Genomic DNA, 50,954 nt, shown 5'->3' on the forward strand with positions numbered 1-50,954 from the left:
ACAATATCCTCAAAGGTGTTCGGCCTGATCTTCTTCAAGGCGCTGGTCATGCCCGGTGACTCCAGCTGAAAGACGCGCTGGGTTCGACCCTCATTGAGGTGCTTAAAGACGAGTTCGTCTTCGTAGGGAATAGAGTAGGGGTCGATCTCGATACCCTGAGACGCCAGGATGTTCTTGGTCCGGGTGATGACGGTCAGGGTTTTCAGACCGAGGAAGTCGAACTTCACCAGCCCGGTTTTCTCAATCGGGCCCATGTCGAACTGGGTCACAGGGACGATGCGTCCCTCGTCGAGCACGCCCATGACAGGCGTGGTCTCGGGCAAGGGCTCATCGGAAATCACGATGCCAGCGGCGTGCTTGGTGGCGTTGTCGAGAACGCCTTCAAGCTGCTCGGCGATGGACATAGCATCATCGAGCTCGATATTGTCGGCAAGAGCGTCCTTGACGGCTTGCTCCTCCCGGAAGCTCCTCAGGCCGTCACCCTTTTCCGGGAACTTCTTGGTGAATGAATCCGCCATGCCAGCCGGGATGCCGATGGCTCGGGCCGTGGCCTTGAAGGCGCCCCGGCCCTTTAGCGTGTTGTAGGCGGCGATATGGGCGACGTGATCGGCCCCATACTTGGCACGGACATAATCGAGAACTTCGTCGCGACGCCGTTCGCAGAAGTCCACATCGAAGTCCGGCAGTGAGATACGCTCAGGGTTGATGAACCGCTCGAAAAGAAGGCCCCAGCGGAGCGGGTCGAGCTCGGTAATCCCGAGCGACCAGGCGACGAGCGATCCCGCACCGGAGCCACGACCGGGTCCGACTGGGATATCATTGTGTCTGGACCAATTGATGAAGTCGGCGACGATCAGAAAATAGCCGGAGAAACCCAGTTTGGTGATGTGACCAAGCTCGATCCGCAGTCGCTCTTCATAGTCTGCGCGGCGCTCCTCCATATAGGGATTCTGCTGAAACAGGCGTTCGAGCCCTTGTTGGGCTGCCGTGACAACAGCTGCGTTCTCATCCGCGACGCCTGGAGCGTGGGGCAGGCGGGGCTTGGATTCGATGACAGCGAAGTTGCCCAACATGAGAACGGACAGCGTGTTCTCAATTAGCGAGGCAGACTCCGCGAACAGAGCTTCGAATTCGTCAACGGACTTGAGATGCGAGCCCACGGGAGGAGCGGGAAAACCTGGGTCCTTGATCGTTGACTTGGCGGTTCCGTCGGCCGCGAACGTGAGGACGTTAAGGGCGACCCGATCTGCTTCGCTGGAGTGGCGTGCGGGGCTGATGGCGATTCCGGGAATGCGGTAATGCAGACACCATTGGGCGAGGAGTGCCTCGCGATCGGTGTCGCTGGCGCCCATCTCCAAATGCCGGTCGAATGCGACTGCCAATTGATCGCCAAAGACGGAGACCAGGCCCTTGAGAAACTTCTCGCCGGTTTCGACCCGATTCTGAAGAATGGCTTGGTCGATAGGGCCTTCGATCCCTCCAGTGGTGGCAAAGAGGCCGTCGGCATACGCAGCCAGATCCTCGAGCTCGATAAGGCTGCCCTTGCGCTTGTTGAAGAAACAGCTGTTGAGGCGAAGCAGGTTTTGCCAGCCAACAGCGTTCATCACATGGAGGGTGATGTAGCCGGAGGTGATCGGATCTCCGAACCGGAACCGCTCACCGATGACAGGCTTGAGGCCGGCGGCGATCGCGGCCTTGCTGAATTCAAGAGATCCGGCAAGGGACTGGCGATCCGCGATCCCGATCATGAAATGTCCGCGCTCCTTGGCGAGAGACACGAGCTTTTTCGGTGAAAGGGTGGAGCGGTGATGATGGCTGAAATGGGATTCGCAGGCGAGGAGCATCGGGAGGGTCACGCTTTATCAGGATGCTTGCTTGGCAAGCCAAGCGAGCATTTCGTCGTGCTTGTCGTAGTCGTCATGGCTGAGGTTCATCAGCGGAAGGCCGTGGTTGACCGGGACAAACACCTTTGAAGCTGGGGCGGACGACTTCGTGCTCGTGAAGTCGAGCTGTCGTTCGGTCATCATGGTGGCATAGACTTGGGCGAGCAGGATGCAATCGACGAGGGCGTCATGCTTCTTCGACCGGTCGGCGGAGATGAACTTCGGGTCGATCCCGGCCTCGCGGCAGGTGCGTTCGAGCGATGCCGTATCGCCCTGGATCATCAGGCGCCGGCAGAGGGCGTCGAGACTAACGGGCTGACCGGGCCACCGCTCGCGGGCGATGTCGATGGTATCAACGGCGTCATAGGGGAAGAGCTGACCAATCCGCTTGCACTCGGCGCCAAGGAAACTGAGGTCGAAGCGCTTGTTCTGAATGACCAGAACACTGTCACCGATGAAGTCGAGCAGCTGGTCGTGAATCTCCTCATACCGGGGCGCGCGAGCTGCATCCTCGTTGGTGATCCGATGGATCTGATAGCTGTCGTAGGTGATCGGGCGGCCTTCTGGGTTAACGAGAGTGTTGAAAGTTCTCCCCGTCAGTCGGAAGTCGGCCATCTCGACACAGGCGATCTGGACGATGCGGTCCCCGTCTTCGGCCGACAGGCCGGTCGTCTCGGTATCAAGGGTCACATGGTAGAGAGGCATGGAGATTCCGTCGGCTTGCAGAAAAAAACGAGGAGTTTGGCGACTCCTCGTTTTGGTAGGTTTCAGGAGGCCCGGATGGGCTATGCTGCCTCTTGCTGGCGATCTTCCCAGTCGCGAATGTTGAGCGAGAGGTAGGGATTGCCGTTTCTGCCCGTGTACTCCCAGATCGAGACCCGCTTTTTGACCACGAGATCGTCGTTCACGCGCCCTGCAACCAGGCCGGTGTAACGAGGGCGGTTCTTGGCCACATCCTCTTCCTGCTCGGTTGCAGAGTTCTTCTTTTGGTCGAAGACTGTGCCGGAGAAGGTAAATCCTGTCTGCTTGCCGACGAACTTGATGCGCCGGCCTTGGGCCGGGCCGTTCTTGGTATTGATCTCAGTCTGGGGCTCGATAACGACGCGGTATTCCTCGCCGTCGATGTCCATCTGACTGCCGCTGTATTCCCCTTCGTCGCCCTGGCGCGTGTTCTTCCACGCGTTTCCCGTATTTGGCTTCGGAGTGTAATTGGACACTGAAAGATTCTCCTTAATGGATTTTGGCCTATCAGGCCTGTCATTCTAACCCGTCTCGTGAAACCCCATTAGAAGTTTCACAAAATGGGTCTAAGTGCAGTTAATAGTTTTGTGGGCAACTCCTGAATGGTTGGGACCGTTACCCAGAACGGCATTTCGAACTGCGGTTCCTGACTTCCGACGCTGACCCCAATCACGAACCCGCCCTCTTGCTTGATCATGGCAGCAGCCCGCTCGGCGAGGCCCCCATCGTTCGGCTCGCCGTCCGTGATGACGATGAGGATCTTCTTGTCCTCTTTTCTTGCGCGCATTCCCGACCACGCTTCGAGCATGGCTTCCCCGGTCGGGGTGCCTCCCATCTGGAACTGGGATTTAGCCATTTGGGACATGAGCCGGTCGATGCCTGCCCGGGCTGTCACGATGTTGTCCGTGAAGTCCTTGAGCAGGTACAGCGGGATTGAATTGTAGTGATTGGTATAGGCGAGGTAGCGCGTTACCACCCGCCGAGCGGGTCCCAAGGCCTCAGTCAGAGCAATCTTGGCGTCAAAATAGAGATCGATACGGCGGGGATTGCTCTGGCGATGGTTGATTGGGGTGTCGTCGTCGTCATTCGCGAACTCGGTCATCGACACTGATACGTCGCCCAGGAAGGTGATTGCAGTGTTGTTTGATCGGGTGATGGTGGTCCGGGCGTAGATATCCGGAGACATCGTTGCAATAGCGGTGATGTTGCGCATGTCGAGCTGCCCTTCCTCCCGGTTTGGGCTGCGCCGTCGAACATCGCGGGCGATCACGAGCGAACGGAGGGAGCCGGCAAGCGTGGATGTTACGCCTGCTAGACGGTCGCGCGCCGAGTTGTAGTGTCCGAGGTCGGATGGACCTTGCAGGGTCCGGTCGAGCCGGACGGTAGAGCCGATCGGAGTCGGGGAGGGAATGCAGCCCTCCTTTTCGAGCTTCTCGGCAATCTCCCCGATCTGATCGAGAATGTCGCCGATATCGAGCCGGTCTTGATCCTCGGGTTCGTGACCCTGTGCGGCCTGACGGATCCGCTCTTCGCGGGCGTCCGTGTCGTCCTCGTCGCTTCCATCCGTGCTCTCACCGTGCCCGTCGTCGTCTCCTGCCTCGTCCAAGGAGGGAACAGCGTCGAGATCCTGCCCCGATGCATCAGCAGTACCGGGTGAGGTTGTCTGGTCAGCGGAATCCCTCTGGTCGGAGCCGCAATCATTGGTGTCTCTGTCGGTCGCTGGGTCTTTCTCGGCGCCGGTGCCCGGGTTGGGGCTGTCCGGGGACTGAACTCCATCTTCGCGTTCTCCGTCATCGCCCTGATGAGAAGCGGCGTCGGACGGATCTTTGCCATCGGCTCCGTCGGAGCCATCGGAACGCGACGTGATGTCATTGTTCCCGGACTGGTCGGCCGTATCAGAGCTGGATGCGTCGTCGGTCAGGTCGGGATCTTCTCCGCCCTGACCACCCTGAGGGCCGTCCTCCGTGCGCTCGGGCTCCGACTCGCCGTTGCCAGGTTCGTCCGAGCCATCGGACCGATCTTCAGTGGCGCCAGATCGGTCTGTGTCAGCGCCCGGGCCATTGCTGGAATCGTCAGATGAGCCGTCCTGTGCGTGATCAGTATCGTCGGAGACATCTTGTGAGAGGTCATCCTCGGTCTGGTTCTCGTCCTCAGGTTGCTGATTGGGATCGGCCTCATCCGGGATTGCGGCGTTCTGGTCGTTCTGCGCTGACTGTTGATCCGGTTCGCTGTCCTGGTCCTCGTCTTGATCTTGGACTTGTCCCTGATCCTGATCCTGATCTGGGTCCTGGTCTTGCTGCTGATCCTGGTCCTGCTGCGGGTTAGGCTTGGGATCGTAAAAGCGAGTCAGGATGGTGTCAGTGAGGAGCTCTGCTTCATCCATGATCTTCTGGTTCGCGGTGACGTCGTCCTCTGAGACCGTCGAAAGGATCCGTGGCCACATCTCGTCGATCATCGCCGCGACTTCCGGATTGATCTTCCGAGCAATCTTCAGGCAGGCCTGGGCGGTGCTGGCACAGGTATAGCCGTTGGCAACAGCGTTGTGCCAGGTGAGCATGGCGCCGGCAGCTGTGAACGGGTTCTCAAGGCCCTTTGGGTTCTTGCGAAGACCGGCGATATCTCTGGAGACAACGTGTTCGCGTGTCGCATTGAGGTTATCACGGGTCCCTCGCCAATCCCTCATCAGATGGTGCTCGATCCGCCAGTCCTCTGCACAGTTCCAGAGATCGTGGATCGTCTTGATGCGGATGAGAGTTCGCTTGTCCGGCTTAGGGTTGAAGATGCCGGTGCGGATCTGATCGACCGAGAGGCCGGTCTTGTCCGCCAACATTTGCTGCCGCTTCCGCGTCGGTGTGTAGATGATGTGAGCTGACTCATGGTCCGCATAGCCGCGCATCACGCGGGCGTCAGGGACTCTATAAAGAGAGGCATCATCGATCGCTGGGAGCTTGATCAGGCCCGCGCCGTCAGTATAGGCACCTCTGCCCCTGAACTCGACTTTGACCTTGGCGCGGGAAACCGCCGTGCAATTGATGTCGATCTCGCGCTTGAGATCGTATCCAGGTACCGTGGCAGCGATCATGGGTTGACGTTCTCCTCTGCCGGCCAATCATCGCCCATGACCTTGCGGGCGAGCTCGGCGATGGCACCGGACTCGGCTTCGTCCGATCCACGGTTGACAATGATTTTCTTGACGGACTCGACGCATGCCTTTGTCTCGTCATGAAGGATGGCTGTCTGGAAGGCAGCATAGCGGGCGCAGGCCTTCACCTGGCGGTAACTAAAGGCGCTCCTCAGCTTGCCTTCCCGAAGTGCGATCCTCATGGCGCCGGCGATGCGAACGATGTTGGTGGCAGTGTTGAGCGGAAGGTTCTGAACTTCCTTCCGGATCTGCTTCACCTCGTTCTCTTCGGTCTGGTAGTCAAAATCGATCCAGAACGCGAAACGGTCACGGGTTGCCTCGCTCATTTCCTGAACCAACGCATAGAGGTTCATGCCGTCGGCGCGACCCTTGGTGTTGGCTGTCGCCATGATCGCCACCTTGGGGTGGGGGTAGACGACGCGGCCCTCATCCTCGAGGATGGTGATGCCGTTGCCCTCGTAGAGCTGGTGGGCGAGGTACTGCAGGTCCGGGTCGCCGCGGTCGATTTCGTCCACGTCGATGATCGCCGGCAACTTCATGGCCTGAAGGGCGATGCCGTCGAACCATTTTGTGGTAGAGGCGCCGTTCTCGACGACCTGCTTGAAGCCTCCGACGATCTCGCGGCGGCGCATCTCGCCGTCGATCGGAATTCGGAACCACGGACGGCCCAGACGGGCAGCGATTTGTTCCGTAATGGTGGTCTTGCCGCAGCCAGGAGGTCCGACCAGAGCAGAGTTGTAGCCGTTCTCGATGGACCACAGGATCGGGGTCAGCTTTTCGGCATCGAAGGTGAACTCAGGCCTGATCACAGGAACCTTCGGGTGCGGCTCGTTCCAGACAACCACCTCGACGGGGAAGTTCAGATCACTGGGCTGCAACTTGGTCGGGATGGCATCTTTGAAGACGTCCCGGGCGAGTTTTCGTACGATGGTGTAGGTCGGCTCGTTTTCCGGCAGGGCTGACTTAGTGAGGCCCTCTTTCTTGAGACGAACGACCTCATCCTCGGCTGCGCGCAGCTTCTTGATGAGCTCCTCGACCGACCCAATTCTCTTGCTGGTGCCCTGCTGAATGACCGTGTCAGCGATCGCGAGTTTTTTCGGGTCATAGTCGAATGGCCCGACCGGGCAGAATGCGGTGACCGTGGAGGTTTCAACCGGTGGAGGCGGGGGGCGTCCGGGTCTGTGCTTGTCGAGTAGTACTGAGCCGCCATTTGGCGGATCTTCTCGATGTCCCTGTTCATGAGTTCTTCGTTGAACGGCGCGAACCCGTCGAAGTCCTCCTTGCGCTTCTTGCCGCGACCGAGAATGGTCATGGCAATCTCGCGCACCATGGGATCGTGCTCGAGGAAGGGGTTGATTTCGAAGACGGCCGCCAGCTTATTGACGTAGGAGTCATAGGCGGCCGCGATCTGGTCGTCGGTGAAGATCCCTTCGACAGCCAGCCTGATCTTCTGATCCTCTTCGAATTCCGCCGGCAGTGCCCCCGTGTGCTTGGGCTGCAGGACCATGCGAATGCGTGGCCCCAGCTTGAAGGCCGCGATGTGTCGGAAGACAGGTACGTCGTAATTCATGGATCTTTCCGCTGGAATTGGGTTGCAGAAATGCATCGGGGCGGACACTTGGTCCGCCCCGGCACGCGGCTCTCGGCCGCTCTCATTCATTCTTTGGGTTTGGGGTCAGCCCTACATTTCCCATCCGACACTTGGTCTAACTGGACGGCTAGTTCTGGGAGGCTTCGGAGTCGGTACTGAAACGCCCTTCGGCTGGGAGGTGCCCTCTAGGCCTGTTCCCATTCTCTTCTGGGTCAGGGTTTTGAATTCTTCCTGAGACAACCTATTGAGGTTGGTCATCATAGAAATTCCCTTTTGGCTCTGCTGAAAAACCTCCGAGGCAATTTGGAAGGCTTTCGAGACCTTGATCGTCTGATCTTCAATCTTGACCTGTACCTTGCGGCTGCGCAGGGACAGGTAGTCCGACTCATGCCTGGCTATAGTGTCACGGGCGAAGGTGACGAGTTCCTTTGCACTGAAGGGGCGGGACTGGACGCTTTTGATGCTGCGGCTGCCGGTAGTCCTCTCCTCCGAGCAGCAAACAACGTGGAACGACGGCTGGCCCTTGGCATCGCGAACGGCCTGGGCAAAGTACACTTCGCTGCCAGTGCAGATCGCCCGAACCCAGGGGTTGTCGGAGACCTTTGTCCAAGCCTTGTAGGTTGTGTCTCCCTTTTCCACGAACCGCTGGGCGTCAATGTATTCGTTCATGGTGCCATGAACATAGGTGCTCGCCCCCATATCGATGAGGATCCCGTGCGTCTTCCCTATTGCGCTCCGGGCGGCGCGGCCGACCATTTGCATGTATTCAGCCCGGCTCAAGATCTCCTTGGTATTAAGAATGGCGACCGTTTCCGGAGCGTCAAAGCCTTCGCCGATCATACCGACTGAACAAAGCGCCTGGACCTTGCCGCTTGCATAGTCGGTGACGGCAGCCTCGATCTCGTCATGCCGCATCTCGGAATGAATTACTCCGGCACCGATGCCTTGATCCTCGAACGCGGTCTTTAGTTTCTCCGCATCATCGATTGTCGTGGCAAACCCAAGGATCGGCCTTCCCTCAAGCCCTCGTCTTCTCATCTCTTGACAGGCTTCACGTGCCGCTCTGTCGAAAAAATCATCTGGCCTGTTGCGTTGGATCAGTGAGCGGATTCCCGCGCGGGTCTTCTGGATATCCCGGTCGTCGATCTTCGCTTCGATGGCGTCCCTGACCCAAGTGCCATTCTTCAATGGGTAATCGGGTGTGACCGTTGGGACCTCCGTGATTTGTCCGATCTTGATGGCCTCGGCATAGGTCATGACAATCCGTCTCGCAGAGGCAAGACGGGGATGGAGGCTGGCACCGTCCCCACGGAACGGCGTTGCAGTGGTACCGACAATGACGGCACCGGGGTTGGCTTTGGTCACCTCGTCGATGACACGGCTGTATTCGGAAGCTGGATCTTCGTCAGTGGTGTGGTGGCATTCGTCGATTTGGATGAGGGCGAAATGCCCGAGTTCATCCATCCTTGAGGCGATAGTCTGGGGAAGGGCATAGACGACATCGGCTTGCTTGGCGCCGAGGATATTACCGTCCATTGCAACGGCTGTTCTATCGGGGTCGATCCCGGAGTGAGAGGATTTCTGAGAATTCTGGGAGGCGATCCTGCGAAGACCCTGGAGCACGAGGACCCGGCTGTCGCTGATGCCGTCCTGAAGGCGATCACCGTCACTGATAGCAGCTGCCACCCGATTGTTGATCCAGGTTTTCCCGCCACCCGTGGGGGCGATCAGAAGCACGTCTTCGCCGTTCCGGACCGCATCTATGATCTCAGAAGCGATCCGCTCCTGAAGCTCGCGAGCTTTAGGATTGACGTAAAACGCCGGCGTCTGGGATGCATTGGGCGACATGGCAGATCCGGGTCCTTGCCTATTTCCGCATTGTACCCGAACGAAAACCCAACAGAAAAGGGGCTAAGTGCCTTGAATCGGGTTTTGTATGTTCCTTAATGCCTCCGAACCTCCTATGATCGTCGCCGACGTTATTCCCTCAAGTGGAGATTGATCATGCGAAAGCGGTTCTTCGGTGGTCGCAGCCAGCCGGAACCCCACCAACCTCATCCCCAGCCCCACCTTGGCAATTCGCCCCAGGCTGGCGTGAATGGGTCCGGTCCAGCCGGCGGGCGTAAGTCTGGTGCTGGCGACGCCAGTGCGGACATAGCCGGTGAACTGGCCTCAGCAGCGCTGGGTGCGAACGGACAGTCGCGCGGAGGCATTGGCTTCCTTAGAGGCGCAGCTGGGATGGCCCTGAGAGCTGGGACGTCCGATATCGCGATGTCGGCAGGGAAGGCATTTCTATATTACCAGCTGGCACAGATTGTTTACGGCGAGATCAAAGAATACCTCAACGCCTTCCTAGGCACCGATAAGCACCGATCCGATAGCTGGGCTCAAGGCATCCGGGACCCTTCGCTCGAGCAGGCACTCAACAACTCGGGTGCGGGACGTGATGCAGTTGCCGCTGGGCAGAAGATCGAGGCCCTGACCCAAGGTCAGTCGCTGGCCGGACGCGCGGTCGATCCAACCACACATCGGGGGTTGGGGTCTTACGAGACGGGGAATCTCAACCAGCCTCACCCGACGCTTGGTGCTGGATCGCAGATGGTTGTGAGGCTTCCCGGTGAGACCGGGCAAGAGTTTAGGCTCGACATGAGCGGGGCCCATAATGACAAAGAAGCCCTGAACACGCTCCTATCTGATTATCCGAACAAGGCGCGGGCGTTCGGCCTTCCGCCAGAACTGCCCTCCGGGTCCTCCGTAATGATTGGCAATCGGGAGACCGGGGAAGACGCCCGAGAGTACCAGTTTGTCGATGGCAAGACCTTCCTTCAAAACAACTCCATCGATGGATCCCTGGACCGTGCCTCTCACGCCATCGGCACCTCTGAGACGTACGGATCCAAAGATTTCAGCTTTAATAAAGAGGTGATCGCGGTATCCGATCCAAGGCTTATCGATGCGGCGTCCTTCGCGGATCAGGCAAAGAGCAGCAGCCTCATCGTCCGGGAGAGCCGGTATGAAGGCATGGAGTCCCAGCAGGTTGTTGGTCCGGAGGGCTGGTTCAGCAAAGGGGACGGCGAGGCGATGGCCAGTCTGGCGACCTCGCTCGGCATTCAGGACGGGGCAGGAAAGGTCGTGCAGGCTCATGACGTCCGCACGGGCGAGAACGCTGTAGCAGTCAGCGGCCCAAGCGGGATGGCGGCGATGAGCGTCGATGCTCAGGGTGGCCAGCATATTGTGGCACAAGCCCAGCAGGGTGAGTGGTACCGGACGGTCGCTGTCAGTGCAGAATCCGATGAAAAGGCGCTGTCCTTCGATTCCCAGGGCCAAGGCCACCTCACTGACAAGGGGGTGGAACGGCTGGACAACGTATCCAAGTTCGTCAGCAATGCTTCCCCGATGGAGGAACTCGCGCAGGCGGTTGATGGCAGCGCGAGAGGCGCGGTGGTTGCCGACCTTTCAGGCAAGGAGCCCCTGACGGCCATGCGGGTGTCCTTCGACAATGAGAATTCTCAGTCCCAGATGGACTTCATTGTGAAGAATGGGCAGTTGACCATCACGGAGAACAGCCGCGCCGACGGAAAACCAATTGAATTGGCGGTGATCCGGGACGCCTCCATCAAGGTTGATCCGCAAAGTGGTGCTGTCGAGATGGGTGAGAAGGCCCAAGGCCTGATGAAGCACGCGCTGGAACTTGGAGCGGAAGGCGGACGCGAGGGCAAGACCGCGATGCGGATGTTCGCTGAGGCACACCCAGAGACCCAGCAATTCGCTTCGGTCACGGATCGTCAGCAATCGGGTCAACCGAATATCTTCGCGCAAGTGGCCGGATCTGGAGATTTGGCTCCGAATGCGAGGGGTACGATGAGCGGGATCGTCAACCAGGCGTCCCAGGAGGCCGATCATATCGCTACGGCTATGCCGGCGCGGGTGGCTCAGATGCCGTCCGTTGCGAAAGCGTCCCTTGAGATTGGAGGCTGACGATGCGGAGGTTTGGAATTCTTGCGGTTGTGGGATTAATGCTCGGCGCATCGGCTGGGGGGCATGCTCGCGATTTGACGAAGCCTGGGGTGGACCTGAGTGGTTTGGATCCGCTCGGACCATCGAAAGGACAGGGGCAGGCCGTCATTACCGGGTTTAGGGATCCGCCCAGAGCAGACCCTCGGATCGACTTCAGCGCCCCGGGGCTGCAGGACACGCTCTCGTCGGGATCGCCGGGGTCCTCCTCGACCTGTCCGGGGCCGTGCTCTGGGCTGGTTGGGCCGAGCAATTCGAGATTCCTCGGCAGTACGTACTAGCGTGCAGCGAGCTTTCGCGCTGCGCCCACACCACGGGCATAGCGACCGATTGCAATGATCAGAGCGGCAGCCAACACGATAAGCGTGAGGCTGCCGTTTCCTTTGAAAAAGCGGTTGGCGCCTGCGAACATCACGAAGGGACACCAGTAGGTGATGACGTACATCACTTGGTCATAGGCTGAGACCGCGCGCCGGAAGCTGACGGTCTTGCCCGATTGTACTGAGATGCGCGGGGCATCCATGACGGCCATCGTGCGGAGCCAGAAGGTCCCTAGACGGGTCTCGTCCAGGGCACGCGGATTGTAGCCGGTTAGCGCAATGAGCGAGCGGTGACCGTAATAGCGGTCAAGATTGAAGGCGGCGACCACCATGAGCAGAAGCAGATTCATGGTGCCCATACCGGCGAACGCCAGGATCGCCATCACGCCAAGCGAGATGATGTCTATCAAGGCATCCAATAGGGAGCGACTGCGGGAGGGCGCAGCCGCGGGGGTGAGATTCTCAGTCAAACAGCGTCTCCACTTCAGGCAATCAGGCTCCAATCGGGCTGATCCGAAGTATAGGCGTATCCGTACAGAGCGATAAGGTTCTTCAACGTCTGTTCAGCCTTAGCTGAATCCGTCGGGAAGGCGAGATACTCCAGACCATTGAACGTAACGAGATCCAGGCCGAGGTGCGGGGCATTTGCCTTGAACGTCTTCAGCTTGTCGTCAGACAGGTTGTAGGTCTGACGCACGGCCGTCATCACGAGCTGCGGGGTGATCATCGTGCTGTTGCTCAGGACAATCGTCTTTCCGGCGTCGAGCTCCTGCTTGATCTCGGCGAAGTCGAGCGCTCCGCCGACCTTGAGGTTGCCAAGCTTGATGCGGATATCCTCGACCTCCTCCTCCGAGGTGATGAACCCAAGGATCCGGCTCCCGTCGCTGGTGTTGGCGATCCAGAGGCGGCGACCGAAACCGAACTTGGTCTTGCCGAAGTGCTTCCAGATCAAGGGCAGAGCGCCCGAGATCATGATCTTCTCGCGGGCACGATGGTTCTTGATGCGATCCACCTGAACCTGCCAGAGCATCTCGGCCCGTGACTGATCCTCGACCTTCTCGATACGGCGTCCCCGCATGGCGAATTTCGGCATCACGCACTCGCCGTCTGGGCGGATGACATGAACCATTTCCCAGCCGTTGGAGGCCAAGCCCGTGGGCACCTCGATCCATACGTCCGCCGTCGACATGTTGAACCAGGTTTGGGGCATGTCAGTTGTGGAGCGGAGGAGGAGCGCCGTCTGGTACGCTTGGCTGAAATACGAGATGTTCGAGTTGGGGTCGCATTCGAGCTTGGTGACCTTAACCCGAGCGCCCGTGAAGGGATGGGTGTAGATCACGTTTTCGTCGATGGTGCGAACTTCCTCCCGCATGAACTCCGGCCCCGTGTCGAAATTGCCGTCCGAGATGAGTGCCATCACGTGGTTTGCGATCTCGGAGTCGAGGTAGGCGAACGCCTTCCGCTGCACGGCGATTGGGAGCGTCGCTGCCCGACGGAGGAAGACTTCGAGGGTGATGTAGCTTTGGCCCCGGTAGCTGCCCTTGGTCTCAAGGTCGTTGAGGAAGGTGATATCCTCCGGTTTGAGATCATCATAGCTGCCACCTTTGAGCTTTGCGTAGAACGAGCTCCAGCCTGAATACGCATGGGACGAGCGGTAGCTGTCCAGCGACGTAAAGAGACCGTTCGAGGTCGCCTGTCGGTGCCCCTGGCTCAGGGCGCCGAGGCTCGCCATGCGGGTCACGACAGACGAGAGATAGACCTTCTCAGCGGGGATATCGAGGGCAACGTACGATACCACAGGCGGCTGCTTTTGGTTGCTGCGATGCGACCGGCCGAGACCCTGAACGGCCTGATCCGCCTGCGATCCGAGCTGCAGGACGTAGTGGCGCCGCTGCCGCTGGTTTCGCGCGAACAGGCTCGCGTGGTAATCCATTCCAGTGCCGCCGGCGCTGTTGCTGAAGACAAGGATCTGTTTCTGGTCGTTCATAAAGGCCCGCCAGTCCTGACGGACGTCGCGCTCCGTGCGTGGCTCCAACTTGCTTGCGGCGTTAGCATCCCCGTGGTTGCCCAGAGCATCGACTGGCACGACGCGCTTAGACCGTCCGGTGATCTCCGCCACCTGGGACGTGCCAAAGTTTCCGAGAAGTGCTTCCAGCGGGCGAATAAAGCCCGGCATGGACTGAATCTTCTCGATCAGGGCACGCTTGGCATCGACGTTCATGTCGATTGTGACCATGGAACCGTTCTTCTTGATCGCGAAGCCTTCCTTGTTGGTCAGGACCTCCGGCAAGGACTCTACGAACCGGATGAGTTCGCTCGCTGCCTGGAGCTTCGAGGCATCGATGTCGCCGCTATCGAGATGGCGGTCGAGCTCCGCTTCGAACGTGTTCTGCAGCTGGATGACGCAGGCTTCGCCGCGTGCGAGGGCCTTCTTGATGTCCTCGATGAGGCTGTGTGTCTTGATCGAAACGATCAGGGTGTCGATCACGCGCTTGGAGAGTTGGGCGTAGAGCGCACCGAAATACGTGCCGCCGTTAGCCGTCCGGACTTGGCGCCAAGTTGGCTTCCAGCCCTTCTCATCGGCGGGCACGGCGTTCTCGATGCACGTCCGGGCAATGCTGGTGATCTCGTAGAGCATATTTGAGTATCGGTCGAACAACTCGATGTCGTTGGCCGACATCGGGTGGATCAGCTCTTCGTAGCGGACACCCTCAAGGGAGAGCTGCCGGCAGACCATCTGCCCTGCGGCCTTGATGTGCGAGGTGATCGCTTCCAGTCCCGAGAGGCCCGCGCCACCGAAATCGTCGAAGAAGTCGGTGGGCTTGGCGTAGCTGGTCCCGGCGCCCCACAGACCAAGGCGGACCATGTAGGCGAGATTGTCGAGCTCGGTTGCACCGGTGGCCGAGCAATAGACCACGCGAGCGTTCGGCAGGGCGTTCTGTAACTTGATGCCAGCGAGACCCTGCAGGGAGGTGGCGACGCCCCAGCCACCGTCGTTCTTGTTCGAATCCAGACCGTTGCGCATGTTCTGGCTCTCATCCAGCACGATGACGCCGTCGAAGTCCTCACCGACCCAATCTGTGATCTGCTTCAGGCGGTCGAAACGGCCGGTTTCATTTTGGCTTCGGAGAAGTGCATAGGTCAGATAAAGGATACCATTGCGCTTCGGTACCGCATGCTTGCGGTTGTAGTCGCCGAGATTGATCAGATTCTCGGTCGACATTCCCAGCATTTGCATGGCCTTAACGACATTCTCTCGATGCCTCTGCTTCTCGCCGACGACGATCGCCTTACGGCGGCCGCGGTTCCAGTTGTCGAGAATGATGCCGGTGGTTTCGTTGGTCTTGCCCGCGCCGGTACCGTCTGCAACGAGGAAGCCCAGCCGAGGCTCGGCATTGAGGTCAGGGTCAAACGGAAGAAGCTTGCTGTGAGCCTCGCCGGCGAGCACGATGCTCTCCAACTGAATGTCGGACAATGCACCGGAGCGGATTACCTCCGGGTCGAGCATGGGCTTATATGTCGGCGCGACTGGTTTGGACCCGGCAAGGGTCTTCGACTGAATCAGGGCCGCCGGATGGGGTTTAGCTTCGGCGAAGATTGCGCATTCCGGACGGTACTGGTCGTAGATCTCATTCACGCTGCCGGAATCATCTTCCGTCGGTGGATTGTGGGAGATCTCGATTGCCTTGCCCTTGGCCACTTTGGGCGGGCGGCGGGTGGCCGGATCGCGCACAGGAATGATGTCGAGCGCCTGACCGGCGGTCTTGTCGATCACTTTGATGTCTACGACTTCCGGAGCGACGGTGGCATCCGTTCCGCCGACATAAAGGTCCACAGCTGCATCCTCAATGTTGAAGCTGGCGATGCGACCGGCATTGACGAACAGGTGATCGGATGGGGCGTCAGCCTTGCTGCGAACCACAGCGACACGAGTATCATCCGGGACGGCAAAGCCTTGGGGAGGAACGGATTGCGCGGGGCTGGACAGAATGATGCCGTTCGGGGAAGGGCTCTTCTTCTTGGGGGTAGCGCCGCTAGCCGAAACGATGGCGGCGGACACGCAGCTGTCGACAAGGATATTGTCGTTCTGGGCAATGCCGACGAGGCGGGCGGCGGCCCAAGTAGCTTCTATGTTTGCAGTTTTCGGGAGGGCGCACAGCTTGCGCAGCACTGCGACGGCGTTGAGAGAGGCTGCGCTGGATGGTGCGTCTGGGCCAATCTGATCGGCATAGCGGGCGAAGGCCGCCTGCATGGTCTCCATTGCAAGCTCCTGATCGCCTGCGTCGAGAGTGTGGCCGCGTGCGATCTTTTCCAGAGCCTTGGTCACTTCGGTTTGCGTCGCCATGAGGTTCTCATCTTGCGGGCGGCAGGCGCCCGTCATTTTGGGGATTTGGGGAATTCCGCTGATCACCTGGTGAACCAAATAAAAATGCCCCGCATCCTGGCGGGGCCCTTTTCCAATGCAAGTAGGCATAATGGCGTGGTTTTAGGTTCGCGAGACGGCAAAGGGTAGGTCAAAAATTGTTTGGCACCGGAAGGCTCTAGTACGGAGTCAACTGAACCTTCGGCTTACCATGGGTCGGGATTGAGCGCATCGTTTCATCGCCGCGATTGGAGGGTTAAACTCGCCGGGAACCTGAAATGATGAACTGCAGCAGCTTCACCGGCAGGTGACTGCAGAGCCTTGCCTTGTACAAGAGATCGCCTGATCCTTGCTAAGCGAGAGCGCGGCATCCCAGTCCGGCCTATCCTGAGCCTTCGGGCGTCCACAGCAGGCAAAGGCCTCCCGGACATTAAACTTGTAGTAAGCCTGTAGGATCCCGGTCTGGACGCCAGTCAGCGCAGCCTCCTCGTTGTCGTCAGACCACTCTGTAGAAAGATTGTCCCCGTTTGGCTTGACGGACATTAGGGTAAAGCTATCGGGTGCGCGATCAATCGCTGCGTAGCAGGCATCCGCTTTATCAAGTAGCGTAATCAGATCAGCTGGATAGCCTTGACGGGATAGATCGCTTTTCTTAGTAGCCAGCCGCACCGGATACCGGGCGTCGCCTTGGCAGAAGTCTGGTCCGCACGCACATTGCGCCCATGATCCCGGGGACAGTAAGAATGTCCCGAGACATGCGAATGCGAGACGGCACAGGTTCGTCATTCTCCCAGATACCATGTAGGGCTACAGATCTGGATCCTCCGTATCGGCCGGAGTGCGGTTACCATACCTTCTCCTCCCATTCTTTGTATTCTGAAATTTCCTTAAATTCTGCGGATATACATCTCACTGTTGCTTCGAGCTTGTGTTCGAGGCACTGTAGGATGTGAGAAATAAACATGGAAATCGAAGCATCTATGTTCTTCCCGCCATGAATCAGAATGACTATGGCCGTGGAAATTGCGGCCGTCTCTATGCACTCACGGAGAGATCTTTCGGAGTCGTGCTTAATATGTTCTTCCGATAAGACGTATCCCCACCCGACACGGTTTCGTTCGCGGGACTCGATAACTGGTACCTTCGTGCGAACGATCCTACACCGTCCTATTTTGACGTCTTTTAACTTCATTACGGTGCGCCACTCGGGATGCTTGAAGATGGTTCCGATCCGATGCGCAGTTACGGCGATCGCATCGGAACAAGGTCCGCCCTTTTGCCGCTCGTACTCTAAGATAGCACCTTCCGGGTCGTTTACGTCTCCATAGATAATATGCTCTTCTGGGGTCGCATTGGACGGCGCATCACAGAGTAGCCGAATGCCGCTTTCACTTTCCCGCATTCCAAAATAGGGATTGCCGAGTTCATCAACGTGATTTCGTGCTTGTTCGAGCAAATTATCAATACAATCCCGACAATCTCTAAGATCTTTATACTCTAATCTTTCAAGGATATAGGAAAGGGCCATGCGGTAGTCGTTCGAAGGTATACCAGCATTGGCGAGTCTATCCGCCGAATCCGAAATTGCAGTCTCATCGGGATCAGTTTGATCGGTAATTACCCAGGCCCTTGCACGAGTCGGGCTTCGCTGATTCCATGCCTGTATGGGCCGCAGCGATCTTGAGCGTCTGAGCAAGGAAGAGCTGATCGAGCTGGTGCTGCGACTGCAGCGGCCGCAAAAGACCTCGCGCACGTCCTCAAAGCCGCCCTCGACCGATCGCAAGCAGCGTCGGGATCAGGCCAAGCCCGGCGGAGCCAAGCCTGGTCACGAAGGCCACAGCCGGATCCTCAGCGCCACGCCCGATGAGGTGGTCGAGCACCGTCCTGACCGGTGCTCGTGCTGTTCGGCTGTCCTGATGGCGGATTGGCCGGCGGAGACGATCAGCCTCCACGAGCAGATTGAGCTGCCGGCGGTGGCGCCCCGTGTCACCCAGCATCGGCGCCTGGCGGTGCGCTGCCGGGCGTGTGGAACGCGGGTCGCCGCGGCCGTGCCGGACGCCGCCAAGGGGACGCCGTTCGGGCCCCGCGTCCATGCCATGGCGACTTATCTCAAGACCTTCCAGGCTCTGTCCTACGAGCGGCTGCAAAGCGCATTCGCGGATCTGTTCGGGCTCACCGTCAGCCAGGGCGGCCTGATGACCATGCTGCGCCGAGCGCAGGGCGCCTTTGCGGCCGAGCGCGACAAGGCGGTTGCGGCGTTGCGCCAGGCCAAGGTCATCGCTTCCGACGAGACCGGCGTCCGGATCGAGGGCTCCAACGCCTATCATTGGGTGTTTCGCTGTTCGGAGGCGGTGGTCCATCACGCCTCTCCAACCCGGGGCGCCAGCGTGATCCGGACCGTGATGGACGGGCACCGGCCCGAGGTCTGGTGTTCCGACCGCTACAGCGCGCAGCAGGGCCATGCCGACGCCCACCAGACCTGCCTGGCCCATCTTGCCCGCGACGTCGCCTATGCCGATGAGGCGAGTGAGGATATCCTGCCCTCCCGCCTCCAGCTGTGGCTGTACCGGGCCTTTGCCCTGGCGGAGGAGGTCGGATCCCTTGCCGCCTCGACCCTCGCTCGCAAGCGCCGGGCCCTGGAGCGAAGTCTGGACGCGATCCTGGCCGCGCCGACCTCCTGCGATCTGGCCCGTGACCTTCAGAGCAAGGTCCGGCGCGCCCGCGATCAGCTCCTGACCTTCGCCCACTGGCCCGGACTGGTTGATGCGACCAACAACGCCTGCGAACGCGCTCTCAGACCCGCCGTCATTCAGCGCAAGGTGACCAACGGCTATCGCTCCATGTGGGCCGCCGAGGGCGAAGCGGACATACGCACGGTCGTTGACACGGCTCGTCTCGGTCCGGCCACCAATGCGTTCAACACAATCCTTCAGACCGTGTCTGCCTGAACCTCAGTGCGAAATAGGGGCGTGGGTAATTACTTTGATCGAACGCATCGCGGAGTTGATCAATTTGATCTTGGGTCAGTCCAGGGCGGTTGAATAGCCTTGCAACCACGGTCATTTGCATTCTGTTTGGAACGATGTCTAACACGTCCAGAGTCTGAACAACTCTTCCGTCGGGTGAAACCATCTCCACCGGGCGAGAGACGAAGCAGTTGATTACAAAGTCAGGTGGTTCGGTAGGAAAGGTCCGTTCCGCACCCTGCACAAGCTCAAGTCCCTCGCTGATCACCTCCTCGGTAATCAATTGATGGTCGTAGTCAAATTTAGTTCTCGTCAAATCGGTAATAAACTTGCAGAACTGTTCGCTAGTCAAATCGGGATATACCCAGCGGTCTATAGTCATCGTCGCATCTCCCTTAACGGTTACGCGTTGAACATGACCTAACTGCGCTTTGTTGAGTTTATGTCAGTTAAGCAAAACAATCTAGCAGCATCTCCGTTCGACTTCAGAAGCGATCTAATTGTAGGGGACTTCCCATTTTAGATGCTCATGAAGTCGAAACAGAGGAAGCGATTTACTGCGTCTGGAGACTACTTCGGGAGTACTACCGAGTTCCCTTTGCTGAATATCGTGCAGAGAGTTTGGACGGCGATCTGCCTAAGAGTTGGGACGTTGGCCCAAGGAAGAGCTACTGGGATGCAGCGAAGATCGCGTTGCCACATCTTGTCCTTCTCTTTGGCGCGTAGCAATAAAAAAGCCCCGCCGAATGGCGGGGCTCTGCGAAATCCAGTCTACAGATATTAGAAGACGTAGTCTGGGATCCAAGCATTGAGCCGGAGCTCGGTAGTTGCACGAAGGCGGCCGGTCCCTTCCTTGGCGTCGTTGAAGGCTTCGGCCAGGAGCGGCACCAGGTCACTCTTGGAAGCGTGGGTAACATCGCCCGCTTCATCCGGATCGAGAAGTTCGGATGTGAGACCCCGCAATTCCTGGGTCGTTAGGGTCGACAGGAACTCGTTGTCGGGAGTCCAGGTCTCGCGGAGCGAATAACCTTCGTCCTTGGCACGGTTGAGGACACGGGAAACGATGCTGTCAGGCAGGAACGTTGGCTTGCGACCGACATTGTGGCGAAGGCGCACGGCAACGCATTCGTTCAGAGCCTCCTGTAGGTCAGTCTCGTCAAGCGAGAGGGCGTAGGCCAGAGCATCCTGGTTGGCCGCCATCACCCGGGTACGATAGCTCTCGAGGAGCAGATCGCTGGTGCGTTCCTGGAGCGCCCAGTCGAGCCCGATGGTTCGATCGCCGAGCAGCGCGGCGAGCATGATCGCTGCCGTGAGACGGTTATCGCTGGCCACGATTCCGGCTGCGGAGGCGGTACGAAGTTTCGCAAAGTATTCAGCCGCCTTCTGGTTTGGCGGTTCAGTTGTGATCGATGTGGTATCGACCTCTCCGACCGAACTTGCGTCGGCCGTGAAGACAGAGAAGTTCTCGTCATCACCTGCGGCTTCGTCCTCGTCATCGTCATCGCCGGACGCCATGGAGATCTGAGCAGCAGTCTGACCGCGCTTGATGAGATCACGGTGGACCGTTACGAGGCCGTCGTTGGCCACTTCGATGACCGCGATGCAGCCATCGTTGCCGGGAGCAGTCTCATATTCCCAGTCACGAAAGGGTTCGCCGCGGAGGATGTCGACGCGAGCGTGGCCCTCGCGTTCAAGGTCGGCTTGGAGCTTCTCGATTGCGACGTTCTGAGCCTGCCAGAAGGCGTCGCGGTCCGTGATCAGGCCCTCATGTTCTTCGATTAGATCCTGCTGGACGGAGATTCCAGAGATCTTGACGTCAAAGATGGCATTCTTGGCCGGAATGTGGGCCTGGCGGAGCAGAGCGTTGATCTGTTGAACCGACACATAGGAGGATTCCGCCTTTGAGATCGCATTCATAATCTCCTTGCGGATCGTGTCGCCGGCCCGGACCATGGCCTTCGCCCACTCTAGGCGGCGCTTGCCCTCGATCACCATTTGCTTGACCTCTGAGTCGAGCTTGGCGACATGCATACGCTCGGCCACGTCATTCGGCTTGAGTCCGACGGTACGGGCAACGTCGCGGACGTCCATCTTCTCGGTGAGGTGAGCGATGGCCTCGCACTCCTCGATTGGGTTCATCGATTGGCGATGGATGTTTTCGGCCGTTGCGATGAGGAAAGCAGTCGTGTCATCCACGTCGGCGATGTGGCAGCGGACGGGGAAGTCGGGTGAGAGCTCCCCTGATTCAACCTTGCGCTTCATGCCGCGGTAACGGCTAAAGCCGACGAATACCTCGTAGATGTCCCCCTTGGGGCGAACCACGAGGTTCTGAATGAGTCCCTGACTGATGATGGAATCGCCGAGACTGTCCTCGTGAGCCTCGTTGCGGGTGCGGCGGGGATTGTTGTTCCACTCGATCAGCTGTGAGAGTGGAATGTCACGCGTGTCCGAGACGTGAGCGGCGGCGGCGGCTGGGATCTGGTTCTTCTTCGACGACGAGACCCGCGTCTTCGTCGTGGTGGTCGAGGGGGCGGTGTGCTGAGCGGTCATGAGTGCCTTTGTTCCTTTTCGGGATTTTGCCCGGGAGCTTTCAAATGGAATCTCTGAGAATTCTGGAGACGGCAGCAATCGTCGACCGGCGGCCTGGTGGCCGTCGCTGCGTCCCAGTCTCTGTCGGTGAGTTTTGAGGGTTAGGCGTTCAGAGATAGGTCTTCGCGAGCGTCAGATCATCCCGCAGCCGGCCGATGATCTCGGGGTCGCTCGCCTTGTGAAGGGCATGGGCCGGGTGAAAGGTCGGGATGACTACGGAATACTGCGAGATTGGGGTTTCCGTAAGAGTGCCCCTGTTCTCGCCTATCTTATCTTGCCCTGTCAGGAGCCAGAGGGCGGTGGCGCCCATAGAGACGATGACTTTGGGGTCGGCCATCGCGATAAGCTTCCAAACGTAACGGAGATCTCCGGCATTGGTCTCTTTGACGTAGTGACCGCGGAAGGTGGCTCCGTCATGGATCCTTGTGTTCGCCTGCTCGGTATCCTTTGTGAAGAACTGTAGGATGTCGTTGTTCTTACGGGTTCCGTTGTCGAGAGGCGTCCAGACGGGCTGATGGAGGAACGCGTTGGTGATCAACGTTGCATCGCGCTCGATGCCGAGTTCGCTTAGCAGGCTGTCGAGAAGATGGCCGGCGGGACCGGTAAAGGGTTCGCTGTTGATCGCCTCGTGGCGGCCCGGCGCTTCTCCCAGCAGGAGGAGCCCATTCCAGTCTTTCTTCGGAAGATGGGGCGGGACAGGGCCAGCGAGCGCATTAAGCGGAATCGGGCCGATGGGAAGGGTAGGGGTAGCAGTTATCGACATCGTGCGACTACCTTGGTTGGCTTCCTTGTCACTCGGACCTTGTTTCCCGTGATGGCCTCGACGATTGCCCGCTTCAGACGTGACAGAGGGGTGTCGTAGCCCTTGAAATCTTCGATGACGAAATCTTGCTGCTCATTGTACGTGAAATCGGCTTCGTAAAACAGTCGACGTCGGCGGCCCCGGACGTCTTCGAGGGTCAGGTGTATCCCATTGACAATCAGGGGTATCCGGACCTGGCGCTTGAGGTTCGAGATGTTGCCGATCTTCTCTTGAAGAAGGAGATCGCCATAGCGCTTCATCTCTCCGGCGGAGTCGTAAACCTCTTCCACGTCTCCGGTTTTGATCCGGATCTTGCGGGCACCGTACTTATTGCGCGATTTCCTGGTGAGGCCGAGATAGAGCTTCAGATCCCGCGCGTGGATTCTGTCCACTTGCTGCTCCTATACGCTCGAAGAAGTCGCTCGGTCCGCTCGCAGACGGCTGCGTTTGTGCGGATCTCGCTACGGGAATGGCACTGCACGATGCGGTAGTAGACCTCGAGAGCTGCGTCCTGCTTCTCAATCTCGAGAGCGAAGGGGCCTGAGAGGAGATTCCACTCGTCGTACTGGCGCATGTACTCCCAAAAGCCCGGTTCCTGACAGATGATGTGGAAGCGCCTGAACGTGCTGTTTCGGCTCTCTGGCGTTAGAGGGATGATGTCGGATGTGGCGAGAAGAGCCTCATGCTCGACGAGGAATGTGGTGTCGTTCGGTGCGTACAGAATGTTGTCGCCGACTTGGGCGGGGAGGGCCGCGACCTGAAGCGTCACCGTCTGGTTGCCATTGTCGTTGAGACCATACCGAATGGCCTCAAACTCCTGGCTCTGATCCTCATGGGTCATCTTGAAGAGATAGCGATCACCGTACGTCCCAAATTTGATCTCGGCCGGGAGGAGGGTGGGATCGCAGCGCAGCTGCAGGATCACCAGGCCATCCTTGTTATCTTTGCTGCTGCGCTTGGAGCAGAGGAACTGTTGCTGCATTGGGCTGCAAAAAAGTGCCGCCATGCGACGGGCATGACGGCATCTCTTCTTTCCGGGTTTTAGGAATACGAACTTCGTATTTAGAACCGTCTACCTATTTACGTCTGTTTCTCAGTCCCCAAGTTCGAGCGCGGACCTGTTCATCTGCCGCGGCGAAATCGGCGCCGGAAGGTACTCACTCCCGCTCTCATTCGCCTTTCTGGCCGCTCCGATGACGTCGTCGAGAGTGCCCTTAGCTGCAGCTGCCGGATCAATCTCGATGTCTGTGAGGAACCCGACCTGGGTTCTGGAGGTAGAGGCCGAGCGGGAATTGATTAGGCCGGATTTGGAGAGTTCCTGCTTGAACGATGAACCCTCGTCCATGGCGAACCCTTCGGTTGGAGCGCCCTGATCCTTGGCCGGGCCTGAACCAAAGGTGTCTGTCAGGTACTTGGCACCACTGGACCAGCCGACAAATTCCAACGTCGTCGACATGGCGTCGATGGAAACGTCTCCCAGTTTGCCGACGGCATTGCTGATGGGCTTTCCAATTGCTGTTTTACTGAGCGATTTGCCGAGGAGGGCTTGGCTTGCTAGGTCGGCGACATCATAGGCAAGTAGGGCCTGCCCGAGCCCGGGGACGAAGCGAGCTCCGACCATTGCGCCGGCGGATAAGCCCATGCCGAGCAGCGCGCTCCGGTCGAAACTTCCGGAGGAGGCCTGCTGGGTGAGAGAGACGGCTCCGAGCGCGAGACCCGGCAGCCCGCGGAGTTTGGGCGAAGGAAGACGATGAGCGAGGGCATCCATCGCGAGGGGCGCCGCGGTGTCGAGAGCGGGGGATGCTATTGACGGGACGAATTGGGACAACCCTGCTGGAGGTGCGATTGACGTCGGGACATCGGCAGGTTTTGCCTCCATGGTGCCTTTGCCGCCCAAACGTTCACTCATCTCGCGGGCGAACGGGTCGAGCTGAGAGGAATCCCGCATGGGCTCCCTGTTGCTGAAGAAGTCCAGGGCATGCGCCGACATCGGGAGGTGATGTCCTTCCTCTCCCGCCTTGCCAATCTTTTCCCCTAGCCGGTGGGACCAATCCGGATTGCCCCTGGGCATGAGCCAATTAAAGATGCGGCTCGGGGTATCCAGAATCTCCCCAAGGATATCCTGCTTGGTGCGGTCCTCGAAGTTCTCGGACTCACGGAATTTCGATGTGTCGACCATCAGCGTTCCGTTCCGGTGTCTTTGGCGCGCGAGGTCCGGACCGGTTTGGACGCTGGGGCGGGACCCTGTTCCATTTCCTTTCGATACGCTGTCATGATCCTGTCCAGAGGAGATGGTTCCTCCTTCTTGGTCTCTGACTTCGGCTTCGAACCGGACAGACCAGCCTTGAGGCCAGCTAATCCGGCCTCCACGGGCAGTAATCCCTTTTCGGCGGTTTTCTTGATGACCTTGAACGTGTCAGTTTCATTCTCGGCTGCAATCCGGTGGACGCCTGGGGCGCCGACCAGATGCTGAGCAATCTTGCCGGACAGAGATTTTGAAAGCCCCTTGGGCCTCGTTGAGCGGCGCTGGGTCTGTTCGGCCTGCCGCATCAGGCTTGTGGTAGGGCTCGGTTTCTGGGAGCCGGGTCCATTCTGAGGCATTCAAATGCTCCAATTCGTGCACGAGCAATAATGCCATCAATGAAATGCCATTAGAAGCGATAAAATACCATCAAGCCCCAGAATGCGATGTCAGTGTACCGACGACTTCTTTTTCGTGGGTTCCCAGCGGAAAAGCTCTCGAACCACTTCGGGTTTGACTCGATCGGTGATCACGGCCTCTCTCGAAATCCGGCGCTGAAGCTGTCCGGCGTTTTCCAGCAGGAAGGCCTTGGCTTCTAGGGACATGGTCTCGACGATTGAGGATCCATTCGCGATCGTATTGGACAGGTGCAGGATAGCGACAGGAAGTGTTCGCATGAAGTCGAAGGGGAGGGTCAGGAGGTCTTCGTCTTTTGATGATCCGATCAGCGTAAAGAGCAGTTCCCCATAGGACTCGGCCTTGTCATGGATACTGGTGTAGGCGGCAAGGAGTGGAAGATCAATTTCGGTGGTGTGGTCTACGCTCTGCTGGATTGCTTCCAAGCGCGAGCCGATGGCGGCCGCTAGGTTCTCGAGGGCAACCCTCACAACAGTCCACTCCGAGAGATTTAAGGTGATGGTTCGCACTGAAAGTCCTTTGGAGCACCAGAGACAATCCAAGTTGTTCAGGAAAGGCTGTGGCCGTGGGGAGGGTCAGTTTAGCGCAGATCCGGGTGCTGGGCCTATTGGAGGGCCGAAGTTTGTTGCGATCCGCACACTTCTGACATTTCGACCGCCTGGGCTTTGTTCTTCTTCATGGTTTCCCAAAGGCGGCATATGTAACGTTCCTGATTCTCCGGTTTATAAGAGTGATATCTCGCAGCGGCCTTAACCCAGCTGCCCGTCTGTTTTTGGAGATTGGAAAGGTGCCAGGCTGCGTAACTGACATTGATCCGTGGGTCCAGGAGTGTGCCAAGGGTCTTGAAGCCTGAAGCGTGCCATTTGAGGTTGATCTGGCCGCACCCAACGTCAATCTGAGTTGCCGTCTTTGATCTTGCGACGACAATCAGAGCTGCCATTTCGGCCGATGTTGCAAGGACGGCCTTTCCGTCGATGTTCAAGGCGTTGGCATTTCCTCTAGATTCGTTCTGGATCAGGGCAACCATCATGCCTTTCGGCATCCGGTAGTATCGCTCGGCGATCTCAGCCCATTCGAGACAGCTCTTCTGGACAGGCTGCTGTGCCGGCTGATCCGACACGTCCTGAGGGTCCGAGTCCACGGCGAGCGCGGCACCGGACGTGGCAAGAAAGATTCCAAAGATTGCAGCGGATAGTATGGAGAACGATTTCATGCCAAAGGATTCCTACCTTGCATCAGGTCGGTCAACAGCGTCGTTCGGCTTTCACCAGTGTTTCGTGCAACCGCCTGGGCGAGGGCATTGGCATGGTCGATGATCACGCAGGTTTTCTTTGCCCTGGTGATGCCTACGTTAATCATGTTGCGGTTGAGCATGGAAAGATGGCTGCGGCTTACGATCATAATTACGTGCTCGTACTCTAAGCCCTGGCTCTTGTGGAAGCTGATCGCCCAGGCGCGGCGTAGTTGTGAGAGCTCTGAGTTCTTGTAGAAGAATGTGGTTCCGTCATCTCGGACCATTGTGAGACCGGTCAGGCTTCGGTCTGTGACCGTGCCGATCTCGCCGTTGAAGATCCCCCGTTCCCTGTCGTTTCTGATCTGCATCACAAGCTCGCCGATAGCGATCTCGTCATTACCGGAAATGGCACGGTTGAGCGCGACTGTGCCGAGTCTCCCTTTGTGGAGGGCACAGAGAATCTGGACGGAGTCGCCCCGCTGCTCCGAGAGACGATCGAACTGGGCAATAACGGAGGCGAGCGCTGCCTTTGAGCTTGAGGTGGAAATGATCTGGATAGCAGCGGACGGTAGCGGGATCAGGCCCTGCATGACGCGGCGACCGGCATCCGGGATCTCGGAGGAATGGCTTCGATGATTGCGCTCGAGACGGACGGTAGGGACCGACCCGCTGTTCATAATGGCCTCGACCGGCTTTCCTTCCTGAATCGGCTGCAGCTGTTGGTGATCCCCAATGATGATCAGGCGGGCAAGAGGTGGAAGGGCCCTCAAGAGATCGTGAAACAATCCATTTCCGAGCATGAAGGCTTCCTCGACGACCATCACATCAACAGGCAAAGGGTTGCCGGCATGGTGGGTGTTCGCGTTGTTCGAGTGCCCGAGGATCGCGTGGATGGTGTCCGCCTCGACGCCGGTTTTGGCTCCGACGGCTCGTGCGATGCGGGCGGCCAGTGATCCAAGTCTTATGCGAACCCTGGGATTCTCCTCTCGGAGGAGTAGGGCAATCGCCTTGATGATCGTGCTCTTTCCAGTCCCAGGGCCGCCGGTGATGAGACTGACCTGGTGGGACAGCGCGGTTCTTACAGCGTCGATTTGCAACGGATCTGGGGTCGCGATGCCAGACCTGGCCATCGCCTTCAGGACCGTAGGGACGTCAGGGGGGCGATACTCACAGAAGCGGGTCAGAACCTCGTTGGCGATCGATCGTTCTTGGTCATACGAACGGGCGTTCGCGATCTTTAGGACGCCGTTGCGGCGGAACGTGACCGCTGCCCTGAGCCTTTCGATCTCTGCACAGGCGCGATCGGCATCTTCGGGCAAGACGCCAGCTAGATTGGCAATGGCCCGGACGATAGCGTTGCGGTCGGCATATATATTGCCGTCTCGGCCGATGCTTGAGATGACTTCCTCGGCTGCGGCGAGGGCAAGATCGGTCCTGTCCATGACCGTGGGGGACAGCCGGCGCCAAATCGCGCAGCACATTCCAAGGGAGATTCCTTTGATGTCCTTTCGAAGCCGGAATGGCTGCTCAGAGACTGTCGCGAGCGCTTGCCCCGCGTATCGTTCGATGATCCGGTCTAGGTGAGTGCGAGTGATGCCCGCGGCATGGAGCGCTATGCGAAGGCCATGACGGTTCAAATACGACCTCAGCGACGGGTCGGAATAGTTGGTGCGAAGGGTTTGGAGTAAATTCGACGCGCATTGCCGGTCGGACTCGACCTCCGTCAGGTATTTCACAACATCTGTGGGACTGATGCGGACGACAGGGATCATTTGCACGTCTGTTGGGGTTCCGTCATAATCGCCGGCGATCTAATGAGGTTTATGGAGATTCATTCTCCAAACGCCCTCATTTGCTGGGTTTGCGCCATCCGAGAGCTTTGCGCCATCCAGAAAAGCACCGTTCAACGCCTAAAGGAGGCAAGTTTGCAGAAGCCAGAGGTCATCGAGAACTCCGGATCAAAAGTGCGCCTGTATTTCCAGCGCCGGGACGATCACATGGTGAAAGAGACGGTGACGGTCGACCCGAATGATCCACCGGATCGGCTTCTCCTCACCATCCTCGGCCTGTGGGGTGGGTCTCCAGACCACGACGAGCTGATGTTTGTGATGGCTCAGGATGAGACCGGCCGGGAGATCGTGACCAAAGCCAGCCTGAATCTGTTCGTACTTAGGGATCCGAGGTTCGCTCAGGCCCGGGCCGCATGATGGTGTCGAAGCGGCTCAAGGAGGGGGCGAGGGACCGGTCGCTGCTTGTGGTCGGGGCCGGTATAGGCTTCGCGGTTATTGCGCTCTACGCGCTTGTGAAGGCGATCCTGGGACAAACGGGCCTTCAATGGATCTTGTTTGGCTTGGTCGTATTTACCGGATTAGTGGTGTGGAGAACGTGGGAGCGCTTCAAAGCGAGTGGCCTCAAGCCTCCAACCCTGAGGGAACTCCGGGAGATGGAACGGCAAGAGACCGAACAAAAGACGGGCCGCCCTGAGTGAAGGGCGGCCCAGGTTTTAGATTGATCAGAACGGGTCAGCGGAGTTGATAGCTTCGCTCCATGCCGCGGATCGAGCGACCATCCTTCGCAACAAGGAGATAGGTTTCCTGGGGCTCGGGGAGCCGACGCCCGGTCGGATCTGGATTGTTCTCGAACAGGTCGTAGAAAAAGTCGCCCTGGTAGACAGGCTCCCGCACGCCGTCGACTAGGACTGTCCCCTGACAGGAGTTCGTGCTGCAGGTTGCTGGCGAGACGAACACGGTAATCGTCATCATGCCGCGGGACGTGAGCGCCTTGGCGATGCGGATCTCCGAGCTTGCGGTGAGGTCTTGCTTTGTAACCCCATACTCTTTCATCAGGTCGGGACGGCGCACGGGATCGATGCGGGTTGAGAAGTACGCGCGGGTGTACTGATCCAGGTTGATCGTCTTCGGATCGAGCCCGGCCTGGCCGGAGGCGGAGAGCGGGGCAAGGGTGAGGAAGGCCGCCGCCGCGAGTGACTTGATGGTGTTCTTCATGGGGCACACTGGAGTAAGATTGCTTTAATCGGGTTTATGTTGCACGGGCGTTCGCTTAATATACTTTCTCTTCCTATTTCCTGAACAGCTCCCCGGAAGCGGTTTATGTCCAGATTCGCCAAGAAACTGCAGCTCTCGCGCTGGCTGCAGATCGTCTGCCTCAGCATTATGTCCGTGGTCTTTACCTTTGGTCCAGCCGAGGCGCGTGTAACACGCGAGGATCTGATCTCCAATGGAATGGATCCAGGGTTTGCTGATTTCGCCGGCGGCGTCTCGGGTCTTGAGGGCAACTGGAGCTCGGTGGGCGGGTATAGAGGTCAGTGTCTTGGCTTTTGGCAAGCCTGCCGAGGCTTTGGCGCCTACGAAACCTACTTTAGAGGTGTCGACCCTCAGACTTTTCTGAATGACAAGCGGATGCAGGTCGAAGGCTATATGCGGTATGCCAACGACCAGTGGGCGCTCGCGAAGCGGAATGGCTTGACTGGCGCGATCGGGCAGGAGGTCTGCTATAACTCAAAGTGTGTGAACGTTACCGAGAGCAGCATCCTTGCTGCGTGCCAGTTTGGTTGCGGGCGGAATGGCGCTTTGGATCAGTTCGTCAAGAACGGCTACAAGTGCGATGGCCCGTACGGATCCGGCCGCGACGGGAGCCAAGTCTGCGTAGGCAAGTATCTGGTGGCTGGCGCAAATTATGACGTATCGGCGGTCACGAACAATAATGACGCGGATCCGAGCAAACGTTCTGCCGAGCAGAACTCCGACTCCCAGCGAGCTCCCTACTCGGATGCCGAGACTGCTGATCGCCTTGGCAACTTCCGTAAGTGCTGGACATGCGAGGTGATCGCCCGGACATCCGATCTCGTGACCAGCGTCGTGCAAGCGTCGGTTCCGAAGCTGACCACACCGGCACTGCCGCTCATGGTCATCATCTTTGGTGTCGTCGCCCTCTTCCAGGTCGGAAAACTAGTCTTCTGGCCTCAGGGTGGGAAATGGAGCCAGATCTGGTGGATGACGGTGCGGTTTGCGATCGTGTACGCGTTGCTGAGTTCAGCAAACTTCGCGACAGACTATGCTCTCGGCTGGGGGTACATCCCGGCCATGCGGGCGGGTGCCGAGCTAGGCTCGACGGCGGCCCAGGCGGCGGACCTTTCGCTTTCAGGCGCGACCCCCGGAGGCGTCATTCGCCAGACACAGAGCAACGGCTGGAACGACGCGAATGGCAACTGCGAGTATCGCCAGCCGGAGCTCTCGAATTCTTTGACCTCGGGAGCATCGCAGTCTCTCGCGAACTTGGCTTGTATGGTCCACAACGCTTCCTACGGCATTATCGTGGCCGGGACCGAGATGGTCCTGCAGAAGCGGCCTGCGGAGTCGGCCAGCGAGTGGGGTTCGGCGGCCGTGATCACAGCGATTTGCTTCTTCATGTTCGTGTCCACCTTCCTGGCACTAGGTAACTTTGCGATGTCGATTGTCGAAGCGATCATCAGGATTGGCATCGTGCTGACGTTCTCGCCGGTGCTTTTGTTCATGTGGATCTTCAAAAACTTCAATGCCACTAAGGACATTGCCACTAACGGCCTGAGGATGCTGGTCTATGGCTTCTTCCTTCTAGTGATCTCCGGAGCTCTGGCATCAATCTCAGCCTTCGTGATGAAGTCGGCTCTCCTGATGGGCATGGGAAACAATGGCGCGGCCGGAAGTGCGACGGTCACGATTCAGCAGGTTGCGTCGTGGATCGACTCGAATATCGCCAATTTGAACATGACGACGGGAAACGGGATTGTGACGGTGCTGAAGTTCGCGCTGTTTACAATCTGCGGCGGACTGATGAGCGCACATCTGATCCGCGCCGGGAGCCAGATCGCACAGTCGCTGGCAGGAACCCAATTCAACGAGTTCACGAGCGGTGTCATGTCGGGTGTGATGGGCGGTGCCATGTCGGTGATCGCGGGCCCGCTTACGGGAGCGGGAATGCTCGGGACCTACTTCGGTGGCAAAGCCCTGGGGGCAGGCGCTGGCGCCCTGAGCGGCGCGGCTATAGCAGGTGGCGGAGCCGTGAAAGGTGCGGCTGGGCGGATCCTGGGTGTCATCCGAGGAGCTGGCCGGATCTAAAAAGCCGGGCATTGGGGGATAAGATAAGGGGCTCCGGATTATCCGTGAGCCCCTTTTATGTTTTATGCTCAACGTGTGAGTTCAGCGAATGGACCGCCTTGGAGTGTCTCAGCAGCCGCGTGGGTAAAATGTGCCGGTGTGGCCGCCAGTGAGGGTGCGGACGGGAACGAAGCCCGATTTTGGGAGATTGAGCGGGGGCACGCCCTCATCGAAGTCCACTAAGTTCACCTTGTAGTACCGGGTTCCCCTCCCTGCGACCACAGAGTCGACCTCGTAGGCTTGAGGGTAGCAGCTCGAAGTTCTGAGCTCTCCACGATGGACCCGGAGCATTTCGGCGTTCATTTCTGGTGTGACCGGGCCGCACTGGTCCAGAGCGTCGCACCAAGTGTCGAGGTGATCAATGAGATGCACTTGATCCTCATAATCAATCACTTCGGCGTCCGCGGTCGCGACCCAGAATGATCCTTTGGCGAAAACGATCACGGACCAGGTGGTCTCACCGGTTCGGAGGCTCGGTGAGTATGAAACGAGTCCGTGGGTCTCATAGCTATATTCGGCAACCGAAAGCCGGTAGCGAGTCCCGTCCAGCAGCTGGAGGTACCAGGCATAACCTATCGCACACTCGTCGGCATCAGCATCGTTGACACATTGCGCATTGAGCATCCGAACGTCACCTATCTGGGCTCCATTGGAGCTGTCATAGGCCGGAAGTGGCCGGTACTGTTCTGGCTGGGTGGCGAGATCCCGGCGATAGAATGCCGTGCCTTCGACCGGGAACAGATGACCAGGCGAGACGAACGATACGATTGGACGATTATCTGCCGTTTCGACCGCCTGGCTTAGGACGTCGGAAAGAGGGTGAGTTTCTGTCGCGGAGATAGGGTGAGCGAAGAAGCTGACGCCGGCCCATAGCGTCAAAGCTATTCGAAAGGAGTTCATCAGAGGTTTCCTTTTTCTCCTGCGGTTCCGAATCTGCCGTACGCCATGACAGAGCCTCCGCTCAGGCAGCACGGGCCGTTTCGGTCTCTACCGGTTCGACAGGCTCCTTCACCAGTTTGCGCGAAATTTCTCCAAGGAAACGTGACGGCGGGCCCTGTGTCCCCATCCGGTATTCGGTGCTCGTGATCGAGACGCTTTTCTTCCCGCGAGTGAGGGCGACATAGGCGAGCCGGCGCTCTTCCTCGAGCTCCGCTTTTGCCTGATCCAGAGCCGGACCTTCCGACTGCCCCCAGATCCGTTCGAGGATGCGACTGGAGGGAAACACACCATCAGTCCAACCAGGCAAGATTACATGGTCGAATTCCAGTCCCTTGGCCGCATGGACCGTGCCGAGCCAGACTCCTGCGGTGGCTTCCTCGTCCTCCATCGGGTCAAGGGCCATGGCATCAACGAACTCGTCGAGGTTGTCAGCGGTCTGGATGGCGATCCGCAAGTCGTGGAGCCGCTCCTGGCGCTTCTCGACCGCACGGAGCTGCTTCCCGCGGGCATCAGGGTTCTTGGTTGTGTTTGCCTTGCCTTTGGCTGCCGCGAGGTCTTCATCAAGGCCCATTTCGACGGTGATGCGGTCAAATAACTCCATCGGCGGCGCCTCAAGAGTGTAGTCGTCAGCGAGTTCCTCCAGGAAGGAGAGCAATTCATTCATACCCTCGGCGACCTTGCCCTTGATCTCATTGGCCGCGATCAGCTGGGTGATGGCATCCACGAGCGGGATACGCTTTGAGCGGGCTTCATCGTGAGCCATCTTCATCTTTTGGGTGCCCATCCCGCGGGATTTGCAGGTGATGATCCGCTGCAGGGCGAAGTCGTCCGTCCGGTTTTTGGCGAAACGGTAATAGGCGACAATGTTCTGAATGTCCTGCGTTGACTGGACCTTCTTTCCGGCAGTAACCGTGAAGGGGATCCGGGCTTGAGCCAGGGGCATCTGCACTGGCAGGATCATGTGACTGTAGCGACCGAGCACCGCGATCGATCCAAACGGTACGCCCTCACTGTTAAGGCGCCTGATTTCCTGAACGATATAATTAGCCTCGGCCTTGTCATCCGAGAAGCGGTCATGCCGAAGGGTCGCTCCGCTCTCAGAGACTGTATAGAGCGTTTTCCCGAGGCGATCCCGGTTCTTTGAGATCAATGCATTCGCGGCATTGAGAATGCTCGACGTTGACCGGAAATTCTGTTCCAGCTTAATCACCTTCGCTCCAGCGTAGCGGTGTTCGAAAGTGAGAATGTTCTTGATATCCGCACCACGCCATCCGTAGACAGCCTGGTCCTCATCCCCCACGCAGGTGATGTTACGTTCTTTATTCAGAAGGAGCGCGATTAGCTTCTCCTGGGCGGTGTTCGTGTCCTGATATTCGTCGATCAGGATCATGCGCCACATGTTCTGGTAATATTCACGGACGCCAGTGTTATCCTGAAGGAGTTGGACGGTCTTCAGGATGATATCGTTGTAGTCGAGGACCTCGGCTTCTTTCTTGATCCGGTCGTAGGCCTCGACGATGAGGCGCATCTTGGCGCCACTGTCGATCAACTTGGCGGTTTTCCAGGCCTTCTCGTTGGCCCTGAGTTCCTCCCAGGCCGTCTTTGAGCCGTCTCCGTTGCGAGCTGCATCAATGGCGTCGCGAACCGAAGCGAAGCTGATCTCGTCAGCGGCAACCCCGAGCCCGACGCCCTCGTCGTTCAGGCAGATGTCCTTGATGATTTTCAGCTGCTCGTCATCGTCGATGATTGTGAAGCGACTGGAGATCCCAGCAAACTCGGCGTTGTCCCGCAGGAGGCGGATGCAGATCGAGTGGAAAGTGCCCACAAACATGGATTGAGCGGCCGGGCCCATCATCAGGGCCAGCCGGTGCTTCATCTCTCTTGAAGCTTTTCGGGTGAAAGTGATGGCGAGGACGTGCGGAAGGCCCACCGTTCCGACACCAATGTTCCAACCAATGCGAGCGGTCAGACAGCGGGTTTTACCCGTTCCGGCCCCGGCAAGGAGAAGCATCGGGCCAGGACCCGCCGTGACGGCTTCTCGCTGGGTGTCGGTTAGGCCGGCAAGTGAGGCCTCTCGAAGCGCCGCGTAGTCGATGGTCGCTTCGTGAGGGCCTTCCTGCTTGGTGTCGTCCTGGTATCCGTTGGCCATAGGTTCAGGTCTGAGTTGGAGTGAAGTTGGTAGCGTCTATGAGCACGATCCCATCTTTTCGCTGACCTTCCTTGTCCGACTGACCGCGGAGTATGGGAAGGAGGGTCCCTTTGACGAGGACCCCTTCGATCGGGTGATTTTGGGTGTTGCCCGGCACGTAAGAGCCGATTTGCCGGTTCTCATCGCTGCGACCTTCTGGAGTCAGACCCAGGATCAGGCCGAGGTGACGATTAAGAAAGCCGAAGGCCACGGCCTTCGGCTTCTTGGCCGCACTAGGCGCGGCGTTGGCAATCGCCTCCTGCGTGCGGGATGCTTCCGCACTCATGACCCTAGTTCTTAAGATCGGTGTGGATGACGCCTTCGGTCCAAAGCTCGCCGACCACCTTGGCCAGGGCTTCCGACGTCATGACGCCAACGAGAGCCCAGGTCTTCCCTTTGTCATGGGAGAACGAAAGGGTAGCCCTGCCGTCTTCTTTGACGGTGATCGAGACTTTCCGATTATCGAGGCTGCGTCCGCTCGGATCGTAGTTCTTGATGTCGAGGGCGCCATCGAATGAACCAGGTGCCGCGGCCTGAGCGATCTGGATCGCATAGACGCTAGCAGGATCGTCCTGAGTTGCGATTACTGCGCGAGCGATGTCCGAGGGCGTGGCACCTTTGGTTACGTCTACCGGAACCGTTGTGGAGGTCCGGGACAGGAGACGCGCGGTGGCAGAGTATGTAGCTTGAGTCATGATAAAGAATGGACTTTCAAAGATTGATTTAAGCAGCTTGTTGCTCGGCTGAGGCGAGGTCGTCCTCTGCGGTAGCATCACCATCCTGGTCGGCTTCGTTCGAATCCGATTTCGGACGTGCGGCTTGGAGGAGCTCGATGCCGCGGCGATCGCTGACAATGATTTGCGGTAACTTAACGGTCTGGCCGTTTTTCTCGAAAGATTCGTAAATCAATTCGCCGGTGATGGAGACAAGAGCGCCCTTTTGGATGTGGGGTTCGATCAGGTTTTGTACGACATCCGTTACGGTGCAGATGACGTTGTGCCAGTCGGTGACTTGCCCATTGCGAGTATTGCCGGATCGGCGCTTGGTTGAGATCCGGAGCTTCGCCTTGGCATTACCGGAATCCTGGAAGGTGTCGATGGCGGGATCGGCACCGACGTATCCGGTCATAGTGATGACGTTCATGAGGGGAACCCCATAAGATTCATGTTGCGACAGGCCAGAGATTTCTGTTCCCGTTCACCTCTATTATCCTATGGGTCTTGTGGACTTACTACCCTTTTAATCCCCTTTTAATGCCGAAATTGTCCTAGTACCCTCACACCAGGGTACGGGATGCCAGTTTCGCCAACGCAGCCTCAGCGCTCAATGCTATTTCATTGAACATCGGGTCCCCGCGGGAAATTTGTCGGACCCCACTGCTAATGACCACTTTGGTGTCATCGATCGCAAGGGCGAGGCCGATCCTGTCTTGAGGAATCTCCTCAGGGTTCCGTGACCACGACCGGTCCGCAACCTCAATTGAAAGGTCAGTCCTTCCGAGAGCAATTGCGCTGGATACCGCCTCGTAGAGGAGGAGAGTGCGGGTCGAGGGATCGTCGATCCCCGAGTAATTGGGGTCGACGTCAATTGCACGGTTGGCGATCTCTGCGGTGACATACAACGGCAGATCGGCTCCGGCGATTTGCACTTCACCGATCTGTAGGTAGCCTGCAATGGAATTCTGGAATACGGGCATCGCGCTTCCTAGGTGTCCTGATATGAAAACGGCCCCGACTAAAGCGGGGCCGTCCTCATTTGGGGTTTGGGCTACGTGATCTTCACAGCTCCACACCGGCAGTTTCAAGTCGGCGGCTCTGGGAGGAGAGCCGCTCTGAGTTCTGGCGGGTCACCCTGAACTTCTCCTGGTCAAGGAGTTCGTCAAGCTTCTCTTCCAGGGTAGGTGCAGCCTCGTCGGCCAGCTGCAGATGCTGAGCCATGTCGAGCGGGGCTTCCTCGAGGCCGAGGCGGATCGCTAGATCGCGCTCGGTTTTGATGGTTGGATCAATCATGGTCGGTGCGACCTCGCGGGTGACCTGGTCGAGGAAGACGTTCAGGTCTTTCTCATTGGCCACTGCATGGGCGCCGCTGTGCCAGGTGATCTGACGCTCGATCCGGCGGCCGCCGACGTCAATGGAATCCTTCTCCCGGTGCGTGATCCACTGACCCGCGTTGTTCATCTCCGAATAGAAGCTCGGGGAGATCTCCGTGGTCGGACGGGTATCCTTGTAGGAAAGGCTAGAGAACGACTGGGTAAGCAACCGGTTCGCGCTATCCTCAAAGCCAAAGGCAGGCAGAACCGCGACAGGCTTTTCTTGGCCGGCCTTGGCAGTGGCGAAGGCGGCAAGGTCCTTGGTCGCAGCCTTGGTCAGAAGGGTTGCGCTGGCCATTTCGGACGCAAGCTCAAAGGCTTCGCGACGCCTGTCGGTGCTACGGGTGTCCGAGACTTCCGAGGTATACTTGGACACAACGAGGCCGTTCTTGGCTTCGAGAACGTCTGCGAGGCGATCGCACAAAGTATCGTTGGCCGGAGGCTTCAGAACGGGATTGTCCGGAGCAACGACGATAAGTCGAGCTTCGTGCTTGAGGGCTGCGGCCATAACGGCTTCGTTGGACCCCACTTCTGCCGTCGTGACAATGGTGTAGCCCTTCTTTGCTGCCTGGGCGACGCTCGCCTCGATAGCGTCTCTCTGCTGGGCATTGGGTTCCGCATTGTTGCCGACGATCAGGATCGACGGGGTGTTAGCGTCGAACTTGCCGTTCCCGCCCACGATCAGCGGAGCGTTCTTCGTGCCAGGACCATCGAACGCGACGCCGAACCCAGTTTCCTGAATGTCTTTCAGGTTCTTGGTCGCGATTGTGGCAGCCTGGATTACCCGGTCCACCTGAGGGAGAGTGCTGGTGGCAAAGGTCTGGGCGCCTACCGCATTAGCGATCTGCGTGAGGCGGGTGCGCTCCTCCAGGGCAAGGTTCTTCGCTCCCTGGGCGGCGATGCCGGGCAGGTCGAAAAGGTCCTTCACCGTGCCCTGAACGTTCGCCAGAGCGCCAAGCTGCTCCTTGGTCCGGTTCGGGTGCATATGCTCGACCAGAAGACGGGAATAGGCACTCGAGAGCGGAGCGGACATGTCGATGGTATCGAGCTTCGAAAGTGCCTCTTCCATCTTGGTGCGCGAGGAAGGCTTGGCCTCGTTGTAGGCGTGGCGGAGGTCCACAGCCTGCCCCTTGTCATCGTAAACGGCCGAGAGCTTGCCGTGTTCAGCTGTCTTACGGATGAGCTGGTTAGCATTGAAGTCGGCGCGACCGCTGGCGTTCGTGCCATAGCCGAAGATCACCGCCTGCTTGGCCATGTCGGTCAGAACGTCCCAGCGGACGAGCTGCCCCTGGCTTTCACTGGAAGCCGTGCCGCGAACCACTACGAGGGCTCCGTTGACGGCCGAGTAACCCTCCTTGGAGAAGAGATTGGCAGTGGTCTGCTCGAACTGACCATTGGACTTCTTCATGAAGTCAACGGTGTAATCCAGCGACTTCACGGTCGTGGTCGAATCCGTAGAGCGGTCCTTGATGCTCTCGCGGCTGTAATTCGCGGTCACCACGACGATCGGCATGCCGAGCTTCTTGGCGGTGTCCATTGCAGTCTTGAAGACGTTCGACTCGGGGTTCTCGCCAATGATGATAGAGCCCTTTAGGAACTGCTCGGAGCGGCTGGCATGGATTGTAGTGATCTGCTCGGCAACGGCATCCGTGTTTTTGTAGTAACGGGCGCCATCGACGAGGATGCCGTTCATGAACTCGAACTGGCTGGACTTTTCACCGAAGATCGGTTTGCGGGCAATTGCCTCCTTTGTGACGAGAGCCCATGCCTTTCCCCCATTTACGTCGCGCTTTTCGTTGTAAACCATCTGGGCGGCCATTTTGGCATCGCCGACACGGCCAGAATCGCGCAGCTTCTTGACCTCGTCGTCAGAGAAGTAGCGGATGTGCTCGACGATCGTGACTTCCGGCTTCGACAATTCGGCTTGAACTTCGTCAAGGCCCGCCTTGATCATGTCTTCGTTGGGGAGTTTGCCGTTGGTTTCGCGGGCAGCCTTATGGGCCCAGTTGACGAGTTTCTCGGCAACCTGCGCTTCCTGGGCTGTTTCCATGAGGAACATGGTCTGGCTGAGGCTGCGCTCGCCCTTTGCGTTCGTCTCCGCCGCATCGATGTAGTCCATGAGGAAGGAATCAGCGAACGACTGAATCACCTCGCTCGTCTTGCGGACCCGGGTTTCCTGGGCGACCCCAAGCACTTCCGTGCGTTCGTCGTCTTCCATGGCGTCGAGATCATGCTCGAGCTCGCTGATCGGTGCGGCGCGGGTGTTCTCATGGATGCGCTTGATGCCGGCGACAAGGGCGCGGTAGTCGTCTGTCTGGCTGAAGGCCTCAACGACCCGGGCGACGGCACTGTTCGGCTGGCGCTCGTCCTTGCCATCATTCACGACCTCACCGAGGGCCCGGTTGGTGAGATGTGAGATAACCTCATGCTTCTGGGTGCGGCTGATCGTTTCCGGCAGGCTGGCATAGAGGTCACGGCGAGCCAGCGCGACGGCCATGCCGCCCTGCAGCTGTTCCGGCGACAGACTGTCCTCAGTAGAGGAGAGGGCGAATTCAACCTCGCTGGCGCGGCGCTTCGCCAGCTGACGCTGTTGGGAGGGGTTGCGTCCCGCCTGAGTGGCGGTGCTCATGAGTTCGCCCCAGTAGGCGTCTGCAACACCTGGGCTCTGGGAGAGGAGGGAGCGGCGGGCGTGCCGGAAGAACGCACGGGCGGCTCCTCCGGGCGACATGAACTCCGGCCGGCTCGGGTTATTGAGCGGATGATGGGTTGAGATCCCGATCTTGTTCCTTCCCGGAACCTGTTCGAAGTTGCGAGCCTGATCGTAGCTGAATGCGGGCATGTGTAGCCTTCTCCGATGGAATGCCTAATTTTACCCTGGCCCTTGTATGGAGCAAAAGGGGGTCAAAGCGAAAAAATGCCATTAAAATGACATTGGCCGTGCTTTTCTTCGTCTGATGGGGTTTTAGATCGAAACGACGGCAGCGCCGGGATAGGGGTTGGCCGAGACGGCAATCAGGCCGAGGGTCCAGCCTTCTTGCCGGGCGTCGTCGAGGTCATAGCCCTTTTTGGTTTCGGTCAGGCGCTGAACCAGGCGCCCGTTCTCCGGGATCTGACCGGCGGGAAAATTCCAGAGGTGGACGGACAGGGCACCGTGGATCTTTGCCTGTTCGTGGACGATGCTGGCGTAGGCTATGCCGGGTCCGTCAAGATCGTCGGCGATGATCACCTTGCGACCCTTGAGCGGGGACCAGTCGGCGAGGTGAGCGGCCTTTCCGCCCCCTTGGCTTGTGGTCGCCCAAAGCTGGGTACCAAAGATCTTCTTGGCGGCGTCCACCGTTTTTTCGCCCTCGACCACAAGCACCGGCACGTTTTCGGGATCGAGGTGTAGATCGTAGAGAATCCGGGGCGTGGGCGGGGCCTGAACCTTCCAAATGAGCTTCTTGGTGTCCTTATGCTCGCAGGGAATCAGGGGCAGGACGTCTTTGCCGCCGGCGCTCTCCGTACGGTAGGTGCGAAACACAGGCAGACCGTCTTTGCTGTGCCAGATCCATTTTAGATCCGTGACGGTGTGGTCCTTGGGAGCCCAGAATTCACGCTCCTTGGGCTCTCTCTCGCTAGCTCGATGGGGCGCATAGACCCACGGGCTTTCTTCCTTCTCGTCCGCGCCCTTGATGATCATCTTCCGCTTGGGCTGGGCCGGTTTGTCTGCGACCGCTTCAGCTTTGAAGTTTGATTTCTTGCGGGCCTTCTCCTCGTCGGTGCGAAGATCGATTCCGAGATTCATCAAGGACGCGATGACGTCCATCGGAGCGCAATTCGCCATGCAGTTGAAGAGGACGCGGCCGTTGCGTGTGTCCGACAGACTTAAGGACGGTCCCTTGTCTTTATGTGCGGGGCACACGGTCATGAAGCCGCTGGCGGTCCTGCGGGGCTTGGAGCTGAGTTTGTAGGCCAGCGTTTCGGCAGTCCAGCGCGCCACCTAGATTCTCCTTAATGGGGTTTTGAAGATATTATCCTCAACCTGGTTTAGGGGATCAGGAAAAAATGAAAGCCGGTCCGCTGGAGGGACCGGCTAGTCTGTTTGGTGTGGACGGGTGTTGATAAAACCCGATCAATGCTCCTCAGAAGGGGACATCGGGCTCGTGATGGGCCTGCTCCTCGGCGAAAAGTGCGGCTTGCACGTTGACATTGATCTTCTGTGCGTGGGCCTGGATGAGCTCGATCATCCGCTTCTCGCAGCTCTCGGCGAAATCTTCCCCGACCTGCATCAAAGGTCGGTAGACCTTCATCTTCTTAATGATGTCTACCACTTGGTCCTGGGTCGACGTTCCCTGAAGTTTGGAGTTCAGAGCCTTGAACTGAGCCGTCCAGCCGGTGGAATCCAGCATCTTGAGCTGTTCCTCGGTGGGTTCTACCTCGGCGATGGTCCGAGCCTGGCCGTTGCCAGCTGGATTAGCAGAGCCGTTTGGTCGTGCTTGGCTGGATGCGGGTGTCGTCGGGTTCTGTGGTTGGGGCTGGGCCTGTGACTGCGGTCGGGTTGCGGCTTGCTGCTGGGCTGGGCGCGGTTGCTGAGCTGCCGGGGGGGTCTGTTGCGGGGCCGGAGCGGGGCGCGCCTGCTGGGTCTGGCCTTGCGGAGGCCGTGCCTGTCCCTGGGCGGTCGGCTGAGACGAAGCCGTTCGGGCCGGTTGTCCGGTGCCGGCCTGGGTCGCCTGCTGTGCCGGCTGCTGTCCTGCTTGGGCGCGGGCCTCGCGCTCGAGCTCCTGTGCGCTCCGGGGGGCCTGCTTGGCAGGCGTCTGCGTAGTCTGGGCGGCGGCGGGCTGCGGCTGCTCCTCCGAGTTGCCTTCCCGATACGAGTCCTCCAGGAGGGCATCCTCGCTCATCGTGGCATAGAGCTGCTTGCCGTTGATATCGAGCGAGAGGCCAAGGCGAGGGCCGAACTTCTTGGCAGCCCGCTTTAGCGCGTCTGTCTCGGCACCCTTGATGGCCATCTCAAAGATTTTGGCAACCGCAGTGCTGTCGTCGCAGGGACCGTTCGCCGAGCAAGTGCCGCTGCCATCCCGAACAACCTTTTTTCCGTCCACGTCGAGCTCAATCCGGACGGTGGCAGCATAGACCACCTCGATATAGGGCGTCTCGATGACCCGTGAGGCCTCGTATTGGCCGGTTTCACGGTTCTTGACGGCGTTGCCGCCCTTCTTCTGGGTGTACTTGCGGTCGAGGACCTGCTTGCTCTCGATCACCTCAACGCTGACGTTTTCGAAACCAAAGAGCTCGTTGAGCGTTGCGGCGGCAAAGTCACCGTCGACATAGTGGTACTTGCGGCCTCCAGGGCCGTCGCGCTTCTGAAGAGCCTGTTCGGGAACGGGCGTAAGAAGCTTGTTTCTCAGGGTATCGATGGGGGTCGTCGCGTTCATCGGTTCTGTCTTCAAAAGGGGTTTAACGGCAATTCACTGCTCAGAGGCAGTCACTTGATTTCGATCTGGGTGTACTCGGTCACATAGGCGGGCACGTTTCGGGTGATCCTCTTTGCCCTGACCATGTGATTCCCGATCGTCGCGTGGGAGTATCCGCGCAGACGGTTGGCGATGAAGGCGCGAACGACATCTTTCTTCTTGTTGATGGTCCGCACCTGTTGGTCGAGGGCACGGGTCTGCTCATTCAATGAAGATAGTTCGTTGACCTTCGTGACGAACTCCTCATCGCTGTCGCCTCGAAAATGCTCCAGAGCGGTTTCAGCGGAGGAAGCAGCGAGAGCCTGTAGTGTCTTGGAGTCGAGCTGGAAGTCAGGCGCCGGCTCTTCGTTCTCGTCGAGGTGCCGCTTAAAGGTCTTGATGGCCTGATCGATTTCAATGTCCAGAAACGGATTGGGACCGATTTCGATGACGCGCTCGGACTCGCCGTTGCCAACCAGAATGAATATCGCGACGTCCGTCGTCCCGAATGCCGATTGGACGAGAGTGGCATGAACGAGATCGAGGGGCGGGGTGATCTGCTCCCCGTTGTTGAAGTAGTTGAAGTCGAAGGCTTCCTTCGAGCTCATTCGGAGGATTAGATGGGTGGCGTTCTCGACCGGTAGATCGCCCTTTACGCGAATCTCGGCGGCTGCAATGCCGACGATGTCGTGAATGATGCGCGTTTCGAGAGGACCGAGTTCGGCATTGTAGCGTTTTCCAATCCCCTGGAGCACCTGATCGCGGAGTTGCTTGGTCCAGAAAACACGGGAGCTGAACGTATCCGTTTTCGGGATGATGCCCTTCTCGACGTTCCAGAGCTCCCAGGCCGTTGTATCCTTGGCGACGCCAAGCATGCTACCGATGTCACGATAACCGAGCATTCGGGAATTCCTTATGAGGGTTTCAAATCAAATGAATCTGCTCCTTTGGGACAGAGTAATAAGAAGGCCGGTCGGAGGACCGGCCTTCAGTTTCTCAGAAATACAGTGAGTGAATCGGGGCACATGAAGATGGCGCGTGGCCCGGTCTCGGACCCGCTATCGTGGCGGAGATCTCCGAGCCGTCGGTGCCTTCGTCGCAGTGTTCCCGCGCTGCATCGGCGACGCCTTGGATCGAGTACCGGTCGCTCCTTTTGCAGAGCCAGCGGGTATCGGGGATCGGGAGGCTCTTTGCGGTGTTGCCGCCTTCGTTTGTGGCCCAGGGGTCCTTTGTGTGGCGTGTTTGTCAATGAAAGCCTTGCAAGCGGCGAAATCTGTGAGAGCCTCTGGCGGGACTTCGATCTGCTTCTGTTGTGCAAGAGAGTTCGCGTAGCGGAGCATTGCGTCGCTTGGAGCGCGCGGACCGGTCTGTTGTGAGCCCTGTTGCGGATTGGCTTGCTCGGGTCTCGGTGGAGCATGTTGATCGAGGAATGCGCGACAGACGGCGCTATTGGTCTTCAAGCCTCGGGGCAACGGAAGCCCCTTTTGAGCAGCGAGCTTGGTGGCGAACGCAACCATCGCAGGAGTCGGCGGCTTACCGGCCCCCGCGGGAGGAACTTTGCTCGGGTCGAGAGCGACCGCGTCTGCCTTCGAGATGGTCTCGATCAGTTCCTTCAATCTTGTGCGTGTCCGCTCTTGAAAGGCTGCGGCTCGCCGCATCGCATCTGTACGCGAAGTGGCCCGGCCAATCTCTGCGAGCTCGGATTCAAACAATGCGCGACCAACCGGATCAGCATACGATGGGAACACCCGGCGCACGGCGTCAATGAACGCCATTCCCACTTCCGTGACTTGGAGCGGTGGATCCTTACCCTTCAGGAGGGTGACGTACTGACTCTTGATCAGCTTGGGCAAGATGGCATCGCGCGTAGCCGCCGTTCCTAGGCCTTTTGGCTCGTTCGGATTGGCAGGATTTTCGAGGGCGGCCTTCAGCTTCGGATCATCGATCTGGTCAACGAGTCGACCCATGACGACTGGCAGCTCGCCTCGGGTGATCCGACGTGGCGGTTCCGTCTTCGCCGTTTCGATCCGAGCCTCTGAAACGTTGGCGTTCTCTCCGTTTGTGACGGGGGGAAGCCGGCCAACAGACGGATCGTCGTCGCCTTTGGCCTTTCCCGGGACATTGTCGGTGTCTTCCTCGGCCTCTGTGCCATAGACTGCCCGCCAACCCGGCGATTTCATAACGCTGCCGGTCACGGTGAAGCGCTTGTCCCCTAGAGGGGTCGGTATTTGGGCGCTGATCGTGGTGCGCGCGTCTACGCCGTCCGGCAGATGGGCAGCCATGAAACTCTTTGCAACGAGTTCCCAGAGCTGGAACTGCTCGTGCGTGATCTGCTGACGCTGGGGTGCCTTACGCAACGGGACGATGGCGTGGTGTTCACCTGGGTCTGCGATGTAGTGACCTTTGTTACCCTTGCGAAAAATCAGCTTCGAGGGGTCCGGGAGAAGATGTGCCAGATCCGAAAGGATCTGAACGACGCTCTCGATAACGATGGGGGCATCGCCCATCTGGCTCTCCGGCAGGTGCTCGGATTCCGTTCGAGGATAGGTCAGAAATCCCTGGTCGTAGAGCTCTTGTGCCAGCTGAGCGGTCTTCTGAGGGTCCCAGCCAAAGCGTTTGGCGCATCGCCGTGCCAGCGTATCCTTCGAGAAGAGTTTGGGCGGGGCCCGATTGACGTCCTTCTGCTCGACCTTGAGCGGGCCCGACCAGGAGCTTGCAGCCTGTCGGATCGTTTCTGCGATCTGCTTGTCGAGGATCTTATCCTTTGGGGCGTGCCAAAGCGTGACGAGCGCTCCGCTGGCGGACGAGGCCTTAAGCGCGATCTTGTAGTAGTCCTGGGGCACGAATTTGCGGATCCGTGCCTCAAGATCGGCGAGTATCGCGAGGGTGGGTGTCTGCACTCCGCCAAAGCGCCAGGGCTGACGAAAGGCCTGAGGTCGCAGCTTTAAGGAGATGGCTCGCGTTCCGTTGAGCCCTAGATGGTAGTCCTCGTACTGCCGGCAGAGTGCTTCTAGATATGCGGCGTAGTCTCGCTCACCTGAGTCGGGCTCTTTGGCCATTTGGGCAAAGGCCCGTTTGATCGACACGTCGTCAAGAGCCCCAAGCTTAAGTCGGTCGACCGGCCCACGGTACCCCAAGAATTCAAGCACCTCCCAAGCGATCATGGAGCCTTCGCGGCCGGGATCGGTGGCAACAATAACGCGGGAAACGCCATTGAGGGCCTGCTTGATGCCGTCAACCTTCGGTTTATGAGACTGGCCCGAACGATTGGAGCCATAGGTTACCGGAATCCGGTCCAGAACGATCGGCAACGTGTCGAAAGCCCAGGTTTTCCACTCGTCCTTGATGTCACCAGGCTCTTTCGTCGCAAGGAGGTGACCCTCGGCAGAGACACAGACCGTGGTTGGTGACCTGAACATCTGCTGCAGCTTGCGCATAGCCGACGGCTTTTCGAAGAAGAATACGGTGCGGGATGAGGCTGCGGCCGTCATATGTCTTCAAACCCTAATCGATCTCTGGAAGCGGATAATGGCTCGCCGAGAGGGAACAAAAATGGAACATAAGGTGCGGGAGTTAAAGATCAATCAATCGCGTGGTCAGGTTCGGTATGAAAGGCATGCTTAGCTGTGATTCCTCGGATGAGATTCTGCCCGAGGATACCACGAAACCCGATAAGATGAACGCAATAGGACCCTGAGGGCGTAAAAAAGGGATCAAACAGCTTGATGGTATTTCTCAAGACCCGGTATAATGCGCGGGTCGCTCACTGGAGCTATGGAGAAATACATGTCGGCACAGGCAGTAATGACGCAGGACGCGCAGCCCACCCAGACTGCAGCGGGACGGGTTTTGGGCGCAGTCGAGCGCTACTTCACGGAGGGCCTCGCCGGGACCCCGCATTTGATTGCCAACCTGTATACGACCAAGGAAGGCGTTCAGGATATGCGGAAGGCCTTCGAGGAGGCCGGACTTCCGCGGGAGGCCGTCCGCTGGAATAAGGCCGACGGCTGCCACAAGCTGACTTTGGCTGCAGCCGACACCCAAAGCCTCACCAAGGTCGCGGCCCTGATGGGGCGCTATGGCGATGGATCGGAGGGACATCAGGCGTGGCAGGGCGAGCGCCAGGAGCAGATGGCTCTCGGCAACGTCGTGAAGAATGTCGGGCGGGCTGCGGTGCAGCCTGCTGTGAGCAACGACGCTGGGCCGCAGGCGCGGACGAACCTTTTCACGACCAAGGAGGGGGTCGGTGCGATGCGCAAGGGCTTCGAGGAAGCCGGCGTTCCGCGAGAGGCATTGCGCTGGAATAAGGAGGGAATGCACCATGTCTTGGCCCTGCCGGCGAATGCGACGGTCGATCGGGCGAAGCTTGGGGGACTGGTCCAAGAATATGGAGAGGGTTCCGCAGGACATCAGAACTGGTTGAACGAGCGTGGCTCGGCCCCTAAGGAGCAAGGTCCTCAGCCCCAGGCTGGCGGTCAACCTTCTAGGCCGACTGCTGCGAGCCGCCCACGCGATGAGAATACTGTACTCGATGTGGCACCGGACATCCTGATGTATGTGCCTTACTCGGACCGGGAGCGGTTTGACGATCGTGTGGTCGAGAAAGGCGGAACCTACCGTTACGACGCGAGCGTGGATAATGGCTTCGGAGGTCGCGGTGCTTTCATCCTCACCGGTGGCGATCCGGCCGACTTCGCCGACTGGACGAAGCCGGAAGCACACGCTCAGTTTGTGGCAGAGCACAACGAGCGGGAGGACGGCGACCAGGCTCTGCGGAACGCTGCGCGTCAAGTCGCAGCCGAACGGAGCAACGACCCCTTTGCCCGGTTCTATGCTCGGGGTGTAATGATGCCTCGGGATGAAGCAGCCGGCCGGCTAGTGGTCGCTGGTGGAAAGGACAGTCACGGACGTGAGCTCGTGGGGCTCGACAAGGCTTCCCCGGACAAGCTCAAGGATCTCGCCAGCCGCACATCGCAGTCGATTGCATACTTGTCTCGGAAGGAGGACAAGATCCGCTTCGGCTTCGCGGTTCGCAATGATGAGACCTGGAGGGGCAAGTATCAGCGTGCCTCCCGCGCCGACGAACCGACCCAGGCAGTCGCGAAGCTGTTTAAGGACTTCGGCATGCTTGACTTCAACAAGAAGCGGGATCTCGCGACGTATCGCGCGAGCGACGGGAGCCTCCAGACTGCAGGCCTGAAGAGGGAGGAAACCGGCGAAATGGCCAGCCTGCGTCGCGGCTACCAGTTCCTGGCTGCACGATACAAGGAGGTGACCGGGCACGATATCGGCGTGTCCGTCTCCGGACTGCGCAAGGCTGTAGAGAATGAGCAGGCGGCAGCGCAGGTTGATACCAAGTCCGAAGTGATTGCAGGCGATGCCAAGAAGGCCGCCTCCTCGTTCCGCCGTCGTCAGCAATCCGGGCACGAAAGGTAAATCATTTTTCGATCGGGAATAAGAAAGGGCGGCTGAAAGGCCGCCCTTTCCGTTTTGATTCGAGATGTTCAGTAGGTCCAGACGTTGTGCGAGTTGGACCGTTGCCAGATTTTAGGCATCCATTGTTCGATTCAGCCTTCGACTAGCTATCGAGTAGGAATGTGAGGTGGTAAACGCCGTCGAGATTCCAGTCTGTTAGCCGCGCTGAAAGGTAAGTCTTCATGTCTACTCCTAACTTCGTGCTCACCGATGCGATCACTGCCGAGACGGGCTACCGGATCTGGCTTGATGCAATGATCGAGGACGCGGATAGCGAGACTAAACGACCGACCCTATACTCACTAAGTGCTGAGCGCCTGCTTTTGGAGACGAGTTCTGAATACCAGTCGGGCGGACCGTTGCCCGAAGAGACTTGGGTTGCTTTCGACGGAGACGGAGCTTCTTGGACGGTGCAACTCAACTTGCCAAAAGGCAATGTGGGAAACGTTCTGACCGGTGTGGCACGGGACCAAAACGATAATCTATGGCTTCTCCGTCAGGGCTGGCTGAAGAAGAACTCCGAGTCCGCAGACAAAAGTACGAAATCCGGCCACATAAGAGGTGACGCCTTCAGAGTTCCCTCGGGTCTTGCTCGGGTTAATGTCTCGGGCGGGCTGAAGAACCGAGAATGGTACCCGGTGGCAAGGCTTAACGTTCCGCCGGAGACGATCCGCGAGCAGACCTCTGAGTTTGTCGCCCGCTGCTCAGAGGTGCGGGCTCGGTATGCTTTGGCTCCCCTGGATCCAAACGATACAGCGGTTATTCAAGAGTTGCTTGGACCTGACGAGAGTTCAGAGCCCTATGTCATCGGCCCTAAAGACGCTCAACCTGAAAAGTTGGTGCGTAACCTCCAGGGTGAGGTTTGGAAAGCCTTGAAGGCGAAACTCAAAGAAGCCGGAAAAGAGCTGAAGAAGCAGCGGCATGCAGCCGGCTACGAAGTGGACGGTGCCATGGCTGGCCCCCCGGAGGCGTTGCTGATTGAGATCAAGAGCTCGATCAAAGCTTCGGATGTCTTCGGGGGTATCGGGCAGCTGATGCTCTATCGTCGACTAATCCCGTCCGTGAGGAAACATCGGGCCATTCTACTTGTCCCGAGGTTGCCAAAGCCTGTCCTGATCAAGGCCGCAAAGGATGTTGGCGTTACGATCGAGACATACAAACGGGAAGGAGTTGACGGCAAGGACGTTAGCTTTTCTCCGAGCTTCCTGGCGCTCTGTGGTTTTTGACTTCGGAAGTGAAGGGTAGGCTTGGCCTTCGCCAGTCTACCCGTGCGGGGTTGGTCTAGGCAGCGGCTCCCTGCATCTCTGAAACGAACTGGGAAGGGCCGGACTGTTCTGAGAACAGGATGTGGACGCGCTCTGATGACCGCGTGACGGTCACGAATGCCAGGCGCCGCTGCTCTTCGATGTCGTCATCATCTAGAGAACGTGGGAACTGCTTCTTGCTCCAGCCTGTCGTGCAGACGATCGGTGCCTCTAGGCCCTTTACCCCGTGCATGGTCGAGACCATGACAGCATCAGTCTTGATCGTCTTGCCTGGCATCTGGGTCTGGATGAGATCGGCGAGCTCCGAGAGGGTTTTCACCGCCGAGGCATCAGCCGCGAGGCCGTTGAACACGGTGAGGAAGTGAATTCGCTCCCCCTCGGGCAATGTGTCGAGGAGCTGCTCGAACCCGGCTTGGGCGAAAATGGTATGGAGCCCATAGACCGCGTCGCGGTTATCGAGCATTGGCATGATGGTCCGGTACCGCTGCACAAGCTGAATTAGCTCCGGCCTCTGGATGCGATTGCGATCTACTTCGTCCATTAGGATCTCAAGAATGGGACGGCTCTTGAGAACGCCCATCGTCCAGAGGTTCGTAAGCGTCGGATCGCTCTCTGTGAGGACGCAGCACTGGGCGAGGGCGGGTGTGTCGTTCGCGTTAGATACGAGGCGCAGCCAGGCACTCAGGAGCCGCATCGGGCCGGAATCCACGGCTGAGGGACGAATGAGGTTAACTGGGATACCTCTGTTTCCGAGGCTCAGGGCGATGTCCTGCGCCTCGGCATTGGTGCGGGTCAGAACCATCATCGAAGACCAGGCATAGGCAATGCTCTCGGCCCTGAGGATGTCGGCGAGCACTTCGTCGCGTTGGCGTGGTCCATGAGGATGGAGATTGATGGTGGAGTCGAATCCGCCGTCGTTGGCGGCGTACACGGTCTTCTCGTAACGATCCGAATTATGAGAGATTAGTCTAAGCGCCGCATTCACGATTGGGGCAGGGGAGCGGTAGTTGGTACGAAGCGTGATGACGTCGGCACTCGGGTAACGCTTCTTGAAACCAAGAATGAGACGAGGATCGGCTCCGCGCCATTGGTAAACCACCTGGTCGTCGTCGCCGAGACAGGTAAGGCTCGTATTGTCACCGGTAATGGCGTCGATCCATCTGCCCTGAGCAGTGTTGATGTCTTGGTATTCGTCGACCAGAATTGCGTCGAACTTCTTGTGCCAGGCGCGTGACACGACTTCGTTCCTTAGGAGGGTCAGGACGCCAACGATGAGGTCGCCGTAATCGGCCAATCCGCGGCCACGGAGATGCGTCTCGTAGCTCTTGAGGATGTCCAGGGTCTCGCGGTCATGTTCGCGGCTTGCCACAACCTCGTCCATGGTGAGGCCAGTGTTCTTGAGCCGGTCGAGGAGGCCAGCGATCTGACGAACCTTCTTGGCGAGCGCGTGTGGGGACTGGATGCACTCATGCCGCATCTGTCGGAGAATGGCCGAGATGATGTAGTCCACGTCGGTTGGCTCGAGGGTCGTGAACTGGGAGCCGACGGGGGAAAGGTTCGGGTTCAGCCGGAGGATCCTCGAGGAAAGGGAATGGAACGTCCCGATCCAGAGTTTCTCGGGATTGAATCCCTTGGCGGCGGCATAGGGCGAAATTCTTTCCCGTAGCTCCTGTGCCGCTTTTCGTGTGAACGTGACGGCCATAATCCGATCCGGCGCGATCCCGCGATCCATTGCGGCGACGAACTTTGCAGTCAGGATATGGGTCTTCCCGGTACCGGAGCCTGCAAGGACGAGAACGGGCCGGTCAAAGGTGGTCGCCGCACGGGTCTGATCCTCGTTGAGTGTGTCGAGGATCGATGCGCCGGCGGCGCGGGTTGGGGATACGGCCTGGTTGCTGATCATCTTTGTAGGGTTTTCCAGAAGGTCACTGTTAAACGGTCTCACTACACTTCAGCGCTCCTCAGTGAGTTGGCATGCCCAAATCGGGATAGGGGGGAACCTCGCGGTTCCGCCCCTCCCACACCACCGTACATACGGGTCCGTATACGGCGGTTCGTCGGATTACTCGACCGGCTTGACGTAGATAGAGGCAAGACCGAGGTCCT

The 50,954-nt window shown here is 58.6% G+C and carries 39 protein-coding genes and 1 pseudogene (1 of these 40 cut by a window edge); 7 read left to right on the forward strand and 33 right to left on the reverse strand.

Going from position 1 to position 50,954, the window contains the following annotated elements:
* The 6 genes from dnaE to FS320_RS01095 form a co-directional block, all read right to left on the reverse strand.
* Positions 1-1,856, reverse strand: the 5' portion of a protein-coding gene (gene dnaE, locus FS320_RS01065) for a DNA polymerase III subunit alpha (protein WP_152708742.1). The gene continues 232 nt to the left of window position 1, outside the view; 1,856 of the gene's 2,088 nt are visible here — the first part of the coding sequence; it begins with the start codon at positions 1,854-1,856; its stop codon lies off the left edge, out of view.
* 6 nt (positions 1,857-1,862) lie between these two features.
* The gene (locus tag FS320_RS01070) at positions 1,863-2,588 is read right to left on the reverse strand and encodes an exonuclease domain-containing protein (protein ID WP_152708743.1); all 726 of its coding nucleotides are present in this window, start codon (positions 2,586-2,588) and stop codon (positions 1,863-1,865) included.
* Between the two features lie 80 nt (positions 2,589-2,668).
* Positions 2,669-3,100 (reverse strand): hypothetical protein, encoded by a 432-nt coding sequence (locus FS320_RS01075; RefSeq protein WP_152708744.1) that lies wholly within the window; start codon positions 3,098-3,100, stop codon positions 2,669-2,671.
* A gap of 77 nt (positions 3,101-3,177) precedes the next feature.
* On the reverse strand, positions 3,178-5,706 hold the full coding sequence (locus FS320_RS45015) for a VWA domain-containing protein (RefSeq protein WP_153885276.1): 2,529 nt from the start codon (positions 5,704-5,706) through the stop codon (positions 3,178-3,180).
* Positions 5,703-6,644: an AAA family ATPase gene (locus FS320_RS01090; protein ID WP_162002736.1), complete on the reverse strand. Its 942-nt coding sequence runs from the start codon at positions 6,642-6,644 to the stop codon at positions 5,703-5,705. The genes FS320_RS45015 and FS320_RS01090 overlap by 4 nt, the downstream gene beginning before the upstream one ends.
* Positions 6,645-7,447: 803 nt before the next feature.
* Positions 7,448-9,205 (reverse strand): DEAD/DEAH box helicase, encoded by a 1,758-nt coding sequence (locus FS320_RS01095; RefSeq protein WP_152708747.1) that lies wholly within the window; start codon positions 9,203-9,205, stop codon positions 7,448-7,450.
* 390 nt (positions 9,206-9,595) lie between these two features.
* On the opposite strand from FS320_RS01095, the gene FS320_RS01100 reads away from it, so the two are divergent.
* Complete coding sequence (locus FS320_RS01100; protein WP_152708748.1) at positions 9,596-11,335, forward strand: hypothetical protein; 1,740 nt, start codon at positions 9,596-9,598, stop codon at positions 11,333-11,335.
* Between the two features lie 313 nt (positions 11,336-11,648).
* Here the strand turns inward: FS320_RS01100 and FS320_RS01105 are convergent, their stop codons facing one another.
* From FS320_RS01105 to FS320_RS01115, 3 genes are all read right to left on the reverse strand, one after another.
* Complete coding sequence (locus FS320_RS01105) at positions 11,649-12,161, reverse strand: hypothetical protein (RefSeq protein WP_152708749.1); 513 nt, start codon at positions 12,159-12,161, stop codon at positions 11,649-11,651.
* 14 nt (positions 12,162-12,175) lie between these two features.
* Positions 12,176-16,036 (reverse strand): strawberry notch-like NTP hydrolase domain-containing protein, encoded by a 3,861-nt coding sequence (locus FS320_RS01110; RefSeq protein ID WP_162002737.1) that lies wholly within the window; start codon positions 16,034-16,036, stop codon positions 12,176-12,178.
* A gap of 862 nt (positions 16,037-16,898) precedes the next feature.
* Positions 16,899-17,582, reverse strand: a complete 684-nt coding sequence (locus FS320_RS01115; protein ID WP_152708751.1) for a hypothetical protein — start codon at positions 17,580-17,582, stop codon at positions 16,899-16,901.
* A gap of 136 nt (positions 17,583-17,718) precedes the next feature.
* On the opposite strand from FS320_RS01115, the gene tnpC reads away from it, so the two are divergent.
* Positions 17,719-19,002 carry an IS66 family transposase gene (tnpC, locus tag FS320_RS01120; protein WP_152708752.1) on the forward strand — a complete coding sequence of 428 codons (1,284 nt, stop codon included), beginning with the start codon at positions 17,719-17,721 and terminating at the stop codon, positions 19,000-19,002.
* Here tnpC and FS320_RS01125 read toward each other — a convergent pair.
* The 11 genes and pseudogenes from FS320_RS01125 to FS320_RS50605 all read right to left on the reverse strand — a co-directional run.
* Positions 18,971-19,402 carry a hypothetical protein gene (locus FS320_RS01125; RefSeq protein WP_152708753.1) on the reverse strand — a complete coding sequence of 144 codons (432 nt, stop codon included), beginning with the start codon at positions 19,400-19,402 and terminating at the stop codon, positions 18,971-18,973. The two genes, tnpC and FS320_RS01125, sit on opposite strands and share 32 nt — an antisense overlap.
* A 398-nt stretch (positions 19,403-19,800) precedes the next feature.
* Positions 19,801-21,570 (reverse strand): ParB/RepB/Spo0J family partition protein, encoded by a 1,770-nt coding sequence (locus tag FS320_RS01130; RefSeq protein WP_152708754.1) that lies wholly within the window; start codon positions 21,568-21,570, stop codon positions 19,801-19,803.
* A 148-nt stretch (positions 21,571-21,718) separates the two neighbouring features.
* Positions 21,719-22,372 carry a uracil-DNA glycosylase family protein gene (locus FS320_RS01135; RefSeq protein WP_152708755.1) on the reverse strand — a complete coding sequence of 218 codons (654 nt, stop codon included), beginning with the start codon at positions 22,370-22,372 and terminating at the stop codon, positions 21,719-21,721.
* A complete protein-coding gene (locus tag FS320_RS01140; RefSeq protein ID WP_152708756.1) occupies positions 22,363-22,803 on the reverse strand; it encodes a DUF1064 domain-containing protein in 441 nt (146 codons plus the stop codon). Before FS320_RS01140 ends, FS320_RS01135 begins: the two co-directional genes overlap by 10 nt.
* Positions 22,776-23,336 (reverse strand): hypothetical protein, encoded by a 561-nt coding sequence (locus tag FS320_RS01145; protein WP_152708757.1) that lies wholly within the window; start codon positions 23,334-23,336, stop codon positions 22,776-22,778. The genes FS320_RS01140 and FS320_RS01145 overlap by 28 nt, the downstream gene beginning before the upstream one ends.
* Before the next feature lie 168 nt (positions 23,337-23,504).
* The gene (locus tag FS320_RS01150; RefSeq protein WP_152708758.1) at positions 23,505-24,590 is read right to left on the reverse strand and encodes a hypothetical protein; all 1,086 of its coding nucleotides are present in this window, start codon (positions 24,588-24,590) and stop codon (positions 23,505-23,507) included.
* Positions 24,590-25,012: a hypothetical protein gene (locus FS320_RS01155; protein ID WP_152708759.1), complete on the reverse strand. Its 423-nt coding sequence runs from the start codon at positions 25,010-25,012 to the stop codon at positions 24,590-24,592. Before FS320_RS01155 ends, FS320_RS01150 begins: the two co-directional genes overlap by 1 nt.
* Positions 25,013-25,102: 90 nt before the next feature.
* Positions 25,103-25,579: a hypothetical protein gene (locus FS320_RS01160; RefSeq protein ID WP_152708760.1), complete on the reverse strand. Its 477-nt coding sequence runs from the start codon at positions 25,577-25,579 to the stop codon at positions 25,103-25,105.
* A 95-nt stretch (positions 25,580-25,674) separates the two neighbouring features.
* Positions 25,675-26,283 carry a lytic transglycosylase domain-containing protein gene (locus FS320_RS01165; protein ID WP_152708761.1) on the reverse strand — a complete coding sequence of 203 codons (609 nt, stop codon included), beginning with the start codon at positions 26,281-26,283 and terminating at the stop codon, positions 25,675-25,677.
* Positions 26,280-26,894, reverse strand: a complete 615-nt coding sequence (locus FS320_RS47520; protein WP_244626896.1) for an ATP-dependent DNA helicase — start codon at positions 26,892-26,894, stop codon at positions 26,280-26,282. The genes FS320_RS01165 and FS320_RS47520 overlap by 4 nt, the downstream gene beginning before the upstream one ends.
* Positions 26,895-26,936: 42 nt before the next feature.
* A pseudogene (locus FS320_RS50605) lies at positions 26,937-28,076 on the reverse strand (AAA family ATPase); the annotation flags it as partial.
* A gap of 153 nt (positions 28,077-28,229) precedes the next feature.
* Between FS320_RS50605 and FS320_RS01175 the strand changes: the two are divergent.
* Both FS320_RS01175 and FS320_RS01180 read left to right on the forward strand, forming a co-directional pair.
* The gene (locus FS320_RS01175) at positions 28,230-28,511 is read left to right on the forward strand and encodes a hypothetical protein (protein ID WP_152708763.1); all 282 of its coding nucleotides are present in this window, start codon (positions 28,230-28,232) and stop codon (positions 28,509-28,511) included.
* Entirely contained in the window at positions 28,508-28,792 is a 285-nt protein-coding gene (locus FS320_RS01180) for a hypothetical protein (RefSeq protein WP_152708764.1), read from the forward strand. Before FS320_RS01175 ends, FS320_RS01180 begins: the two co-directional genes overlap by 4 nt.
* A 34-nt stretch (positions 28,793-28,826) precedes the next feature.
* Here FS320_RS01180 and FS320_RS01185 read toward each other — a convergent pair whose 3' ends face one another.
* Positions 28,827-29,309 carry a hypothetical protein gene (locus FS320_RS01185; RefSeq protein WP_152708765.1) on the reverse strand — a complete coding sequence of 161 codons (483 nt, stop codon included), beginning with the start codon at positions 29,307-29,309 and terminating at the stop codon, positions 28,827-28,829.
* A gap of 105 nt (positions 29,310-29,414) precedes the next feature.
* Here FS320_RS01185 and FS320_RS01190 point away from each other — a divergent pair, with 105 nt between their 5' ends.
* Positions 29,415-31,421 (forward strand): hypothetical protein, encoded by a 2,007-nt coding sequence (locus FS320_RS01190; RefSeq protein ID WP_152708766.1) that lies wholly within the window; start codon positions 29,415-29,417, stop codon positions 31,419-31,421.
* A 108-nt stretch (positions 31,422-31,529) separates the two neighbouring features.
* On the opposite strand, the gene FS320_RS01195 is transcribed toward FS320_RS01190, so the two are convergent.
* From FS320_RS01195 to FS320_RS01245, 11 genes are all read right to left on the reverse strand, one after another.
* Complete coding sequence (locus tag FS320_RS01195) at positions 31,530-32,360, reverse strand: hypothetical protein (RefSeq protein ID WP_152708767.1); 831 nt, start codon at positions 32,358-32,360, stop codon at positions 31,530-31,532.
* Positions 32,361-32,421: 61 nt separating this feature from the next.
* Positions 32,422-34,548: an ATP-dependent helicase gene (locus tag FS320_RS01200; protein ID WP_152708768.1), complete on the reverse strand. Its 2,127-nt coding sequence runs from the start codon at positions 34,546-34,548 to the stop codon at positions 32,422-32,424.
* Between the two features lie 4 nt (positions 34,549-34,552).
* Positions 34,553-34,873, reverse strand: a complete 321-nt coding sequence (locus FS320_RS01205; RefSeq protein WP_152708769.1) for a hypothetical protein — start codon at positions 34,871-34,873, stop codon at positions 34,553-34,555.
* A gap of 4 nt (positions 34,874-34,877) precedes the next feature.
* Entirely contained in the window at positions 34,878-35,282 is a 405-nt protein-coding gene (locus FS320_RS01210) for a hypothetical protein (protein WP_152708770.1), read from the reverse strand.
* Positions 35,283-35,310: 28 nt separating this feature from the next.
* Entirely contained in the window at positions 35,311-35,730 is a 420-nt protein-coding gene (locus FS320_RS01215) for a single-stranded DNA-binding protein (protein WP_152708771.1), read from the reverse strand.
* A gap of 133 nt (positions 35,731-35,863) precedes the next feature.
* Positions 35,864-36,283 (reverse strand): hypothetical protein, encoded by a 420-nt coding sequence (locus FS320_RS01220; RefSeq protein ID WP_152708772.1) that lies wholly within the window; start codon positions 36,281-36,283, stop codon positions 35,864-35,866.
* Positions 36,284-36,365: 82 nt separating this feature from the next.
* A complete protein-coding gene (locus tag FS320_RS01225) occupies positions 36,366-39,515 on the reverse strand; it encodes a DNA-processing protein DprA (protein ID WP_152708773.1) in 3,150 nt (1,049 codons plus the stop codon).
* A 123-nt stretch (positions 39,516-39,638) separates the two neighbouring features.
* Positions 39,639-40,655, reverse strand: a complete 1,017-nt coding sequence (locus FS320_RS01230; protein WP_152708774.1) for a hypothetical protein — start codon at positions 40,653-40,655, stop codon at positions 39,639-39,641.
* 142 nt (positions 40,656-40,797) lie between these two features.
* A complete protein-coding gene (locus FS320_RS01235) occupies positions 40,798-42,090 on the reverse strand; it encodes a Rad52/Rad22 family DNA repair protein (RefSeq protein ID WP_152708775.1) in 1,293 nt (430 codons plus the stop codon).
* A gap of 50 nt (positions 42,091-42,140) precedes the next feature.
* The gene (locus FS320_RS01240) at positions 42,141-43,010 is read right to left on the reverse strand and encodes a hypothetical protein (protein WP_152708776.1); all 870 of its coding nucleotides are present in this window, start codon (positions 43,008-43,010) and stop codon (positions 42,141-42,143) included.
* A gap of 156 nt (positions 43,011-43,166) precedes the next feature.
* A complete protein-coding gene (locus FS320_RS01245; protein WP_152708777.1) occupies positions 43,167-45,599 on the reverse strand; it encodes a type IA DNA topoisomerase in 2,433 nt (810 codons plus the stop codon).
* A gap of 295 nt (positions 45,600-45,894) precedes the next feature.
* Here FS320_RS01245 and FS320_RS01250 point away from each other — a divergent pair, with 295 nt between their 5' ends.
* Both FS320_RS01250 and FS320_RS01255 read left to right on the forward strand, forming a co-directional pair.
* Positions 45,895-47,544 carry a hypothetical protein gene (locus FS320_RS01250; RefSeq protein ID WP_152708778.1) on the forward strand — a complete coding sequence of 550 codons (1,650 nt, stop codon included), beginning with the start codon at positions 45,895-45,897 and terminating at the stop codon, positions 47,542-47,544.
* Positions 47,545-47,765: 221 nt separating this feature from the next.
* Positions 47,766-48,809 carry a hypothetical protein gene (locus FS320_RS01255; RefSeq protein ID WP_152708779.1) on the forward strand — a complete coding sequence of 348 codons (1,044 nt, stop codon included), beginning with the start codon at positions 47,766-47,768 and terminating at the stop codon, positions 48,807-48,809.
* Positions 48,810-48,864: 55 nt separating this feature from the next.
* Here the strand turns inward: FS320_RS01255 and FS320_RS01260 are convergent, their stop codons facing one another.
* On the reverse strand, positions 48,865-50,751 hold the full coding sequence (locus FS320_RS01260; protein ID WP_152708780.1) for an ATP-dependent helicase: 1,887 nt from the start codon (positions 50,749-50,751) through the stop codon (positions 48,865-48,867).
* Positions 50,752-50,954: the final 203 nt, after the last annotated feature.

Origin of the sequence: Microvirga tunisiensis, from assembly GCF_009296175.1 — a bacterium.
In the GTDB taxonomy this organism is placed as follows: domain Bacteria; phylum Pseudomonadota; class Alphaproteobacteria; order Rhizobiales; family Beijerinckiaceae; genus Microvirga; species Microvirga tunisiensis.

Bases quoted from the DNA above. Each gene is read 5' to 3' on its own strand.
- FS320_RS01070 (WP_152708743.1), bottom strand. From the start codon at position 2,588: ATGCCTCTCTACCATGTGACCCTTGATACCGAGACGACCGGCCTGTCG.
- FS320_RS45015 (WP_153885276.1), bottom strand. From the start codon at position 5,706: ATGATCGCTGCCACGGTACCTGGATACGATCTCAAGCGCGAGATCGAC.
- FS320_RS01095 (WP_152708747.1), bottom strand. From the start codon at position 9,205: ATGTCGCCCAATGCATCCCAGACGCCGGCGTTTTACGTCAATCCTAAA.
- FS320_RS01100 (WP_152708748.1), top strand. From the start codon at position 9,596: ATGGCCCTGAGAGCTGGGACGTCCGATATCGCGATGTCGGCAGGGAAG.
- FS320_RS01110 (WP_162002737.1), bottom strand. From the start codon at position 16,036: ATGGCGACGCAAACCGAAGTGACCAAGGCTCTGGAAAAGATCGCACGC.
- FS320_RS01115 (WP_152708751.1), bottom strand. From the start codon at position 17,582: ATGGCCCTTTCCTATATCCTTGAAAGATTAGAGTATAAAGATCTTAGA.
- tnpC (WP_152708752.1), top strand. From the start codon at position 17,719: ATGGGCCGCAGCGATCTTGAGCGTCTGAGCAAGGAAGAGCTGATCGAG.
- FS320_RS01125 (WP_152708753.1), bottom strand. From the start codon at position 19,402: ATGACTATAGACCGCTGGGTATATCCCGATTTGACTAGCGAACAGTTC.
- FS320_RS01130 (WP_152708754.1), bottom strand. From the start codon at position 21,570: ATGACCGCTCAGCACACCGCCCCCTCGACCACCACGACGAAGACGCGG.
- FS320_RS01135 (WP_152708755.1), bottom strand. From the start codon at position 22,372: ATGTCGATAACTGCTACCCCTACCCTTCCCATCGGCCCGATTCCGCTT.
- FS320_RS01150 (WP_152708758.1), bottom strand. From the start codon at position 24,590: ATGGTCGACACATCGAAATTCCGTGAGTCCGAGAACTTCGAGGACCGC.
- FS320_RS01155 (WP_152708759.1), bottom strand. From the start codon at position 25,012: ATGCCTCAGAATGGACCCGGCTCCCAGAAACCGAGCCCTACCACAAGC.
- FS320_RS01165 (WP_152708761.1), bottom strand. From the start codon at position 26,283: ATGAAATCGTTCTCCATACTATCCGCTGCAATCTTTGGAATCTTTCTT.
- FS320_RS47520 (WP_244626896.1), bottom strand. From the start codon at position 26,894: ATGCAGGGCCTGATCCCGCTACCGTCCGCTGCTATCCAGATCATTTCC.
- FS320_RS01180 (WP_152708764.1), top strand. From the start codon at position 28,508: ATGATGGTGTCGAAGCGGCTCAAGGAGGGGGCGAGGGACCGGTCGCTG.
- FS320_RS01185 (WP_152708765.1), bottom strand. From the start codon at position 29,309: ATGAAGAACACCATCAAGTCACTCGCGGCGGCGGCCTTCCTCACCCTT.
- FS320_RS01190 (WP_152708766.1), top strand. From the start codon at position 29,415: ATGTCCAGATTCGCCAAGAAACTGCAGCTCTCGCGCTGGCTGCAGATC.
- FS320_RS01195 (WP_152708767.1), bottom strand. From the start codon at position 32,360: ATGAACTCCTTTCGAATAGCTTTGACGCTATGGGCCGGCGTCAGCTTC.
- FS320_RS01200 (WP_152708768.1), bottom strand. From the start codon at position 34,548: ATGGCCAACGGATACCAGGACGACACCAAGCAGGAAGGCCCTCACGAA.
- FS320_RS01205 (WP_152708769.1), bottom strand. From the start codon at position 34,873: ATGAGTGCGGAAGCATCCCGCACGCAGGAGGCGATTGCCAACGCCGCG.
- FS320_RS01210 (WP_152708770.1), bottom strand. From the start codon at position 35,282: ATGACTCAAGCTACATACTCTGCCACCGCGCGTCTCCTGTCCCGGACC.
- FS320_RS01215 (WP_152708771.1), bottom strand. From the start codon at position 35,730: ATGAACGTCATCACTATGACCGGATACGTCGGTGCCGATCCCGCCATC.
- FS320_RS01220 (WP_152708772.1), bottom strand. From the start codon at position 36,283: ATGCCCGTATTCCAGAATTCCATTGCAGGCTACCTACAGATCGGTGAA.
- FS320_RS01225 (WP_152708773.1), bottom strand. From the start codon at position 39,515: ATGCCCGCATTCAGCTACGATCAGGCTCGCAACTTCGAACAGGTTCCG.
- FS320_RS01235 (WP_152708775.1), bottom strand. From the start codon at position 42,090: ATGAACGCGACGACCCCCATCGATACCCTGAGAAACAAGCTTCTTACG.
- FS320_RS01240 (WP_152708776.1), bottom strand. From the start codon at position 43,010: ATGCTCGGTTATCGTGACATCGGTAGCATGCTTGGCGTCGCCAAGGAT.
- FS320_RS01245 (WP_152708777.1), bottom strand. From the start codon at position 45,599: ATGACGGCCGCAGCCTCATCCCGCACCGTATTCTTCTTCGAAAAGCCG.
- FS320_RS01250 (WP_152708778.1), top strand. From the start codon at position 45,895: ATGTCGGCACAGGCAGTAATGACGCAGGACGCGCAGCCCACCCAGACT.
- FS320_RS01255 (WP_152708779.1), top strand. From the start codon at position 47,766: ATGTCTACTCCTAACTTCGTGCTCACCGATGCGATCACTGCCGAGACG.
- FS320_RS01260 (WP_152708780.1), bottom strand. From the start codon at position 50,751: ATGATCAGCAACCAGGCCGTATCCCCAACCCGCGCCGCCGGCGCATCG.